The sequence below is a fragment of the Bacillus salacetis genome (assembly GCF_003581585.1).
GTDB lineage: Bacteria > Bacillota > Bacilli > Bacillales > Bacillaceae_B > Rossellomorea > Rossellomorea salacetis.
Genome location: NZ_QXIR01000041.1, coordinates 1 through 43,500, shown reverse-complemented (window position 1 = coordinate 43,500; position 43,500 = coordinate 1). Strand labels below are relative to the sequence as shown.

Genomic DNA, 43,500 nt, shown 5'->3' with positions numbered 1-43,500 from the left:
GGAGACAGCTCCCGCACGCTAAAGAAATATGATTAACAAAGAAACGTCTCCTTAGGAAGAGGAAACCTTATATGAAGAGGCACGATTAGATAAGAAACGTACCTCTAGAGAAAGGGGCCGCTGACTTCTGGGACACGAATTCAGGTGAATCGTGCCATCGCAGCCCGAAGAGAATAAATAAGCAGAAAAACGTACCTCTGAAGAGCTTTCACTGCCTTTAGAGGTACGCTTATAAGAAAAGAAGTCAATTCATACATTACCCTTATTCACTATTCTCCTTTTAACTTGGAATGCTTCTGGTAAGCTTTAAAGTAACTTCTCCAGAACAATATGGCCATAAGTGCGGGAAGCAGCTTCATCAGGACAAATGGAGTTTCAAACAAGAAGGCTTTCCAAAATAATGAACCGTCCATGCTCCATAGTCCATCATGATACAGTTCTGAATCACTGTAAAACAGAAATGAATAAAACAAAAACAAGCTGCCCAGCCAAAACGAATAATTCATCAGCCTTTTGTAGTAATTTCCCTTAGATTCACGGTCAGAGAAGATTTCCGTCTGATCCTCGTCCTCTTTCTGCCAATACCGGATGCCGCTCCCCCAAGGACCTTTGATATAATTCCAGCCAAAATCCTCATACAACCCTTTGTATTCAGCAAACTTTTCTTTCGATAGATTGTTCTGATAATCAAGCCTCATGACGTATCTCTTGTCGGTTGGTTCGAAGGTGTAAATTCCCAATCCACTAATATGGATACAGCGGAAGCCTTTCTGTAATTGCTCATTTAGAAACTGCTCTTCTTTTTCAATATTGAAAAACAATCTAAATTTTTTCATTTGCTTCACTTCCTTCGTACAAGGATAAAATATGCAAAAGCCTTTCCTGTTCCATTTTCAAAACGGAGGTTCCTTCAGGTGTTATCTTATAAATTTTCTTTCGGCCAGAGCTCCCAACTGGCTCAATCCAGCCATGTTTTTTCAGGTTTTCAATCGCTCCGTACAGCGTACCTGCGGCTAATATAACGCTGCCTTTACTCAGTTCTTCTATCTTCTGCATTGCAGCGTATCCATGGAGCGGTTCACGCAGCGCCAATAAAATATAATGCATGGTTTCCGACAATGGAAGCAGTTGATGTTTCATTAACTCACCCTCTATTCAGTTTGACTATATAGTTCGACTTTATATTAATGTATTACAGTTCAACTGAATAGTCAACAGCCAATTATACAATCCACCTAATCGAAAACGAAAAAGGGGCAACTGCTTATTTAGCAATCGCCCCTCAAAGTTACTTGTATGCATTTACTCAATATCATCTTCAGTAGTTCCCCAATCTTTCCCTGATTTACCCCAGTAAAACAGAAAAGCAGCTTGTGCTAAGATCGGTAATCCAAATAGGAGTATAGTGATAAGTCTGTCCATGTACAGCCATCTCCTTATAATGTATTAATTCCATGACTAGCCGCCTGTTGCCATTACGAGATTACAATATGCTGTTTATAGTATGACGAATCCGGCATTTATATTGTTTCAAAATTCCACTAAGTAAACCTCAAACTTGGATTGATTTTGAAATGACCAGCAAACCATAGCGCTGAACGAGGACTTTTTAAAAAAATATCGAACTATAAAAATAGGGAACTGATTAAACGCAAGAAAAGTTGTTTTCTAAAATTAGGCTCTGTTAGGTAATATGGTTGCTATAAAAAGTTTTTGGTTCATGGACTATTAAGAGCCTGAAAATGTTGGTTTAATCAAATTGGCGGCCCATTAATCCAAGTGTATATCTTTTCCGAGATTATCAAGAAAAGTGGATACATCTGGTTTACAATGGAAAATCATTTCCTGCGGATATGTTGACTGAAACGGAAGGTGCTCGACCTCCTGCGGGACTAGCGGGACAGGTGAGACCCCGGAAGCGCTGCTGAGGAGGCTCACCGTCCGCCCCGCGGAGTCGGACACCTGGAGTGGAAGTCAACTTACCTTTTCAAAAAGCAACAATACTCTTTAACAGAGCCAAAAATTAAATAGTGAGGAGATGGATTGTATGCAAGTTTTGTCCAATGTGTTTGTGGATCAGCTCGATATGCACTGTCATGAAAATGACTGGTTTGCATCCATGGATCAAGCGCTGAAGGGAGTAAGCGCAGCTGAGGCGGCATCGACAAGTTCGGGAACCAGCAATTCGATCTGGCAGATTGTTAATCATCTGATATTTTGGAACGAGGATGTTATCCATCGACTTCAAGGAACAGAAAATCATCATGGAGCCGAAAGCAATGAGGAAACCTTTGGACATCCAGGGAATCCTGAAGACGAACAGGGGTGGCGCCGGACAGTTCATCGCTTCACTGAGGTCATGGATACATTGCGAACCGTCATTGCTGGCATTGATGATGAAACAATGAAAAAACCGTATGCAGCAGACAGGTATTCCAGGGAACGTTTACTCAGCAGTATAATGATGCATGATTCGTATCATCTCGGACAAATTGTACTGCTGCAAAAGCTGCAATCCTCCTGGGGAAATGTTGATTGGTAGATATACTTTTACCTTGTAACACAATGAAGTAATTTGATCCGCTGGCTAACAAACGATAGGAATGCGGAAACATCGACACATTATCACCGGTCAGAAGCGAAAGGCTCTGGCCGGTTTTTTGTTTTCCTTTTTTTAAAAAAAATATATTGACCAACACGACTATCTGTTATATTATATGTATAACAGATAGCACAAAGAAATGAGTGTGACAAAATGCTAATAAAGCTTGATTTAGAGTCAGAAGAACCCATTTATACACAATTAAAGCACCAGATCATTGCCGGCATTGCCAAAGGAGAGATGAAGCCGGGTGATGGATTGCCTTCCGTCCGTTCAATGGCAGCAGATATCGGGATCAATCTTCATACGGTGAATAAAGCCTATCAGCAGTTGAAGCAAGAAGGTTTCATCTTAATCCATCGTCAAAAAGGGGTTGTGGTGAACCCCGATGGAGTCCAGCAGGCAGATGATGCGTACCGGGATAAATTAACAAGGACATTACACCCGTTAATTGCTGAATCGGTATGCCGGGGAATGGATGAAGAGGAATTTTTGCAAATGTGCAGCAGGATCTTCAAAGATTATTCTAAGGGGGAGAGTTAGATGAATACGGTTTACATTTTATTATTGGTGATCATGATTCCTGTGTTTCTATCCATGATGTTCATTCCTTACTGGACCAGGAAAACAGAGAGCTTTGGGGTTTCCATTCCTGAAGAGGTATACAATTCCAAGGAGCTTAAGGGGATGCGAAAGCAATATGCGGTATTGACAGGGTTTTTAAGTGTTGCTGTCACTATCATTTTCTTCTTGATGGGTTCGTCTTTTTCAGCAGATGAAGAATTGATGAGCTTACTATTCAGTGGAATCGTTTTTGCATTCATCGTTTTCAGTTTTGTCATCTACCTTGTATTTCACAGAAAGATGAAAACACTGAAACAGCATAATAAATGGGCAGCCGAGAAATCCCAGCTTGTAGTGGTCGATACCGCCTTTCGTAAACAAAGATTGACTCATTCCAATTTGTGGTTCATCATTTCGTTTTTGGTTGTACTGGTTACTGTGTTCCTTACCTTCCAGCATTATCAGGCCATGCCCGACCAGATTCCGACCAAATACAACTTTGATGGAGAGGTGACTAACTCTGTAGAGAAATCTTATCGCAGCGTATTAGTCATGCCGATCATTCAAGTTTATTTGACACTTCTGTTTATTTTCATCAATACCATCATAGCTAAGGCAAAGCAGCAAGTGAGTGCGCAAAATCCTGAGGACTCAATGAAGAAAAATGTTGTATTCAGGAGACGCTGGTCTGCCTACGTCATTATGACCGGTATAGCAGTCGTTTTATTATTAGCTTTCATACAGTTATCAAGCATTTATTCCATCAACAATGAACTCATGACCATCATTCCGCTAATCTTTACAGTCGGTGTGGTTGCCGGGTCCATAATCCTTTCAATTACAACAGGCCAAGGAGGCAGCAGGGTGCAGACAGCCACAACAGGGGAGAATGGTACAGTTATCGACCGGGATGACGACCGTTACTGGAAATTAGGTGTTATTTACTTCAATCCGAATGATCCTTCATTATTTCTGGAAAAACGGTTTGGAGTAGGATGGACAGTAAATTTAGCTCGTCCTTTGGCTTGGGTATTTTTCTTAGTCATCATAGGGCTGGCTGTTGGAATCCCTCTGTTAATGGGGTTGTAACTCTTTCGATGGATGAAAAATGAATTTTTCAGGAGGAAAACACTTCGGGGTTTTCCTCCTTTTTTGTGTCAGCATTCAACCAGAAAAATATTCGTTGCAGCGTTTATACAAAGGTTCTTTTCGTAAACTTTGTTGCTATTCAATATAAATTTTAACTAATATCCTGATATATCGTCGTAATAACCCCCGGTGAGAAGGAAAGGAAAGAGCTACTCGTTCTTTTTCGAGAGTAAACCCTTTGTATACCGGGGAAAAATCCGGCACCTGGGATTTTTCCGAAAGCAACAATATAGGCGAAAACAGCCTATACTAAAGAGGTGGGCACACAGGCTTATATCATTGAAATGAAAAATTGATTTTTAAAGCAATAAATAAAGTTTTTTAAAAAAATAAATCTTTTTAAAATCTATTCTCGTCTTACATATTGAGGTGATGCAACGTGTCTGAAGATCGACAGCTGATTCAGGAGATCCTCCGTGGAAGCCAGGCGGCGATGGAAGTCCTGACGCGTAAATATTATAAAGATGTCTTTGCTTTTGTTTACCGGAAGACAGGAAACAGGGATCTGGCTTATGACCTGACTCAGGAGATTTTTATCAAGGTGATCCAAAAAATCCATTCCTATTCAAACAGCGGCAGTTTCAAAAGCTGGGTGTTCACGATTGCTGTGAACCACTGCCGTGATCACTGGAAAAGTGCTGATTATAATCGAAGCCTTAAGCAGTCTGAACTTCCGGAAACCCTTACTAATGAGAAAACGAACGTTTCCTACATATTTGCACAGAAAGAAACGAGGGAGCGAGTGAAGTCCGCGATCGGTGAGCTGCCGGAGTATCAACGTGATGCTATCATCCTGAAGTATTATCACCAGATGAAGATTCATGAAATTGCCTCGGTGACAGAAGCGAATGAATCAACCGTCAAATCGAGATTGAAACAGGGACTGGGAAAGTTAGCTAAACTTTTAGAGAGAGGTGAGGAATATGGACAGCAGCAGAAGAAATGATAAGCAATTTGACGTTGAACTCGATAATTTGGAGAAAGAGATCGGCTTCAAGCTGGACGAATATGATGTTGAGTATCCAAGTGAGGCGGAAATGATGAGGACGATCGAAGCAGTCCGTCCTTTTGTTCCGGTAAAAGAAAACCGCTGGAAAGGCTTTTCAAAGAACGTTCAATCATTGATGAAGAAATCCTATCAAGAAGTATTTTATTTCAGCCCATTATTTTGGATACTGAATCTCCTGTTCCTTTCGATATGCTTGTCTGCTGTGACCATTGCTGATCAGAATCCATATGCGGCGTTGATGCTCTTTGCTCCGCTGCCCACCATTACAGGTTTGTTCGAAATCCTGAAAAGCAGGCAGAGTGGGATGGCAGAACTCGAACTATCCTTCAAATACAGCTTGCAGGAAATCATCCTGTCCAAGATGTTCATCATTGGCGGCTTCAATATCGGAATTAATTTAATTGCAACGGCTGCACTATCAGTTTTTGCTGAAGATGCAGGAATGGGGAAACTGCTTCTCTATTGGATGACACCTTTCACAGTCATAACCGGGATCTCCTTCCTTATAGCCAGTAGATTGCGTCATCTGCATGCGGTAACGGCTGCACTTGTGATTTGGATCGGTTCCGGAGTGATGCTTAGTAACACTGCAGTCATTGAAAAACTCGAAGCGGTACCAGCAGCTGTCTATGTACTTGTCATCCTGGCAGCCGTCGTATGCACCGCTCTTCAAGCAAACCGGTTGTATAAAAGGGGTGTGAACTATGAATTTAACCATTGAGGGCATTTCAAAAACATTTAAAGAAAGACATGGAGAAATTAAGGCGCTGGATAACCTTTATCTCGAATTCACCAATGGAGTCTATGGCATCCTTGGTGCCAATGGTTCCGGGAAGACGACACTCATGAGAATCCTGGCGACAGTGATGAAGCCGACAGCAGGGGCGGTCTATCTGAATGGCAGGGACATAGCGCAGATGGATGCTGAATACCGCGACTTGATTGGTTACCTTCCTCAACAAGTCGGGCTGTATAAAAACTTTTCAGCTGAAAAGCTGCTTCATTATATCGCCGCCTTGAAAGGTCTCACGAAGCAGGAGGCGAAGGACAAGGTGGAAGAAACGCTGGAATTAGTCGGCCTTCATAAGGATAGGAAAAAGAAAGTCGGGAAATTTTCTGGCGGCATGAAAAGGAGGATCGGGATCGCACAGGCTTTATTGAATGATCCCAAAATCCTGATCGTTGATGAACCGACAGCAGGGCTCGATCCGAAAGAGCGGATCCGATTCCGGAATCTTTTATCGAAAATATCAGCCAACCGGATCGTCCTTCTGTCCACACATATCGTATCGGACATCGAATTCATTGCAAAAGAAGTCCTGATTCTTAAAGACGGGAAGCTTGTCAAAAAAGAATCACCGAGCCACTTGCTGAAAGGTCTTGAACAAAAAGTCTGGTCGCTGACAGTCAAAGGAGAGGAACTGGAAACGTATCAGTCCGGATATAAGGTAGGGAACATTTCCCGTTTACAAGAGGGTTATCACCTGCGGATGATAAGCGAAGAAAAACCCCATCTTAAGGCAGAAAGCGTGGAACCTAATCTGGAAGATTTATATTTGTACTACTTCGATGAAGAGGAGGGGATGGAATGAAGCTTTTAAAGTTTGAACTTTATAAAATCTTCAGCCAAAAAATGGTGTATGTCACCTTTCTTGTCCTCATCCTTTTGTCATCTATGTATATAGGAAAATTTGAGAAAACAGATGAGCAGACCAAGCAATTTTATAAGGACTGGGAAGGGACAATAACCTCTGAAAAAATTATGGAGGCGGAAGCTTCGAATGAAGAATTAAATGCCAAAGCAGAAGAACGGATAGAGGAAATGATAGCGGATGGAACCGAAGGATCTTTCTTATCGGAGAACGAGGAAATCATGGCCGGAATCTATGAAGATATTGCTTTCAGCCAAAGAATCCAGGAGGCCATCAATCTACGGCTGCAGGAACTGGATAGTTCAAACCAATACAATGCTGAGCTGGAAAAGCAGGTGCTAGAAAACGTGGACCTTTCCTATTTTTCTTATTACAAAGGTCCTGCCGAAATTATTGATTATACCGGTACATTCGGATTTATCGTTACAGGGGCCATGCTTTTGATCGGACTTTCTTCAATATATACACGAGAGTACAGTTCTGGAGTCGACAATTATATACTAAGTTCTAAGAAAGGGAGGGCGGAGCTGACATGGTCAAAGCTTGGTGCCGCTATGATTTATACCTTGATAGTTGTGGGCGTATGGGAAGCCGTGAATGTGGCCAGCAAGCTCTATTTACTGGGAAACCTGGGGTGGAAGGCACCGCTTCAATTCGTTTTCAGGTACTTTGGTTCTCCATACGGCCTGAATCTGCTTGAATTTCACCTGATTCAACTCGGAATTCATCTTATTGCGGCTTTTGGTTTTGCCATTCTGATCCTTTTCATCTCATCACTGAGTAAAAACTCGCTTCTCTCATTTTTTATATCAGGGGCTGTGTTCTCCCTTCCGTTCATGCTGGTCGAAATGGTGCCATTAAAACCGTGGCTCTTAAATTTGGTCCATTTTTCATACCTGTATATCATGAGAGTGGATTTTTTCTTCAACAGTTTCAAAACGGTCAATCTCTTCGGTAATCCAATCTTATACCCCGTTGCAGCAGTGGTTTGGATGGTGATCTTGTCAGCCGTGATTGCAACTGTCACATTCAAGGTAATGAAGAATAAAGAGGTCAGTATTTAGATTAATAGATGAAGCATAAAGAGGGGACAGTCCCCACCTGAATTACCGCGTTACCGCATTAACGTATCCGGGGACAGTCATCGGGTGATATATAAAGAGACAGTCTGACTGTCTCTTTTTTGGTGGGATCAGAACCTGCTTTACAATAAACAAAATACGTTTTTTCGTTCTCAATATCTGCGTCTTGTAGAGGTATGCATTCAGAAATAGCATAACAATTTCTTCACCATGATCAACTTTACGTAGTGAAGATAATTAAATGAAGCCAAATGCTTAACACGTCCGTCTAATATGTAGAATGGAAAGATGAATAGGGCATTTTTCGCAGTACTGGTTGCTTTCCTTAATATCTATAAAACAAAGTACCCGGAAGATGTCCATGAAAAAGAAGGTGAGTTGCAATTATTGAACTAGTTCATAAAGCCCAGGAAGGCGACGAAGAGGCTTTTCTAAGTATATTTCAAGAATACGAAATAGATCTTTATCGCATCGCTTTTGTATATGTAAAAAATAAGGATGATGCACTTGATGTCGTACAGGAAACGGCCTATCGGTCATTTAAGAAGATAGGAACACTGAGGAACCCTGTTCATATTAAAACATGGCTGATCAAAATTGCCATTTCATGTGCCACGGATCTGCTGAGGAAACAAAAGAAGGTTGTTCATTTACATCCTGAATACTTACATCTTATTGATTCAGCAGAACAGGATATTCCTCTTTCATTATCGTTAAAAGACTTGATTGAAACATTAAATGAAAGTGAAAAAAGCATCATACTCTGGAAGTTTTATTATGGTTATACCCTGCAAGAAATATCAGAAATCGAGGAATCACCATTGGGTACAGTTAAGTCTGTTTTATATCGTGCGCTGGCAAAGCTTCGTAAACAGATCAGGAGGGCCGATATGTATGAATAATAAGATAAGAAGTGAGTTAGAGAAAATCGAAATTCCGGATGAATTGCATATTAGGGCCACCTTGGGCGTTAAACAAGCTAAAGCGGAATTAGTGGAGGAGGGTGTAACGACTGCCGAGAATAATCTATCGGAGAATAAACTTAGTTTAGGAGTATCTGAAATACGGAAAAAATCCCTCTATAAAAGATTATCAATTATTGCTGCATCCCTCATAATCGTTGCTTCCTCTCTTACTTTAACCCCTGTAAGAGCAGCAATTCAAGAGGTCTATGACAAACTATTCTCTAGTCAGCATATTGATGATTCAGGCGTAAGAACAGCAGTTATAGCAGGTGAAGGCCAGGTGTTGGACCAAACGTTCTTTGATAAAAATCAAAGCATAAATGTGAACTTTGAACGAGTATTGATGGATGACAAAGAGACAAAGCTCTTATTGACGTTTCAAAGTAAAAAAACTGATTTAAAGAACGTCTATATTGATCTTTTTGAAGGTGAAAGTTCGATAAACTTATTGAATGGAAATGAAAAAAAGAAATTAGACAACGTAGGATGGGGCAGCAGATACTACGATAGTAAAGAAAACAAAGTAGTAACAGCCTTATCTTTTGAATCATTGAAGGACTATGAAGGTAAAGATATTCGTTTGGAAATTGATACACTTACGGTTTGGAAAGATGAAGGTTATGAAGGTATACAAACAATATGGCCACTTGAATTCACGGTTAAACCAACTGCCATATCTGAACGGAAAACGTTAGAGTTGAACAAACAATTCACTTACAAAGGAGAAACCTATACTGTTACAAGGGTTGAATTTTCAAAGCTGGAAACAAGAGTAGTCGTTACCGGCTCGGACACAGAAATCCTGACTGATGATAGCGGAATGGAATATAGAGTGATGAGTAAGCTGGAACACCAATTCCTTAATGCAAGAAAAATTAGTAAAGAATATGGATATAGTGTTGATGAAAAAAAATCCGGTGTATTTATTGCGTCAAAAGGCGACCGAATTGACCCCGTTTTTAGTAAGGGTGAGGTTGAGGGGGAAAAGGACGAATATATAATGATTTTTGGACCTGTTCAAGGTCAAAATAATGCAGTCCTGGAAATTGGTGACGACGTGACCATACCACTTAATGAAAGCGAAAAGGTTGAACAAATAACAACATATAATGAAAAAGCAGAAATAGAAAAAATGTTATCAGAATATGGATATACTTTAGTACTGTTAACAGAAGAAGAAAAACAGCAGATAGACCTGTATCACGAAAAATTCCCAAAGGAGCTTTCAATTGAAAGAACAGTAATTGGTAAAGTAAAAGACCATGAAAACTCAAAACTTTTAGAGGTCAGCCTCTCAGAAAGATCAGGTGTTCTAAGTGAATCACTGGCTGAAGATGCAGAAGCAGCTAAAGAAATCAGGAAAGAAAATGGATTGTCGTTTATCCCAATATATTTAAATGAGTTCTAACAACTCAACAAGAGCCCCCTTCTTTAGAGAGAGGGGCTTATTTGTTTAAATATTCGAAATGTTACACTGTACTTAAGGGATCTTCTAATATTTTTTAGATAATTTAGAAATTGCGTCGCTTTTCTAGCATTATAGGTACTCTGTTCCTCGGATGATGTACCAATTCATCCGCTATTGGGACATCACCGGCCATTTTCTGCTAAATGATGTAGGAATTCCACTGCTTTTCCAACATCATCAGGTCTCTGGTCCTCGAATGATGTACCAATTCATCAGCTATTGGGACATCACTGGCCATTCTCACCTAAATGATGTAGGAATTCCACGGTTATTCCAGCATCATCGGTATTCTGTTCCTCAAATGATGTCCCAAATCATCTGCTATTGGGACATCACTGGCCATTTTCTGCTAAATGATGTAGGAATTGCATAGCTTTTCCGGCATCATTGGTACTCTGGTCCTTGAATGATGTACCAATTCATCTGCTATTAGGACATCACCAAGCATTCTCTGCTAAATGATGTAGGAATTCCACTGCTTTTCCAGCATCATAGGTTCTCTGGTTCTCAAATGATGTACCAATTCATCCGCTTTTCAGACATCATCGGCGATTCTCAGAAAAAATGATGTAGGAATTCCACCACTATTTCGGCATCATCGGTACTCTGTTCTTCAAATGATGTACCAAATCATCCGCTATTGGGACATCACCGGCCATTTTCTGCTAAATGATGTAGGAATTGCACGGCTTTTCCGGCATCATCGGGTCTCTGGTTCTCAAATGATGTACCAAATCATCCGCTTTTCAAACATCATCGGCGATTCTCAGAAAAAATGATGTAGGAATTCCACTGCTTTTAAAGCATCATTGGTACTCTGGTCCTCAAATGATGTACCAATTCATCCGCGATTCGGACATCACCGGGCAATCTTAGCTAAATGATGTAGGAATTCCACTGCTTTTCCAACATCATAGGTTTTCTGGTTCTCAAATGATGTTGGAATTCCACAGCTGCTTTCCAACATCACCGGTTCAATAAAATAGCACCATAATTATCAAGCAGACCATAATAACTGTCCAAATGAGGAAATGACGTTGAATAAAAAGATGCTTATTCGCATTTGCCAAATTGTCATCATTATCAGTCTGTTAATCATTTCTTATTATTTTGTATGGGATGAAGATTTAGGGAAAGTAACAGCATTTTTTGTGATGGTTGTAATCATAACGCTTCTGGTTTACTTCTTCTTCAACAAATTATCCAATCGGGGTAGAAAAAATGAATAAGGGTTTGTTTGCTGGATGCGGGTGCTGGCAATGAAGCCTTTTTTTGTTCAGGAAGTGGTATTTTATATGAAACTTGTGAATCCGGTATTTCGTCTAATTAATAATGTAATAGGAGTGCTGGTGTGATAGGGGATTTTGAAAACTTTAAGGGGGATATTAGGCTTGCAGCACTGTCGGTATTGTAAAAGTGAATTCAAATGGAAAGAATTATACCAGTATTTATGGGGCGCTCTATACAAACCTTTCCGATGTACAGCTTGTGCAAAAGAACATTTTGTCACTATACCCGGAAGGTTAACAAATACTGCTCTGACCATATTTCCCATGTTAATATTTGCTCAATTTCTTTCTCCTTTTAAACATTTCCTTTTATCTATTGGGGTTGGAATTATTCTGGGACTTATCGGCTCACTCATCAGCCCGTACCTGGTGAGCTTGGAAGTGGATGACGAGTAAATTACTGAGCGATTTTACCACAATTTCAAAGGGATAATGCGGAGCAAGGTAGCCTTTGAATGATAAGGGGGATAAATATGTTTTGGTTGAAGGTATTCTCAATTGTCATAGTTATTTCGATGGTAATATGGATTGCAAAGCTTATTCTAAGAAAGGTTTTTCATATCGAGAAGGTAAAAAAAAAATTCTTTTCAAATAATTACATAAATGATCGACATAGGAAGATTGACAAATGGATTAGAACTATTTCAACCATCATGTTCGTTTTTCTTATCTTACTGCAAATAAACTATTTTGAGGAGGCAACCTACCTATTTGCCTCTGGAGTTCTCTCTATTTTAATTTTGGAGTATTCAGTAAGGCTATTCTTTGAGTGGAAATACAGCAGTCAACCAAAGCAAGCAATATTAACCTTCACTGAGATGTTCCTCGGAGCAACCGCACTGTTACTTTTGTTTCAAATCTAATTTAAATTACCATGATTTTAGCTGAGATTATGTGGAATATGGGGGAGATTTATTTGCAAGAATTTACGGGACACGAGCTGAATCCTGAACAACACGATATGAAAAAGTTGGACATCGTGGTCATTCAGGCGGTATTAGATGAATTACAGAAAGAGGAGAACCATAAGCGGAAGATTAAAATCGCTACTGCAAATGCCTTTATCGTCGCTGAGAGAATCAGCATAGATGAACCGGATATCGATACAATTCCGTTATTGAGTAAAGCGATTCTGAAGTCTGAGGATACTACATTCAAGTTAATGCAAGAAGGGAAGGTCGCTAATTTGCACGCTATGATTGTATTGAATAATGTGGAAATCATCCCTTTTTCTAATCCTGGTATTACATTGGAAAGTGATTGTTTTGCCATTTATACCGACCATATTATGGGATTATCCTTGACGGATTGAAGTTATATTAAAAAGGCTGCAACTGATGATCAGAATAGGATCCGGTTGCAGCCTTTTTTTATCAAAACACATCCATAAGCCACTCTTGAAGGATGAAAAGTGTCCTCCCCCGAATAGTATTAAGTCAGAATGGAGGGACCTGTATGAATGGGAAGATAGCGGGTGAGACCTTGACCAAGACGTTTAAAAAAAGGGAATGTATCCTTTGAAGTCGGTGAAAGGGAATTCTTCGCCTTTCTGGGGCCGAACGGTGCAGGGAAGCCGACGACTGTACAGGTACTGACCACCTTGATCAGTGCTTCATCCGGAAGAGTGGAGGTTGCCGGGTATGATGTTACGGAACAGCCGGTAGTTGTCCGCAGGCATAATGGTGTTGCCCTTCAATAAACTGCCAAGGGAGCAGTATCGAGAGGATGATGAATCCTCTTCCTCAAGAAGGGACGATTGAGAGAATCAGTTATATTCAAGCTGTCGATTACTCATTTTTACAGCTTATAAAAGCAGCAAAGACTCGTCATTTGGCGAGTCTTTTGCATGAAATTTATTATGGTGCAAAGGGTTTAAAAAGGGATAGCACACATTAGAGGCAGCTTATTATCGGCTTAAAGATTCTTCTAGTCTTTTAATATTTTGAAAATAAATCTCAGGAGAATCCCAATCCATATATAAATCAGGAACTTCAGATGCATTCTTTTCGTCATTCCTGTAAACCACAGACATTAATGATTCAATATAGTTGATGTTGTTTTTAATCTCTTCTTTTGTCCCGATAGAGCCGTGTCCCGGTATAACTGTATCTATTTCAAAACGATCAACTTTTTGCAGAATCTCGATCCATTTTTCTGGATTGCTCTCTTCAAAAAAGGTGAGGTGACAATCAACAAATAGTAAATCTCCCATAAATATTACCTTACTCTCAGGAATATAAAGCATGGCATCACAGTAGGAATGCCCTCCGCCAAGGGTGAAAAGCTTTGCATTTCGTTTTGTTCCTTTCAGGCTCCATTCGTCAATAAATGTTTGGCTGGGTAACACCAATTCCAGGCTTGATAAGGAAAACTTCAATTCAAGCAAAAAATTAATTTTGTTTTGTAATTGGGCATCAGTGTCCGAATCTAACTGTTTTTTTAGGGATTCAATATAATTTGCCAGCCCTTGTATGTCTTCTTTCTGTTTTCTAATTCTAGATGGGTGAAGTTCTTTCATCTTTGAGAAAGTGGTTTCGCTGGAGATGATGGTACTATCCGTAAAAACTTGGTTTCCGCGAATATGGTCCCCGTGCCAATGACTATTCATTACAGTTGTGACTGGCTTATTTGTAATAAATTCAGCGGCGTCCTTCAGGTCCTGGGAGGCTTGCTGGGTATTGAAAGTATCGAAAATGATAATCTGATCTCCTAAATCTGCAAATCCTGCATTAGCTAGAGCTCCTCCGCCTTCTTTTGCAATAGCTGCATATATTCCATCACTAACTTTTTCAAGGCTGAAGTGTTTACTATTAAAATTCTCGTCCATCCGTTTCACCTCTGATTGTAAAATTTAAAGCTGTATAATTCCGTCACCAATCTTCTATGAGGTCTGTATCAGGCGGGGTATACCCAAGCTGTCTGCCAAACTTCACTATTTGTCCTTTATGATGAAATTCATGGGTAATCGTGTGGGTGAAAAGCCATAATGAGGTAAAGTCTGTAATATGTCCATTAGAGAAAGATACTTGAACAGTATGATCCCACTTTCCTTCGAATGCATTTAGAAATTCCTGAACCAATTGGTCCGTTCTTGTAAAAACCTCTCTCATTTCATGAGTATTTTTAATAGACTCAGGAGTTATCTGTGGAATTGATTTTCCAAGTGCACGTGTCCCCAACCAAACACGGTAACAGTCCGCTGCATGCGCATGGAGGTTCCGAATGGAATCCCCTCCAAAGCTTTCAAGTTCTTTTACATAATCTGATTCTGACATGCTTTCACAATATTGAAATAAGGTTTCTCTTGTACGTTGAATCCAGTCATATTGGGTTACAAAAACATCCATTTTCACTCACTCCCTTAAATTGTAAGGTTTTATATAACTTGCTTTCGATAACTTCTCTAAAAAGGGGTGAAAATCCTCTGTTGGTTTTCCATTTCAGAGAAATATTCAACTTTTTAAATTTTCATTCGTAATCCTCGAGGCGGTGAAACTGTACTTCTGCCGTCTTCTGGAACATTCCCCCAACTGGGTGAATATCCTGATTATGGGAGGTGTTCATGTGAGGGATGAGATTAAGCATGTTACACAACAGTTTATCGAGGCCAACTTTTCTGAATCAGAGGTCGTATGGATTGGCGGCAGTGCGGCAAAGGGTAATCTTACAAAGGAATCGGATATCGACCTGGTCATCATTGATGAAGCAGAAACGCCAAGACTGCAGTGTTATGAGTTTCAAGGCTGGAAAATAGAAGCGTTTATTTATACCGCACTTTCTCTCGAGCTTCAGTTTCAGGCAGCACGATACAGGGGAATACCGACCATTATTAGAATGTGTGCGGACGGCCTCTTGATCAAAGATGAACGAGGAACAGGCAAAGAAGTAACCGAGAGGGCAGTTTCCCTTTTTGAGCAGGGGCCGGAGCGATGGAGTGAGGGAAGAATAGGCGAAGCCAAGTATCAAATCACCGACCATTTGTCTGACTTCAGAAGCTCAGAAGACTTTGAAGAAAGCGTGTTTATTCTGAATAAATTGGTAAGTACACTGGCTGAAATGGTGTTAAAGGCTGAAGGGAAGTGGACCGGCGAAGGAAAGTGGTTTGCCAGGGAGTTACGGTCATATGACCATGAGTTGTCGGGGAAACTGGTCAGTTCTTCGAGACACTTCATGCAAACAGAGGACAAAAATGAACTCATTTCCTTGATTCATTCAGTACTTGATCAATACGGGGGAGAGCTGTTTGAAGGGCATAGGGAATTCCTGCAGTAAAATTAATGAGCGCTTCTGTCAAATAAGTTGTTCATTTTTTGTATATGGCTGTTTTCGCAAAAATTGTTGCTTTTGGAAAAATCCCAAGTGCCGGATTTTCCCTCTGTATTCAAAGGTTTAACTCCTGAAAAAGAACGAGCAGCCTTTTCTTTCCTGCTCACCGGGGTTTTTACGACGATTTACCAGAATGAATTTTATCGAAACAACCCAATTGAAGAATGGGTGAAAGGCATGAATACCTAATTGAGAGGGTTACAGGATTTTTTCGTAACTGATTCAATTGGTTTACATATAGGACTATAGTGTTATTAAAGAAATAGAGAGAATAATGATTATCAGGAGAGCTGCGGCTGGCCATCAGTCCTTGATGGACATGTCATTTTTTTAGATAATGAAGCTGCTCGCGGTGTGTAATGCAAGGAGGTGGGAATATCAGGTCAGCCATTCACATAACGAATATTCTATTGCTTGCAGGATTGTTGGTATTGGGTTTTTTTATATACTTTGGATTGCATTTCGCTCCTCAGCCTGACCCCTACACTGCCGAACACATTCATCTCGTATTGATTTATGTTATATGGTCGATAGGTTACTACCTGCAGCTCAAGCAATCAATCGTAAGGAACTTTATCATCATCTTTGTGATATTCTTTATCCTTCAGGTGGTGCACTTCTTCTTTGGGTACTATGTAATTACGTTTTTGGAGTCCTTTGTGGAGTAGAAATTCCCGTCTGGGTAAGTTTGCAGTATATTGGTAGTGAGAATGGAGGGGTTGCAGGTGCCGGGCCGTGCCAATGAAGAAAAGCTGACAGGAGGAAATGTCACAAGTGTTTACCGTATAGGAGATACTGTCAGGCGTGAATTAAATCCAAACAGTTCAAAAATCCATAAGTTATTAAAGCATTTGGAGAATAAAGGGTTCAGTTATGCACCCAGATTTTTAGGAATTGATGATAATGGGAGAGAGATTTTAACTTATATCGACGGGGAAGCGGGTAATGACCCGTTAAAAGACTACATGTGGTCCAATGAAGCTTTGAAGGAAATAGCCAGGATGCTGCGTCAATACCATGACGCCGTCAGTGATTTCCCAATGGATGACTGGGAACCCCTTGATAATACCCCTGAAAATCCTGAAGTATTATGCCATAATGATTTTGCCAGATACAATATCATTTTTAAAGATAAAGTTCCAGCCGGCATTATTGATTTCGATGCAGCGGGACCAGGACCAAGAATCTGGGATATTGCATATACCATCTACACTTGCGTTCCAATAAGCAGGTTCCATCTTTCCGAAGCTGGCGAGAAAGTCTATTATGAGCCATTGCTGGATGCCACCCGCATAAAGCAAAGGGTGAAGCTGTTTTTTGAAATATATGGTGAGAGTATAGAAGAGGATTTTCTGGAAGTGCTAATGCAGAGATTGGAAGGGTTATGTAAAACAATTAAAAGAAAAGCAGCTCAAGGTGATGCGGCGTTTCTAAAGATGATCGATGATGGACACCTCGAACTTTATCAAAATGATATTATGTTCATAGATAATCATGGAAAAGATTGGATTTAGACGATATAATTATACATAGTATCGGACGATAGCCGAAAATCCGGCTATCGTCCGTTTTTCATTTTTGTAGCGGGATATCTTTTTATATACAGCAGTCAGGAGAAAGGTCCAATGAAAAAAATAGTAAAATCATTCTTAATAGTTTTTTTAATATTATTTGTCATAGCAGCTTATGGGATCTATTGGGCGTTTTATGACATGAATAGATTGCCGAAAGGGGACTATCTTACAGAACAAATATCCCCTGATGGTAAGTATACACTGAAAGCTTATGTCACCAATGGAGGAGCCACGACTTCTTATTCTGTTCGTGGTGAATTGGTTTTTAATGCAAAAAATCTTAAAACGGAGAATATATATTGGAATTATAGAGAGGAAACTGCAACTATTGTGTGGACTGACAATGATACAGTAGTGATTAACGGGCATACGTTGGATGTGCCAAATCAAAAATTTGATTTTAGACATCCATAAAGGCTTTTTCAGGTTCAGCACCTCATGGAATATTGTTTAATCCGAAACTTATTTTCTGGGAATTTCCAATTAGGGGGAAGTAAATGAAAGTAATAAAATGTATCGGATTTTTTGTAATGAGACTAATTTTATTCTCAGGTTGCCAAACAAATGGCAGTGATAAGATAGAAGTGAAAATGAAGAGTGATGAAGATTTGAAGGAGATTGCAGATACATACACTTATGAGGATTATGAAAAGGTCTTTGAAAAGGCCGTATCTGATGCCGATGAACTTGAGGCAGATGGAAGTTTAAATAAGTGGTTAATAAGAATCTTAGCAGAAGAACAATTGTCTTATGAATCAGATTTAACAGATGATCAAGTAATAAAGTTAGCGGAAAGAGCACTGAAAGAAGATGAAGTCTGGAAGTCCATAGCGAAAGAAAAATACGGTGTGACAGTTACCGAGGAAGAAGTAGACCAATATATTAAGGAAGGTCCTGATACCTTTGAATTGCCACAAATGCAGGCGTATGCTGCTGCTTTGGGTTTATCGTTGGAAGAGCTAAACCACGAATTCGACAGAGACATCTATGAAAAGAATGCGATTTGGTTGAAACTGAAACCTGAACTGGAAAAGGAATACGGCCTTATTGATAACAATAAACAAGTTGAAAAGTACCAAGAGGAAGTTGATAAAGGAGTTTATTAATACCTGTATTACTAATATACGGTGTACGTAAACTGGTTTAAATTCGGAAGTCATAAGTACAAATCTAATACTAATGGTATTACTAGTACTCTTCTTTAAAAAAACAGAACATTTAAATATTTCGATCATTGGAGAGAATAATTATGAAAAATTTCATAAAGAAACTTTTGAAATATACTGTTACTATTGTATTAATAGTATTATATCTTAACCTATTACCTTACCTTGTGACTTGGTTTGATTTGGAATATACTGTAATTGAGTTCGTCCTAATAATTATCGTCATAATTTTAGCCGTACTCACAAGTGAATTGATCTTTAGGTAAAATATTGTCTAATACTTTCATAATTAACTGTAATGGTACAATACTCGTTACCCAACACAGATAAAGCCACAATTATAACTTATATGTTAGAACACATATTGATTTACTATTTAAGTAGTTCCATGTTTAATCTGCACTAGGCGAATCTCAAGTTAATAAAGGTTATAATGCAATGAAAGAGAGCACCAAAAGCTAAGGCAAATGATGCTCATTTTTTTTGGATCCGAACTCCTGTACTTTGCCCAAATCATATTACCCTGAATTACCCGCTGCTCTCCCCGGATTTCTTGCTTCCCGGTGCAAACCAGCCGAGTAAGGCGATCCCGACGAGGACTCCGTAGAAGATCAATGTCCATAAGGTGCTGTGCGGGAAATGGTGGTCCAATACACCGATATCCTCATGGGCAAGTGTGATCACAGCCAGTTTGACCCCAACCCAGGCGACGATGGCGTATGCGGTCGTTTCCAGGGCCGGCCGTTTTTCAAGCAGCGACACAAACCAGGTTGCCGCGTATTTAATGAGGATAAGGCCGGCGATTCCTCCAAGGACGACAACGATGAACTGTCCGCCATCCATTCCGCCGAAATCTCCAAGAGGGGAGTCCGGGAGACCGAGTGCAAGTGCAACGGCAGCCAGGATCGAATCGACTGCAAATGCAAGGTCGGCAAGCGCGATTTTTCCCACCGTCGGCCAGAAGCCTTTTCCTTTCGCCTCTTCCTCATCATCTTTATGGACATTCTCATTCTCTTTCCCAAACTTAGCCTTGATGACGTGCTTCAATCCTAAGTACAGTAAATAGGCAGCACCCACTGCCTGTATCTGCCAGACGTTAGCGATGAACGAAATGGCGAACAGTGCGATGAATCTGAAGGCAAATGCCATAAAGATCCCGTATTTAATGGCTTTATTTTTCTCGTCGTCAGGCAGGTGTTTGGCGATGACAGCAAGAACAAGTGCATTATCAGCGGATAATAAGCCTTCAAGCCCGATTAAGATCAATAAAGTCCATCCGTATTCCAGCCAAATGGATTCCACGAATCATTCTCCTTTCTTCATGTGCTGCCTCTTGTTGGAACTGTTTTAAGAAACAACTCAACCCATTTTATAAATATGATTCCTTACCTCCATCGGGAAGTATTTTTTGTGTACCTTATGAACTTATGTTTCCTCCTTTTGGAAAAATCATTCTTGAATAAAATTTTATAAATATTAAATCATCGGTTGACGGCTGGGGGTATTGAATATAAGATGAGTGAAAATTTGATAAAAAATGTGTATCAGGAGGGGAAATGATGAAAACGATTGGCCTTATAGGCGGAATGAGCTGGGAGTCTTCCGTAGAGTATTACCGAATAATCAACGAAATGGTTAAAGAAAAATTAGGTGGATTACATTCAGCGAAATGTCTGCTGTATAGTGTAGATTTTGATGAGATTGAACGCTTTCAAGCTGAAGGTGATTGGGAAGGTGCCGGTAAAGCATTGGGAGAAGCTGCATCCTCTTTAGAAAAAGCAGGTGCGGAATTCATAGTGATTTGTACAAATACAATGCATAAAGTGATTGATCATATAGAGGCGGGGATCAACATTCCTGTATTACATATTGCTGATGCTACAGCGCACCAAATCCAACGGTCCAATATCAAAACTGTCGGTTTACTTGGGACAAAATACACAATGGAGCAGGATTTTTATAAATCCCGTATCAAATCGAAGGGAATCAACGTGTTGGTTCCAGATGAAGAAGAACGAACCAATGTCAATAAAGTTATTTACGAAGAGTTATGTTTAGGGCAGATCAAGCAGTCATCGAAGGAGTATTATAAGTCTGTCATTAAACACTTAGTGGCAGAAGGAGCTGAAGGAATCATTTTGGGATGTACGGAAATAGGATTATTGGTCAAACCAGAGGATTCAGAAGTGCCATTATTTAATACAACTGTTATCCATGCAGTTGAAGCAGTGAATACGGCCCTAAAAGAATAAAGCAATACGGCTGATTAATGTAAAAGGCTGCGCCTGTTCAGTCTCCCTTTGCAGAAAAAAAGCACTTTTCCGAAACAATTGAAAGTGCTTTTTTCTGTGTGAAAAAGTATTAATGGGAATTGAGAAATGAATAATCATTTTTAAAAACGGTGGCGATTCAAAAACGGAGGCAGGCATCCTTTTCACATGAAAGCCTGCCTGTCCTTCCCAATAAAGAATCAATCTACAATGACAAGCTCCAATAACGCAGCGAATTGAATGGCTTGATTAGTCGATACTTTGCAGCCCTTCAAATCAGGGATCGACACAGAAATGGATTCAAACATGGAGGTGCTGATGTCGACTCCTTTAAGCGGGGCACTTTCAAAGCTTGCGCCATCCAGATTGCATCGGGTGAATTCAGCCTTTTTGAATTTGCATTGGTAAAAGTCCGATCGTTCCAGCGATGTATCCTGCATGATCACTTTTTCCAGCTTGGAATCGCCGAAAGAAGCCAAGTTGAGAAGTGAATCATGGAACTGCACGTTTCCAAAGCGCGAATCCGTAAAATCCACACCCAGCAGTTTGCAGTTCTTGAAGGAAGTCCTATGTATCGACGAAGCACTCAGATTGGCATTGGAAAAATCGCAATTCTCGAATGCAACATCCGTAATATCAATCCCGGAGAAATCCGTGTTGGTGAACTTGCTGTTGCGAATGGTCATCCGATATAACCGGACTCTTGGCAGGACCTCATTTTCAAAAACAGAGTCATGAATCTCACACAACTCCAATTCGGGATCTTCCTCATAAAAAATATCATTGAAATTCTTCAAGGGCAGCTCATTTGGTATATTAGGGGAATCAATCTTCATATAAAAAACCTCTCTGTCTTTAGCTTTTAAGGAAAGCGTTGATAAAAATGCTCTCTACTAACTATAAGAAAAAAAGATTTTCAATTAAAGTCTTTCATTTTGGGAGAGAGTGTGTGCAAGAGGTATTTAGGAATGAAGTTTAATAATGTAAGGTTAATCGACGATCTTTCAGAGTATGAAAGTAAGGAGATAAAGAGGGATATATTTATAAAGCCTATCTAATTTTTAATAGATAGGCCAGTCCCCTTTTCAAGGCTTTTTAATACTCCAATGGACAAATCCTTAGCACCATGATTTGGAAGCGTAGCTACAAAATCAATTCCCACTTTTTTAAATTGAAAATGAGAACCTGATGTCCGTATGTGGACCCATCCATTTTTCTTAAGTATCTTTTCCACCTTTTTAAAATTCATATGGTTTCCCCTCCAGAAATTAAATTCATCTTTTTAGTTTGAATTATTATCTGCTTGAGGGTTTCAGTAGGTAAGCGACCGCTTTTTAAGAACCATACCCATAGCTTATCTCATTTTTGTGGATAATGATTTATCTGACTTTCCTAATTAAATTGTATATTGCTATTAAAGTAAAAGATGTTTCTGCTAATATATTTTTTTCCATAATTGTAACTGTATTTTCTGGATTCCAGTTCGACACATATGAATAAAAGGGTATGTGAATATTTTACCACATGTGTGAAATCCTAACAATTAAGCATGTTGTTGACACGTATTTAACACGTGTTATAATGAAATTAATTAACTTGTTGAAAGAGGTGTATTATTTGGATCAAAATTATACCTATCCAGTTATATTGGACTTTTCCGAGGAGGAGTATGTAGATCTGATTTTTCCTGATTTTAATAATATGATGACCAGTGTTGAAAAGGGAGAAGATTATGTAGCAGCATCACAGGAGTTTTTAGCCTTAACCATATTAGATATAGAAAGTGATAAAAAAGATTTGCCTGAAAGGTCAGATTCAGACAAGATCCCCCTTACCCAACATCAACAAATTTTTTATATTAATATATGGATGCCTTACCATCGTTCTAAAGTCAAAGAGGTCTATGTGAAGAAAACCCTAACAGTGCCTGCCTGGCTGGATGCTTTAGCAAAGAACAATAACCTTAATTTCTCCGCTGTATTAGTAAAGGCCTTGAAAAAAGAATTGAATATCAAGTAAGTAATTTAACCCAGTAAATAACACTTGTTTAAGTGTTATAAAATACCTATTAAAATGGTAAGTTTTGATATAATAAGTAAGGCTTATAATAACTGTATTCAGCATGCTGCAAAACTTTATACATAGAAAATTTCAGAAAAAGAGGAATTGCATATGAAAGAAGCAACCATTCTTAACTTTCCGGAAATCAAAATCGATCAGAATGATTTCGAGGTAGAGCTAGGTATCGAGATACTAGAAAACCCGACTGGTTTCAAAGACGAAAGAGAACAAGCCATCAAGGAAGGCTACCAAGGCGTCGAAGGGGATTTATCAGATAACGAAACTAGATTGGCAGAATTAAATAAAGAAATAAACCGGCTTACCAACCATTCTAATGGATTGGATTATATAGTTGCAGTTGGAAGCGGTATTCTTGCTGGACTGGTGGATTCATTGTGGGTTGGTGAATTCAGTATGGAGCGGGGAAAAGCTTGGAGTAACGAGAAGATAAACAATTTTGTTATGAAGGTCGCTAAATCGAAGGGATATGAAGGAGAAAGACTGGATGGGGCTATCCGTTTTTTAGAGAACAAGTTTCACATCCCCAGTGATAACATTTGGAAAGGGGAAGGTGCAGGCATTTCTGCAAAGAGCCACCACTTGGATGATTTAGCACATCACCCAACACCATTAGGTTTATTCTTCTCCATTCTCACTCAATTCACAAAGAGAGGTTATTTTCAAAACAGTGAGGGAGACTTCCTGCCAATCACCATTGATGACAATGGAGAGGGGTTAATCGGAAGTGATATCCCAAGTAAAATATTTGCAGGTACAATCAATTGGTTTTTCCATTTAGTCAGCGATATGTCGGGGAGCAACAAAACAGCAGGGGTTGGAATGGGTATTCCTGGTCCGATTGTTTCGCTTCTGAAAGAAACATCCCTGATACCTGGCTTAAATAAATCAGGCTTAGCCAAGAAAATAAAAGAACTTTTTGTCCAAGAAAAATTTGATCTTCGAAGCGAAATGGCTGTCGGATATGAAATCGGAAGACAAGCTATGCCGGTAATAATGAACGAAATAATTGTACGGGCATTTTATTTTATCAGGCGGCTGGTTTCAGAAGTAAAGGAAAAACAAAGCTTTAAAGAAATAGAATGGAAGAAAACAGTACCCTGGAAGAATCGTACGATCGTCCGCATGCTTACTATAGCTACAGGAACCTTTACACTGGTGGATTTGGGGGACGCAGCTATACGGGCTGGTGTGAAATCAGCTGGAAATTCTGCCATGTTTGCAAAAGAGTTCATCCTTCGAGTGAACTTCGTTGGAGTAGGAAGATTTGCTATTTCGGTTGCAACAGACACATCCATGGGAATGAAACGCAGCCATTTGGAATCGGAAAGGATGGCTGTTCTCAGCGAACGGCTGCACTTGATGAATGCAAAAGTTTTCTACATTCAGGCTGATACATGGATGGCAGCAGAAACGACTGAAAAAACCATTAACGAAGCGATTGATAGTATGGAGCAAACGGCTAGATTTTCCGCAGAAGCCTGGAAAGCAAACAGAAGTCGATGAACCATATTGGCGGATATAAGGATGGCATTGAGGAACATAACGCTGGATTAATTGAAGAAATAACCGATCTTTTGAAATGGGGGTAAGAAAGCTTGGAGAATCAAGTTGTAATAATCGATCAAGATGAGGTCATTGATTCAGGTATTTCAAGTTTCAATGATGAAGACTTACCTGTCTTGATTCAGGGGCAGATCAGTAAACTTAACAAGCTGGATAAGAGTGTAAAAAAAGCAATCGAAGCAGCTGTCGATGCAAAATCTTCTGCTCAAAGCGCCAGAAATAAATCGGCTGGATTCGGTAAGAAAAGAGTTGCCATTGAAGAATTACAATCTGCAGGAATCGAATTAGCGGAAGCAGTACAATCAGGAGCCGAAGCACAAAAGGTTTCTTTTGAATTTCAAACAAAACTAGCTAAAATTACTAAATATTTATTTGGGCTGGGAGTTAGCAACATCGCGAGTAACCGGTTTGTTGTTAGAGAACTTGAATTGAAATTGAAAGGTGCATCTAAAGAAGAATTATCTACATTAGCCAGACAAGAGTTAATGACAGTAGTAAAACAATTGAAAGAACAAGAAGATATTTTAAGAAAACAAGACAACCTTACTAAAACCATTAAAGTTCAGCATGAGAAATTGAAGGTTCAACACAAAAAAAGCGAACAGATCGAAAAACAGCTGGAAGTTCATGAAGCAGTGGATAATCGTCATAGTGACCAGTTGAAAATACATGAAACAGCCGGGAAGAAACTGCAAGAACAATTGAAAAATCAAGCCGGGAAAATCAGTACCCTTAGCGAACACTTGAACGTCCAAACTGAACGCAGCAACGAGAATGCTGAACAACTAAAAGTCCAAGCAGAAGCGGATAAAGAACTTGAAGAAAAAATACATAATCAAGAAAAAATTTCAAAAGGACTCGCCAAAGAACTAAAAGCTCAAGCAGAAACTGACAAATTACTTGAAGAGAAGTTACATAAGCAATCGGAGGTTATCAATCAGCATGCTGAACAACTAAAAGTTCAAGCTGAAGCGGATAAAGAACTTGGAGAAAAGATTAATACCCAAGCAAAAATTTCTAATGGATTCGCCGAAGATTTAAAAGCTCAAGCAGAAACAAATAAATTACTTCAGAAGAAATCACATAAACAATCAGAGGTTACAAGCCAGCATGCTGAACAATTAAAAATCCACTCAGAGGCAATCTCGTCATTTGATGAGACGGTACAAAGTCAAGCAGAGGTTGTAAATCAGCATAATGAAGAAATATCACAGCTACACACATTTAATAGCAATTTGAATGAACAATTGGAATATCATCAGTTTCTCATTATAGAGCAGGAAAAAAAGATTGCATTGCTCAATGAAGAAATGAATGGTTTGAAACTTTCCTTGAAATCCAAAGTGAGTAATCGAAAATCATATATTATCTTAGGTATGTCAGTTATAGCAATGGTTTTATCCATCGTTCAATTCATCTAATGAAACGATTATAAGCAAATTTTATTTCTGGAATTAAAGAAAAATAAAGTTTATAGGAAAAATTCGGGGCAGAAGACTGTCCCGAATTTTTTTAAAAAAGCTGAAAATTCACATGTAACCTGATCGACATAAAACGTTTAACTGTATCTCTAATAATCTGAGCAAATGGCTCCTGAATTACTTAATCCCTTTATCCAGTTCTTTCATAATTTTTTCCTCCGAATGTCCTCGCTTATACCGAAAAATTCTCCTCCTTGCTTTCAAATAAAGCGCGGGAGCTGTCAAATCCATTCATTGGTACATCACTCTTCAGTCGATCGGCGATTCTTTTTGCACATTCTGAATAAGAATGCGTGAATGTATTGACTTCCAAGTCGTATTTTTCCTCCTTATGAACAAACGCCAATTGAGAGAGGGCTTGGCCGGCTGCACGATCACCTCTTTGTTGTTCCCTTGAGGTTAGTTCTTCCTCAGGGCAGTGGACGCCAATGAATAGGACTGGGTGATCCTTCAATATTTTATAGAAAAGTTTTGCGGTTGTGGAGTCATGAATGATTTGATCCAGTATCAAATTCACGCCTCGATCAGAAAACATGGCTGCATTCTTGTAGTAAAAATACTCGGTTTCTACAGGAATAAGCCTTTCATTATCCCTGTCTTCCATTTTTTCAATAATGTAATCATAATCATCGATGCTAAAAGCAAAGTAGTCAGGCAATAATGATATCAATTCTTTCGCTAGAGAAGATTTTCCTGAACTTGAAACCCCATTCAATACAATAATCATTTTTACTATTCTCCTTGAAATTTCACTTATTTCCTTTATTTTCCTAAGAATATCACAATTCAAGATTGGTAGATAGATAGGGAAATATTTTGCTCACTTGCAAAGCATTCCCCGCCATTTTAAAGGGTATCGTCCACAATTAGAGAATACTATGATAGAGCGGCTATAAATAAATATACGTTCGCGTTGAAATTTCACAGGTGAAATGAACGTCGTTTTGAAAGGATCTTTTCGTAAACTTTGTTGCTTTTCACTACAATATTCAAATAATATCCGGGTAAACCGCCGTAAAGATCCTGGTGAGCAGGAAAGAAAAGAGCTGCTCTTTCTTTTTCGCGAGTAAAACCTCGGAATACAGGAAGAAAATCCGGCACTTGGGATTTCTCCAAAAGTAACAATATATGCGTAAAAACCAATTGAATGAAATCGATCCGTCTATCCAAACAACAAGGCGGTGTAAATAGAAAGCAGGAATAGTGATCATGAACATTAATAATAAGTCGTATCTAAGTATTGAAGAACTTATCTCGATGCCAACCATATCAGGCATCACCATCAGTGAAGATGGCACGAAGGCGGCCTTCGTCAAAAACACAGCCGACTGGGAAGATAACCGATTCAGGAATCAAATATTGATCTATGAAATAGACAAGAAGCAGTGTTATCCGTTAGCCAATGGCAGAGAGGCTGGATCGCCAATGTGGTCACCGGATTCCAGGCAAATCGCATATCTCGAATCAGTCACTGGGAAAAATCAAATTTTTATAAAGGCATTGGATGGCTCCTACAGGGTGCAAGTGACGGATGAAAAAGAAGGCGTTAGTGCATTCAAGTGGGACCCGTCTGGCAAGGGGTTTTATTATACGGCGCCGGCAGCCGTATCAGAAGAAGTCTTGAAACGAAACGCAGCCTATGGAGAATTTCAACATGCCGGCAAGGAACACCAGAATGATTGCTTCTACTATATCAATTTTAGTGAAGACAGCGTGGCCGTCCCACTGACGGACGGCAGGGATTTTCATGTTCTGGAATTCGCTGTATCAGCTGACGGGGAAAAGGCTGCATTCATCGCTGCCCCAACTCCGGCTGCGGATGATGCTCAAAAGCGGGATGTATACATAGTGGATCTCCAATCTGGAAGGGTTCAGATGCTCAAAAGTAAGAAGGTAGTTGGCGGGCACATCTGCTTTTCCCCGGATGGCAGCCAGTTAGCCTATACAGCGAGTTTAAGAGAAAAGGATCATTATAAGAACAACATACTGGACAATACGCTTGAACTTTATGATCTTGCCAGTGGAGCAACCACCCAGCCTTTAACTGATTTTGACAGTACAGTTACACCGGTACGTTGGACGTCACAAGGGATTTTAATCAGTTGGCAGCAGCAAACGAATCACCTTATTGGAATTTTATCTGAGGATGGTTCTGTAAAAATGATAGGCGATAATGAGGAAGGATATGTATTGGAGGCAGCCATAACGGAGGATGGGAATCACATCGCTTACAGCAAGGCAGGAATCAATGAAACATTTGAAGTCTATGTTGACGGTGAAAAGATAACAAACGAAAATTTCGTCTTCCACGGAAGGAACAGAAGCAACAGGGAAACCATCACCTGGAGAAGCAGCGATGATCTCGAAATAGAAGGGGTGCTGACAACCCCGGTGGATTTTGATCCTGGAAAAACCTACCCTCTATTGGTCCTTATGCATGGCGGTCCGGCCTGGGCTTCCTGTCCGATTCTTTCTGGCTGTTTCAATGACAAATACCCTGTTGAGCCGTTCATCGAAAAGGGCTTTATTGTATTGGAGCCTAACTACAGAGGAAGCACAGGATACGGAAATGATTTTCTAAAAGCGAACCATCGAAATCTCGGAATCGGTGACTATGAGGATGTAATCTCAGGGGTGGACGCACTTGTGGAGAGAGGGGCAGCCGATAAAGACCGAATTGGAATTATGGGGTGGAGCCAGGGCGGCTTCATATCAGCATTCTGCTCCCTGTTTAGTTACCGGTTCAAGGCTGCCTCGGTCGGGGGCGGAATCACAAACTGGAGTCACCATTACGTCAATACAGACATCCCGCACTTTATCAGGATGTTTTTCGGCGATACCCCATGGAATGATCCAGAGATCTATCGGAGATCTTCCCCCATGAACTATATTCAATCCGCGGGTACACCAACGTTGATTCAGCACGGGGAAGCGGACAGAAGGGTGCCAGTCACCAATGCAGTTGAACTCTTCCAAGGACTGAAGGATATGGGAGTAGAGGCAGAATTCGTGCTTTTCAAAGGGATGGCCTACAGCTCCGACAAACCAGGTATCCACAGTGCCATCATGAAGCAGAATTTGATGTGGTTTTCACACCATCTTCTCGGTGAAAGCCTTGAAGAATTGAGGAGTTTAGGATGACTTCATCTAAGAGAAACTGTATTCTTTAAGGCCAGGTTCTGTTTAAGGAGAGAAGACCTTAAAATCCCCCTAATTAGCAGCAGAAATAACGCTGTATAAAACAAGTATATATCAAATTAAACGTACTGGATTTCACAATGAAATTCACAGTGCGTTTTTATTATACTGTTGGCTTAATTTAATGTGAAACCGTACCCCAATCCATAAGGCAGGAAGTAATTATTTGAGGGTATTAGATTTTGAGGAGACTGTGAGATTTATCAGGGCAATTCTAAAGGTCAATAGAAAATTAGCGGGGCAGGTTAATTGAAGGACAAAAGAGTTATCTAAATAGTTATTAGAAAAGTTTAATAATTCTGTGGTATCCTTGATATAAAAAAGAGATTTGCAGAAGTAGGAGGGATAAAGGTGGGCTTTTTAAAGAAGGTAAACTATATACTTGCTATCATTGGAATAGGTTTGGCAGTCACTCATTTTTTCATCAAAGGCATTGAATTATCCATATCTATAGCATTTGCTTTTTTATTAGTGTTTTTCTTGCTGATTGGAATCGAAAAGGTAAAAAATAGAGAAATTAAAAGTGGCTACTTTTATATAAGTGCTGCTGCTATAATGTCACTATCAGTTTTAAAAGATTTATATGTAATCATATTATAATGAACACTTCGAATTTCTATAAAAGTGAGCATTAATAGAAGACAAAGCAAAAAGCTTAGTGGATTATCCCCCTAAGCCTCAATTGATTATTTTACTTTTTTAGAATTATAGAAGAACCAAAGGCTTAATAACAAGAATACTATGAAAAACAAATTGCCAAAGAGTGATGTTGAAGGTGGTTGTGATGAGAATGATTCCTCACTAACATTTACACCCACAAACACAATGGCATTCCTTAATCGTTCTAAAGTATAAATGACTCCGCTGGTAAGAATACTCAGCCATCCTAACAACATATAAGTTTGAGAGTTCATTACAAGGCCCCTTTTCATAAAAACTCTTTATCATTTGACGATGTCATCACTATTTCAGGTTCAATATTTCCGTAATTTCATGTTTGCTGAGGATACTAACTTTCCGGGGGCATTATATTTAATTGAACAACTGTCTTCCCCAGAGGTTTAAAAGATTAAGTGAGTAACTCACTAGCTCGGAAGATGGAAAAATATTAAAGCAGAGTTCCCTCAGCTTTAATATTTTTCTGTGTTTTCTTATAACATTCGATTGTTAAATCAACCGATGAAGCAACTACTTTAGGAAGGTTAGTACAATATCCTTGAATTTTACTGGTTCTTCAAAGTGAGGAAAGTGTCCACTGTCTTGTAGTGTGAAACTTTCACCATACTTAACATCGTTCAAAAAGGTTCTTTTCTGTTTATCACATGTTACGGGGTTATATATTCCATCAATTAAAAGAGCGGGCTGTGTAACTTCTTTAAGTCTTGGAAGCAAGGATCTGAATATTTCATTCTCCTCAATCAATCGGTCATTATGAACCTTATTCTTTACGGAAAATTGCATCCATTCATCTTCTGTATATAATGAATAATCAGTTGTATGTTCAAAATTATGAATGTGTAACTTTAAACCCTGCTCACCTAATTCAGGAATTATCTCCGTGAACTCCAACATTAAACTTTTTGCTGATTTATCTGACTGGGCTAAATCAAGGCATTTCTCTGCCAAGTTTTCCTTTCCACCTTCTTTGAATAGTTTTGAAGCTTTTATTAATGAATTTCTCGCCGAAAGTCCAGGATCAAAAGTGGGACATTCAAAAATGATATGACTAACTGAGTTTGGAAAAGTTGTAGCATATAAAAGGCTATAGTAGCCTCCGAAAGAATGTCCTAGCAATGCCCATTTTTCAATTCCTAATTCTATTCTAAGTTCTTCATAATCGAGAATAATATCATGTATAGAAAAGCTATCGTCTTCTTTTATCCCCTCTGATCGGGAAACACCTCTCTGGTCTACAGAAATGAGTCTAACATTTTCTTGTAATCTTTCTGCCTGGTGATAAGAGAAATCGTAACCCCCTTGACCAGGACCTCCATGTATATACAGTAAAGGAGTTTTATTTTCCGAACCATAAATTTCTACATATAAATCTTTTCCTCGGATATTAATCAAACTCCCGTTAAATGTCTTCTCCAATATCTTTCCCCCTTGTTCTAATCGCTTACCTTTTTAATACTATGTAAACGTTTTTCATTTTCTTAAATGGATGTTTATATTGCTCCTAATTTCCCTAGCTAAATTACATACGAACTAGTATTACAAAAAGTTCCAATCTTCAGCTAAAATAGTATCCATTAATGCTGCTAATTGAAGGGGTACCCATAATGCTTTATTAACATTTTTAGTATTCAATTCCTAACCAGAGCCATAACTAAAAGAATACTGTGGGAATTGACAAGTCATATAACATCTTAATTAACTTCTCATTTTTTAGATGTACTATAATTATTGTACGCTTACTAATTTCTGTGCTTGGCAAGCAAGCGATTGAAATGTTACTTCAAAAAAAAGCAGGACTGATCCACTTGCGGAATAGACTGCTATTTGTAAAATTCTTTGCCAAAACGAAACCTTACTTCGAGGCGGCTGATTTTGTTTGTATTTAGAATAGAAAGTCATATGCTGTAGCGGGTACCAATAGCGATACGCCTGCGCAAGCATCATCAATAAACAGATGCATCATGCACATCAAAAAATGGAGACCTTCCGATAATAGAAATTCCCCCAAACAAGAATCCCGATTAAGTCAACTCCTCAAACAATCCAATCCGATTTCCATCAGGATCCTCGAAGGAACACCACGCTGCCGGTACTCCTTCGCAGGTATTGATGTCTTCAATCTCGATGTTCAGTGCGTTCATCAAACGGGTTCGCTCTGAATGGATGTCAACCACACCTATTCGTAAAGGACCATTCCCATTCGTCGGCAAGCCTTTCGCTACTTGCAGCCATGCGCCCGATACGATTTCCCACTCGGCAAAATCTTCATGGGGGATGAAGTCTGGCACCCGATTGAATAATGTCTCATACCATTTGATTCCTTGCTTATAATCTTTCACTCGCACCTGAAATGTCACGCCGGTATGTTTTGTCATTGTGATTCCTCCTCATATTGTTCTGATTACAGTTTACCGGGGAGGCGGTCGCTTGTATTGTAAAAATCGGACACCTTCAGGGACCTAGGACTCTTTCCTGTCCGTTTCTTGAAATCGTGGATCATATGCGATTGATCATAATACTCTTCTGCAAGGAAATCAGCAGGAGTTTTCGTTAACCAATCTGTCAGAACGGATTGAAAGCGGATGACCTGGCTGAATTTTTTTGGACTAAGTCCGATTCGCTCCTCAAAAAGGCGATTCATCCTTCTTTGTCCGATCACCTCTTTGTGGCTCAACTCTTCAATAGAATATTGACCGCGCCTTACAACAATTTGATAGAGTATACTGGTAAGGAGAGAATCGTGGCGGAGCAGCTTCCCGCATTTTATCGCCTGGGAAAACACTTCATCACAAGCAGCGATCATCTCATTCACACCTGAAGCATGGTCAAGGTAGTGGTGAAGACGTTGGATATCTGGCGAAGTGATTTGATTCAAATCCATGGCGTTTGCAGCCGTGTCTTTTGCCCGCTCATGTATAAAATAAGAAGAGCTGCCGGGGAAAAAGCGGATGCCGAATGTGTATTGATCAGGATTGTACTGCTCCGTTATCCGGAAAGGACATTCAAAGATCCCATAATATTTGATGGAACTGGTCCCGGTGGCTTTGTCGTATTCATACAAAAGATCGGTGCAGCCATCAGGAATAATGTCATATGTATATTCGTTCACTTGATTTTCATAGGGAGCTGCACTCCAATAACAGCAAATATACGGCTGAAGGAATGGAGAAGGCGGATATTCTTGATATCTTGTATAGGGACTCGGCATAATGGTGGGCCGATAAAAATCAAAACGTTGAATGTAAATCACCTCTACTGGTCGTTGTACTCTACTGACTATATTCAAGTAAACAGGATCACTTTCCTTCTTGGAATTCAAAAAGCTCCAACCAGGGGATATCCTTTTTAAAATGGAAGGGTTCAGGAATTATTAAAAATGGGAAAGAGGAGGCAGAAACATGGATTATGTAAAGGACTTAAGAAAACTGGTCGGCCATAGACCGTTAATACTGATAGGGTCTGTAGTCGTCATTGTGAATGACGAAGGGGAAGTGCTGCTGCAGCAAAGAACCGATGGAGGATGGGGCTTGCCCGGTGGCCTCATGGAGCTTGGAGAAAGCCTGGAGGATACCGCAAGAAGGGAAGTGAAGGAAGAAACAGGGCTGGAAATAGGTGCATTGACGTTACTGGATATGTTTTCAGGACCGGACTATTATTTCAAAGTGTCAAACGGAGACGAGCTATATTCCGTTACGGCGGTGTATCTCACAAACGAAGTAAGTGGAATTGTAGAAATGGATGAAAACGAATCACTCGACCTCCGCTATTTCAACCCTGATGAGCTGCCAGTGGATTTGACGCGTGAATACCGTACATATCTTAACGCATACCTGAAACAGCTTGGTTAAAACAGCCGATGTGACCATTCGCTCTGACGATACCTCAATAAAAAAAGCAGCATCTATCCAAATGTGGCTGCAGACCACGGTGATAGATGCTGTTTAGCGTGTATTAAGGAAGCTCATCCTGTTAAAGATTGTCCGTGTTGATCCTCGGGTATTCCTGTGCAAGATTGGCTGCAGCCCGTGCATTCTCATTGTGACGGTCGTCTTCGGGATTCTGGTTTATAGTCCTGTTTCTTTCTCTTTCCTCTGTGGGTTTCTTCTTGTCCGCCATCTTATCACCTCCTGATTTTAGTATGCTCAATTTTCATCCGTGCAAGCAGCTCCTTTTCATAAGGGAAAAATAAGCTGCTTATTGGAAACTTATTGAATGTGGTTATCGTCTAAATCTTAAAAGGTGTAAAAACTGAATAAACAGCGATCCCTTGCCATGTATAAACCAGGTTAGTGAAAGAAAGGTTTTGTTTATTAAGTCGAAAGAATTTAAGAACAATTGAAATGAGGTGTAGAGAAATTAAAAGCCTATTCCTTGCATTAACAATCCTTGCGTTTATATTGTGTGGGTGTTCGAATAGTGAACAGGTGAAAGAAATAGAGAATAAAGAAAAAGCAGGTACATTATTAATTCAAAAGGTAGAAAACGGTACAACTGCTGAAGAGCTGACTAAGGAAGTGAACGATAAGCAGCAAATAGAACAGGCTTTGGCTATGATTAAAGGTCTTGAAGTCAAAAGAATCAGCTCGGAAGAAACAATGGAGAAGATGCAAGCTTCCAACACATATATGTTTGTCTTTTCAGAAGGCAAGGATATCGAATCAGGTAAACAAGCATCATTCGCTTTTTATGCTTTGGAAAATGGAACCTTCATTTTTCCTTACAGTGATTTTAATTCCCCGCAAACTCCCCTTATTACAATTGAAACTCATAAGGAATTATTAGCTAATATGAAGCAATTGTTTGAGCTTACATTTTAGAACCCTTTTTATAAGTTTTTTTATGAAGATTAAAGCAGCCAAAGAGGATGAACTTGATTTCTTAAAGTGAAAGGATGAATAAAATGGTTGAAAAGAAAAATGAGACGCTGGAATGGATTAAAGCCCTGGTTATAGCTTTTGTTACTGTGTTTATTGTTCGAACATTTATATTTACACCTATTGTAGTTGATGGTGCTTCGATGAATACTACACTGCAAGACCACGAAAGAATGATTGTATCAAAATTAGGAGAACCAGAAAGATTTGATATTGTTGTCTTTCATGCAAATGATACACAAGACTATATTAAGCGTGTTATTGGTTTACCCGGGGATGAAGTCGAGTATAAAAATGATACTTTATATGTAAATGGAAAAGCTTATGAGGAACCTTTCTTGGATAAACAAAAGGTAAATATTGATGGTGACCTAACAAAACCCTTTAAATTAGAGGATACTGTGGTAGGACAAGCTACTGTACCAGAAGGTCATTTATTCGTTATGGGAGATAACAGAAGAAATAGTACAGATAGCAGACAAATAGGAGCAGTTCCCATAGATAAAGTTGTTGGAACGACAAATTTTGTTTTTTATCCAATTAAAGATATTAGGATAATTGAAAATTAGTGTTATTCCGCTATAGGATACTTTAATAAAATATCCTTATACCGCTGCCAATATATATAACCAGATATAAGAAGACTCGTCACTAGACGAGTCTTCTTATTGCGTATTGATTAAATTGCATAGTATTTACAGCGGATATTTAAAACGCTCCAGAACCACCGCCACCGCCGCCGACACCTGAACCACCGCCGGGAATGGAACTTCCTCCGGTTCCGGCAGAGACCGTTTGATCGGCGCTGTTGAAACGGTTTGTAATCGTGCCCGAAATGATCATGAGCATGACCAGGTCACTGGATGAAGTGGTAAACGAATCATGGCCAGGTGATTTTTTTCCAGCAAGTTTTTCATTTTTGTCCAGCATGTTTTTATCATTCATGCCGATAGCGTAGATGAATGCTTGCATTTGGTCATCGCTCATCCATTCGCTCCATCGTTCAGAATCGATTGAATGGTAGTTGCTGCTGAAGTTATTCCATTGGTACTTCAATCGTGCGCCTTCCACTGTTCTGGGCTGATAAATCAGTGCAAAGAGCAGAAGGGAAATGGCAAGAAGGAGTGAGAAGAACATCCACATCAGTAAATCATGGACACCGAACAGGATAGTGAACGGAATCAGCAGCAGACCGCTGATGGCAACGGTCCATCGTAATCCGGCTTTCTTATCGACCAAGGAATGCTGCTTTATCTCTGTTTTCACAGCTTCAACCCACTGTGTAAATTTCTCGTGATAGCTCTGTTGATTTTCCTTATCCTCTACATACTCATCGAGAGCATCAACTGTGAATACCCCATCTTTTCCTACTTTATAAAACAGCCATTGAATCAATACCTTTTCGTGGGGATGATCGGTTGTGTGTTCACTCACAACGAACTCATTTTCATTCTTTCTCGCAACAAAGCCTTTTCTGACCAGATCCAATAACGCTGCGGAAAGCAGATTTCCATCCGCCGCCATATGCTTCATATGGAGTATTGTCGCAGGAAGGCTCATCTGTTTCTCTGGTAAATGAGAGTGATGGCCAGCCTGTCGCTGCACCTCCCAAAGGGTCGCCCGTTTCCTTCTCCAGGCCGAGACCAATAGTGCCGTTAAATACACTGCGAAAATCACAATAACAAAGGGTGCAAGCTTGCTTAACGTGTCTTTTCTATCATTGAAAGCCTCCAGCCTTTCCTCATAGGCGGCGACTTCATCCTGAATTTCCCCTCGGATCGTTTCTCCTTCAATGGTAACGGCACCAGGAAACAGGGAAGAATCATAAGCTGCCCGTATGTCTCCTTTTTCACCACTGTCCACCTCACCCAAGGCAAAGTGGACAATGCCGTCAGCCGAAATAGAATCGGATCCTTCAGCTTCATCGTAGCCGATGGCATAAACTCCATCGGTCGGCTGAGGGGGATGCACATATATGTCCATATTCTCATAAGTGGATTCGTTGCCGCTGTCAAAAAACGGCCAGTAGAACTGTCCTAAATCAGAATATACGTCCATTCCATTTTGAATCGTATAGGAAAGATCGATGGTGATCCTTTCATCGGAGCCGCCCCTGTAAATCTTATAAAGATTTCCCTCTTGATCGACCTTTAAAGGCTTGTTATCTTCAAAAGCCTTCACGTTTTGTATATCGGTATCCTCTTTAGGGATCAACGTCCGCGTGATGCCGTTGAAATCCCCGTCGAATTCGTACGTATGCTGCTCCTTGACCTGCACATCCCCATTTTCTTGTAAAAATGCATCAATTCTGGTTTCCTCAATGGTAAAATCCACAGCTAACGCTTGAACAGGGATTAATAGTAAAGAAAAAACAAATGCCAGCATGATCAGTAAGTTCTTCATGATTTCAACTCCTCTTACATCTAATACGAAATAAATACAGTAAAAGTTTCGTTTTCAGCTTTAGCGGAATTTCGTCTACATAAAATTATAGGCGAGTGGATGGGTAATGGGCGAGCGCAGGACAGAGGCAAGAATTCACTCTCCCGGTTGGAGTCCAAGCAAAAAGCAGGAAGGAAGAATGTTCGTTCATTGATTCAACTACACAAGAATGACTAATTTGTCACGGGCACCTCAAACATATAAGGAACAACAACCAAAAACAGACGATTTATATCAAAGTGTGCGTTTTATAATAGTTTACTATAGATTTAACCTGTTTTTTTTGTGATAATTCTTTGTAATGTAATGATAAAAAATAGTGAATATACGAGGTAAGATATGGATACACAATGGACACATGAGAAAGCGAAGAAGGCATTTGATGAAGTTGGCCTTACTTTAAAATCAGCGGAATATAAAAATACAAAAGAACCTATGGAATATGAGTGCAAAGCGTGTGGCCACAATGGAACAAAACCACTGACAAAAGTGCATCATAGGAAGCAGGGGTGCAGTAGTTGTGGCAAAGCAAAAGGGGCAAAATCCAGAAGAATGAGTATCGATGATTTAAAGAGAATATTCATGGACAAAGAAGCAGAGCTGCTTTCTGATGAATACTATAAACGGAATAGTCCACTTGAATTCAAATGTTTATTATGTGAGGAAGTTGGAGAAAGATCCTATGCTTCTGTGAAAAATAGTAAGCTGGCATGCCTGTCTTGTGGCCATCAACTAAGAATACAAAACAAAACCAAGCATTCAATTGAAGAGGCAAGGAAGGTTTTTCTTGAATTGGGATTAGAGTTAATGGAAGAAAAATATTCTTCTTTTGACACAGACATGAAATATAAATGTTTGGATTGTGGTTAGACATGCGAGAAAAGCCTTAGTGTTGCAAAGTCCCAAAAAGGTTGCCCTAAATGTGCAGGGAATATTCCATTAACTTATAACGAAGTTGAAGAGTTGTTTCATGAATTTGAATTGAAATTAGAAGAAACCGTTTATATAAATGCACGTACTGGAATGAAGTATACTTGCCTAAAGTGCGGGAAACAGGGTACTAAGACGGCAGATAGTTTAAGAGCAGGAAAAGGCTGCAAGGGGTGCTCAACTATTGAAATCAGTACAAGACAACGACTTCCGTACGATCATGTAAGATTATTAGTTGAAAACATAGGGTGGACTTTACTATCAACATCCTATGAAGGAAACAGCAAAAAACTCCATATGAAATGTGAAAAAGATCATGATGTATTTATCAATCTAAACAACTTCCGTAATGGTAAAAGGTGCAAAAAGTGTTCCGGAATGGAGCCGCCAACATTACAAGCGAGAGTTGCCGCCTTCTCCAAGCTGAACCTGCAATTACTCGACGAGGAATATAAAAATGGGAGCACTCCCCTGAAATACAAGTGCTTGGAATGCGGATACATAGGCGATAAAACATGGAAAAGTGCCAGGAACGGTTTCGGTTGTTTAGCCTGTTCTCCTTCATCAATGGGGGAAGAAAGAATTGCTGCCTGGTTAATAGTGAACAATATCCCTCACCACAGACAATACAGGTTTAAAGATTGTAGAAATAATAAACCCCTGCCATTTGATTTTGCGATCTTTGATAATAAAGAGGAGCTTATAAAACTAATAGAATTTGATGGGGAACAGCACTTTGCTGCCAGGGACTATTTCGGAGGAGAAAAGGCCTTTTTCATTAGACAAAAAAATGATCAAATCAAAAACAACTATTGCAAGAACAATAATATAGATTTGGTGAGAATTCCATACTCAGAAATGGATGAAATTGAAAATATCTTATCTAAAGTACTTAGCCTCGTTTAAACAGTTAACTCCAGTCACTAATATGCAAGTTTAATAGGAAAAGACAAAAGGGACAGGTCCGCAGTCCCTTTTTGTTATGAGGCATGTTACTCTTTACATTGAATTCAATTGTGGGTGGAAGAAGCGTTTGTAAATTAGCTGAATTCTTACCTGGTAATATAACAAACATTTATCGAAAGCGATCCGTCATAAGGGATTCAGATATGGTTCTCTAATAACATCAATTATAAAGCTACAGGATGATGTAACTGCTCATTCTAAACGGACGCCTGCAGGGTGGTTACTGAAAAACCAACTTTGGCCAGTTTTAGATTTGATAAAAAAGTAATATACTCCAGCCTGAACGAAGCCATAAGTCAGGATGAAGAATCTTCTGACCCCTTAATAACAACAGACCGATCATTCTTGACGATCTCCAGCAGCTGCTCTGCCATGAAAGTGGGACTGTATTTAAAGCCGCCATTAATCCATTCATTGATTAGGCCGAATATCGCATATGCCTGATAACTTGCCTGCAGCTCCCGGTTGATTTTTGGGTTCGAAATCTGATCATGTAAATCATTTATGGCCAGGTCTTTGATGATGGCACAAAACTTGTGCTGGAAATCTGATAACGTCTCTGTTTGAAAGATAAGAGTATAGAACGTGGCATATTTACTGACATGGTCAAAAATTTTAATAGCGGACGATGTCAGTTCATTCAGCTCAAGGATGTTTTTCCCTTTATAAGGTGTACGATACGACTCAAACAAGTCCTCTGTTATCTCCTCAATGATTTCTTTCAGGATATCCTCTTTATATTGATAATGCTTATAAAACGTTCCTCTGTTCAAATCGGCTGAACGAACGATATCGGAAACTGAAATGGTTTTGAAATCTTTCGTCTCCATCAACGAAATGAGCGCATCTTTCATCGCTCTTTTCGATTTCACTACTCTTCTGTCAATGTAATCATTATTAATAGACATTTTAAGCCTCCATTGTTCAATTAACGAAATTAATACACACTATGACGGCAATCTGTTGATTAATGGACAATCTTCAGCTAGATTGCTGATTGTAGGGCGCCTATACCAGTCATTATACTATAGATAAGTGTTGGATAATGAACACTTGTTGAAAAAGACAAATAACTTTACATTCTTTATCTTAGGAGGAATGAAAATGAGATTGGAAAATAAGGTAGCAGTGGTAACTGGAGCAGCTTCAGGAATGGGCAAATCGATAGCCGTCCTTTACGCAAAAGAAGGGGCGAAAGTGGTTGTTTCGGATATCAACCAGGAAGCAGCCAGCGCGGCAGTGGAGGAAATCAGATCAAATGGCGGTGAAGCTGTTGCCATTGTAGCGAATGTCGCAAAGGAAGAGGATATACAGAACCTGATCGATAAAACGGTCGACACTTATGGTACATTGGACATCCTGGTGAACAATGCAGGAATCATGGACAACTTCGAACCTGCCGGTGATATCGTCGACGAAAACTGGGAGAGAATCTTTGCCGTTAATACGACAAGCGTCATGCGGGCAACCCGCAAAGCGTTGCCGGTCTTTCTGGAGAAAGAGGCAGGCGTCATCATCAACATCGCATCAGCCGGAGGCCTTTATGGTGCAAGAGCAGGGGCGGCTTATACAGCTTCCAAGCATGCTGTGGTCGGGTTCACGAAAAACACAGGCTTCATGTATGCCACCAAAGGGATCCGCTGCAACGCAATCGCCCCTGGTGGAGTGGAAACCAACATCCAATCTTCCATGACAGGCTTCAACCAATCCGGAATGGAACGCATCCAACCGGGATTGGCCATCAACCCCCGAGTCGGCAAGCCTGAAGAAATCGCCAATATCGCGCTGTTCCTCGCTTCCGAATTTCAAGCTTTGTCAACGGAACCGTCATTACCGGGGATGCGGGCTGGACAGCCTATTAATACCGATTGTTAAAAATGAATCCGCTGAGACGAGGTCTTGGCGGTTTTTCATTGAAATTGGCTGATTCGAATAATAAATGCAGTGCTTGAAAAAAGATAAAACGCTTATTATCTATTATATTCCGCAATAAAACTGTGCTTCCTAACCACGCCGTTTCTTGAAAACAGAAGTTCCATTGGTGGTGATGGTGTGCAACAATGCCAGCCAGACACTATGGCCTGGTTTGGGAGGTTTTCCATTTCCCATTCGGGCCAGCTGCTGCTCATACCAGACGATTTCCAACATTCCGGCAGAATTATCGACCCATTTCAACCCTGTTTTCATCGGTTTCAACTGGATGGTTTCGTAGGTCCCTTTAAAAATTTGATTTGGAAGGTCAGGTATCAGAGCAAGAGGCTTGGCGATACCCACCATATCAATTTCTCCTTGGACAACTGCGTCCGTCATAGCCTGTTCTGAACGAAAGCCTCCGGTGACGACCAATGGTGTAGACACAATTTCTCTTACCTTTGCAGCGAATTCCAGGAAATAGGCTTCCCGCTTCTTCGTGCTTTCTTTGACATTCGCCCCCTGCATCGCAGGATTCTCATAATTTCCGCCTGAGATTTCGATAAGATCGATGCCTGCGTCAGCCAGGGTGCGAATGACCTCCAAAGATTCCTCTTCAGTGAAACCGCCTCGCTGGAAATCTGCAGAATTCAACTTGATTCCTACTGGGAATTCATTGCCGGTCTGTCTGCGAATCTCATGGTAGACCTCCAGTACAAACCTCATTCGATTCTCCAGCGAACCGCCCCATTCATCCGTGCGCCGGTTATGATAGGAAGATAGAAACTGGCTGATGAGATAACCGTGGGCACCATGGATCTGCACACCGGTAAATCCCGCTTTTTGAGCGATTCTGGCAGAATTGCCAAACCTGATGATCAATTCTTGAATTTCTTCTCCGGTAAGAGCCCTCGGCTCATTGAAGAATTTTTTCAGATTGCCGGAAAGCGGTATGGCACTTGGTGCAACAGGTTTTTTGGAGAGTGTTCTCGGCGACTGCTTACCTGGGTGATTTAATTGCATCCACAGATGAGCACCATTCTTCGTCCCGGCCTTTGCCCATCTGGTGAGCATCTCTATATCTCGTACATCCTCAATCACGACGTTCCCTGACTCACCAAGAGCATTTCGATCAATCATGACATTTCCTGTCACAACAAGTCCTGTACCTCCGTCAGCCCAGGTGTTGTATAAGTTGACAAGAGCAGGGGAGACATCGTTCTCCTTTGTCCCAAGAGCTTCACTCATCGCAGATTTAAAAAAACGGTTTTTTATGATAGTTCCATTCGGAAGAGTTAACGGTTTTGAAAGGGGGTGCGAGTTGTTTTCCATTTGTGATTCACCTCTGTATTTTTTGTCCTTTCTTTATTATTAAGGGTGAAGAAGGTGTAAATCAATTTTGTGCACTCGGAGGTGGGAGTGTAATTTTAACGGTGGTTTTACCAGAACCATTAGCAGGGGCGGGGGATCTGTCCCTGTCTTTTGAAAGTGCCAGTGTCAATGTACACCATAAATTTTACAATCCTGCTTTAGCAGAACAGGCTGCAGGTGTTATAATAAGTATAGAATAGGTGGGAAGGAGGAAGCAGTGGTGGAAGATATTCTAAAACAAATTTTAAGCGAATTGAAAGTCATTAAAACAGATGTAGGCGGCTTAAAAGCAGACGTTAATAGCATGAAAACAGATGTAGGCGGCTTAAAAACAGACGTTAATAGCATGAAAACAGATGTAGGCGGCTTAAAAACAGATGTTAATAGCTTGAAATCAGATGTAGGAGAATTAAAGGTTGGACAAGCAAGACTCGAAGGTGGACAACAAAGATTAGAGGTTGGACAGAAAAAGCTAGAACAAAATCTCATTGAAAGTCTTGGTACGTACACAGAAAAGATTACAGAACACCATGATGACAAAACTGAAGCATTAAATAAAAGAGTTTACAGAGTTGAATCAGAAATTGAGCGATTAAGCAGACAGTAAGGAGTACATCCAAAAAGACTCCAAACATTTTCTCGCTAAACTTTATGTGTATTTTCCCCTGTAATACCCCACTCGATAACATACTTACTCAAATCCTTTTAATAAACATTCTTCAGTTAGAGCCTTTATTGATCAGAAGTATCTTCTCTCCTTTATTTCAACAAGCTGGCACCGATATACAAGGGTGAGCAATCTCCATTGAAAAAGTACTGTTTTGTTTGCCATTCCCGCTATCAGGAAATTTCTGATTAAGCTCGAAAAAAACCTTCCATACCGGAAGG

General features: G+C 39.9%; 50 protein-coding genes and 1 pseudogene. 36 read left to right on the top strand and 15 right to left on the bottom strand.

What is annotated here, in order from left to right:
- Positions 1-269: 269 nt before the first annotated feature.
- Positions 270-836, bottom strand: a complete 567-nt coding sequence (locus tag D3H55_RS21265) for a DUF2812 domain-containing protein (protein WP_119549320.1) — start codon at positions 834-836, stop codon at positions 270-272.
- Complete coding sequence (locus D3H55_RS21260; protein WP_119549319.1) at positions 823-1,140, bottom strand: PadR family transcriptional regulator; 318 nt, start codon at positions 1,138-1,140, stop codon at positions 823-825. The genes D3H55_RS21265 and D3H55_RS21260 overlap by 14 nt, the downstream gene beginning before the upstream one ends.
- Before the next feature lie 907 nt (positions 1,141-2,047).
- Between D3H55_RS21260 and D3H55_RS21255 the strand changes: the two genes are divergently transcribed.
- The 16 genes from D3H55_RS21255 (at position 2,048) to D3H55_RS25395 (ending at position 13,479) form a co-directional block, all read left to right on the top strand.
- On the top strand, positions 2,048-2,542 hold the full coding sequence (locus D3H55_RS21255) for a DinB family protein (RefSeq protein WP_119549318.1): 495 nt from the start codon (positions 2,048-2,050) through the stop codon (positions 2,540-2,542).
- A gap of 213 nt (positions 2,543-2,755) precedes the next feature.
- Positions 2,756-3,145, top strand: coding sequence for a GntR family transcriptional regulator (locus tag D3H55_RS21250; protein WP_119549317.1), 390 nt, complete (start codon positions 2,756-2,758; stop codon positions 3,143-3,145).
- Entirely contained in the window at positions 3,146-4,255 is a 1,110-nt protein-coding gene (locus tag D3H55_RS21245; protein WP_119549316.1) for a DUF1648 domain-containing protein, read from the top strand.
- Between the two features lie 439 nt (positions 4,256-4,694).
- Positions 4,695-5,261, top strand: coding sequence for an RNA polymerase sigma factor (locus tag D3H55_RS21240; protein ID WP_119549315.1), 567 nt, complete (start codon positions 4,695-4,697; stop codon positions 5,259-5,261).
- Positions 5,239-6,045, top strand: coding sequence for a hypothetical protein (locus D3H55_RS21235; protein ID WP_119549314.1), 807 nt, complete (start codon positions 5,239-5,241; stop codon positions 6,043-6,045). Before D3H55_RS21240 ends, D3H55_RS21235 begins: the two co-directional genes overlap by 23 nt.
- Positions 6,029-6,916 carry an ABC transporter ATP-binding protein gene (locus D3H55_RS21230; protein WP_119549313.1) on the top strand — a complete coding sequence of 296 codons (888 nt, stop codon included), beginning with the start codon at positions 6,029-6,031 and terminating at the stop codon, positions 6,914-6,916. The genes D3H55_RS21235 and D3H55_RS21230 overlap by 17 nt, the downstream gene beginning before the upstream one ends.
- Complete coding sequence (locus tag D3H55_RS21225) at positions 6,913-8,040, top strand: V-type ATP synthase subunit E family protein (RefSeq protein WP_119549312.1); 1,128 nt, start codon at positions 6,913-6,915, stop codon at positions 8,038-8,040. The genes D3H55_RS21230 and D3H55_RS21225 overlap by 4 nt, the downstream gene beginning before the upstream one ends.
- Positions 8,041-8,441: 401 nt before the next feature.
- Positions 8,442-8,960 (top strand): sigma-70 family RNA polymerase sigma factor, encoded by a 519-nt coding sequence (locus D3H55_RS21220; protein ID WP_119549311.1) that lies wholly within the window; start codon positions 8,442-8,444, stop codon positions 8,958-8,960.
- Positions 8,953-10,431, top strand: a complete 1,479-nt coding sequence (locus D3H55_RS21215; protein ID WP_119549310.1) for a DUF4179 domain-containing protein — start codon at positions 8,953-8,955, stop codon at positions 10,429-10,431. The genes D3H55_RS21220 and D3H55_RS21215 overlap by 8 nt, the downstream gene beginning before the upstream one ends.
- Before the next feature lie 151 nt (positions 10,432-10,582).
- Positions 10,583-10,864 carry a hypothetical protein gene (locus tag D3H55_RS24615; protein ID WP_168413207.1) on the top strand — a complete coding sequence of 94 codons (282 nt, stop codon included), beginning with the start codon at positions 10,583-10,585 and terminating at the stop codon, positions 10,862-10,864.
- 244 nt (positions 10,865-11,108) lie between these two features.
- Positions 11,109-11,270 (top strand): hypothetical protein, encoded by a 162-nt coding sequence (locus D3H55_RS24610; protein WP_168413206.1) that lies wholly within the window; start codon positions 11,109-11,111, stop codon positions 11,268-11,270.
- Positions 11,271-11,540: 270 nt separating this feature from the next.
- Positions 11,541-11,720 carry a hypothetical protein gene (locus D3H55_RS24605; protein ID WP_168413205.1) on the top strand — a complete coding sequence of 60 codons (180 nt, stop codon included), beginning with the start codon at positions 11,541-11,543 and terminating at the stop codon, positions 11,718-11,720.
- Positions 11,721-11,855: 135 nt separating this feature from the next.
- Positions 11,856-12,176, top strand: a complete 321-nt coding sequence (locus D3H55_RS25515; RefSeq protein ID WP_168413204.1) for a TIGR04104 family putative zinc finger protein — start codon at positions 11,856-11,858, stop codon at positions 12,174-12,176.
- A 77-nt stretch (positions 12,177-12,253) separates the two neighbouring features.
- Positions 12,254-12,643 (top strand): DUF4181 domain-containing protein, encoded by a 390-nt coding sequence (locus D3H55_RS21200; RefSeq protein ID WP_240628732.1) that lies wholly within the window; start codon positions 12,254-12,256, stop codon positions 12,641-12,643.
- Between the two features lie 53 nt (positions 12,644-12,696).
- A complete protein-coding gene (locus D3H55_RS21195) occupies positions 12,697-13,092 on the top strand; it encodes a hypothetical protein (protein ID WP_119549307.1) in 396 nt (131 codons plus the stop codon).
- A 237-nt stretch (positions 13,093-13,329) separates the two neighbouring features.
- The gene (locus D3H55_RS25395; protein WP_168413208.1) at positions 13,330-13,479 is read left to right on the top strand and encodes an ATP-binding cassette domain-containing protein; all 150 of its coding nucleotides are present in this window, start codon (positions 13,330-13,332) and stop codon (positions 13,477-13,479) included.
- Positions 13,480-13,686: 207 nt separating this feature from the next.
- Here the strand turns inward: D3H55_RS25395 and D3H55_RS21185 are convergent, their stop codons facing one another.
- Both D3H55_RS21185 and D3H55_RS21180 read right to left on the bottom strand, forming a co-directional pair.
- On the bottom strand, positions 13,687-14,607 hold the full coding sequence (locus tag D3H55_RS21185) for an MBL fold metallo-hydrolase (protein ID WP_119549306.1): 921 nt from the start codon (positions 14,605-14,607) through the stop codon (positions 13,687-13,689).
- 43 nt (positions 14,608-14,650) lie between these two features.
- On the bottom strand, positions 14,651-15,127 hold the full coding sequence (locus tag D3H55_RS21180; RefSeq protein WP_119549305.1) for a DinB family protein: 477 nt from the start codon (positions 15,125-15,127) through the stop codon (positions 14,651-14,653).
- 217 nt (positions 15,128-15,344) lie between these two features.
- Here D3H55_RS21180 and D3H55_RS21175 point away from each other — a divergent pair, with 217 nt between their 5' ends.
- The 6 genes from D3H55_RS21175 to D3H55_RS21155 all read left to right on the top strand — a co-directional run bounded on the left by D3H55_RS21175 (position 15,345) and on the right by D3H55_RS21155 (position 18,786).
- Positions 15,345-16,052, top strand: coding sequence for a nucleotidyltransferase domain-containing protein (locus D3H55_RS21175; protein WP_119549304.1), 708 nt, complete (start codon positions 15,345-15,347; stop codon positions 16,050-16,052).
- A 72-nt stretch (positions 16,053-16,124) separates the two neighbouring features.
- Positions 16,125-16,295, top strand: coding sequence for a hypothetical protein (locus D3H55_RS24595; protein ID WP_168413203.1), 171 nt, complete (start codon positions 16,125-16,127; stop codon positions 16,293-16,295).
- A 242-nt stretch (positions 16,296-16,537) separates the two neighbouring features.
- Entirely contained in the window at positions 16,538-16,774 is a 237-nt protein-coding gene (locus tag D3H55_RS21170; RefSeq protein ID WP_136035771.1) for a hypothetical protein, read from the top strand.
- Positions 16,775-16,816: 42 nt separating this feature from the next.
- Positions 16,817-17,620: an aminoglycoside phosphotransferase family protein gene (locus tag D3H55_RS21165; protein ID WP_119549302.1), complete on the top strand. Its 804-nt coding sequence runs from the start codon at positions 16,817-16,819 to the stop codon at positions 17,618-17,620.
- 111 nt (positions 17,621-17,731) lie between these two features.
- Positions 17,732-18,094 carry a DUF5412 domain-containing protein gene (locus D3H55_RS21160; RefSeq protein ID WP_119549301.1) on the top strand — a complete coding sequence of 121 codons (363 nt, stop codon included), beginning with the start codon at positions 17,732-17,734 and terminating at the stop codon, positions 18,092-18,094.
- Between the two features lie 83 nt (positions 18,095-18,177).
- Positions 18,178-18,786, top strand: coding sequence for a hypothetical protein (locus D3H55_RS21155; RefSeq protein ID WP_119549300.1), 609 nt, complete (start codon positions 18,178-18,180; stop codon positions 18,784-18,786).
- 588 nt (positions 18,787-19,374) lie between these two features.
- Here D3H55_RS21155 and D3H55_RS21145 read toward each other — a convergent pair.
- Positions 19,375-20,148 (bottom strand): TerC family protein, encoded by a 774-nt coding sequence (locus D3H55_RS21145; protein WP_119549298.1) that lies wholly within the window; start codon positions 20,146-20,148, stop codon positions 19,375-19,377.
- Positions 20,149-20,405: 257 nt separating this feature from the next.
- Between D3H55_RS21145 and D3H55_RS21140 the strand changes: the two genes are divergently transcribed.
- The gene (locus D3H55_RS21140; protein WP_119549297.1) at positions 20,406-21,098 is read left to right on the top strand and encodes an aspartate/glutamate racemase family protein; all 693 of its coding nucleotides are present in this window, start codon (positions 20,406-20,408) and stop codon (positions 21,096-21,098) included.
- Between the two features lie 218 nt (positions 21,099-21,316).
- Here D3H55_RS21140 and D3H55_RS21130 read toward each other — a convergent pair whose 3' ends face one another.
- Both D3H55_RS21130 and D3H55_RS21125 read right to left on the bottom strand, forming a co-directional pair.
- On the bottom strand, positions 21,317-21,952 hold the full coding sequence (locus D3H55_RS21130) for a pentapeptide repeat-containing protein (RefSeq protein WP_119549295.1): 636 nt from the start codon (positions 21,950-21,952) through the stop codon (positions 21,317-21,319).
- A 218-nt stretch (positions 21,953-22,170) separates the two neighbouring features.
- The gene (locus D3H55_RS21125; RefSeq protein ID WP_119549294.1) at positions 22,171-22,365 is read right to left on the bottom strand and encodes a type II toxin-antitoxin system HicA family toxin; all 195 of its coding nucleotides are present in this window, start codon (positions 22,363-22,365) and stop codon (positions 22,171-22,173) included.
- A 368-nt stretch (positions 22,366-22,733) separates the two neighbouring features.
- Here D3H55_RS21125 and D3H55_RS21120 point away from each other — a divergent pair, with 368 nt between their 5' ends.
- The 3 genes from D3H55_RS21120 (at position 22,734) to D3H55_RS21110 (ending at position 26,182) form a co-directional block, all read left to right on the top strand.
- Positions 22,734-23,135: a type II toxin-antitoxin system HicB family antitoxin gene (locus tag D3H55_RS21120; protein ID WP_119549293.1), complete on the top strand. Its 402-nt coding sequence runs from the start codon at positions 22,734-22,736 to the stop codon at positions 23,133-23,135.
- A gap of 153 nt (positions 23,136-23,288) precedes the next feature.
- Positions 23,289-24,701, top strand: coding sequence for a hypothetical protein (locus D3H55_RS21115; protein WP_119549292.1), 1,413 nt, complete (start codon positions 23,289-23,291; stop codon positions 24,699-24,701).
- A gap of 92 nt (positions 24,702-24,793) precedes the next feature.
- Complete coding sequence (locus D3H55_RS21110) at positions 24,794-26,182, top strand: coiled-coil domain-containing protein (RefSeq protein ID WP_119549291.1); 1,389 nt, start codon at positions 24,794-24,796, stop codon at positions 26,180-26,182.
- Between the two features lie 232 nt (positions 26,183-26,414).
- Here D3H55_RS21110 and D3H55_RS21105 read toward each other — a convergent pair whose 3' ends face one another.
- Complete coding sequence (locus tag D3H55_RS21105; protein WP_119549290.1) at positions 26,415-26,969, bottom strand: chloramphenicol phosphotransferase CPT family protein; 555 nt, start codon at positions 26,967-26,969, stop codon at positions 26,415-26,417.
- Between the two features lie 482 nt (positions 26,970-27,451).
- Here D3H55_RS21105 and D3H55_RS21095 point away from each other — a divergent pair, with 482 nt between their 5' ends.
- Together D3H55_RS21095 and D3H55_RS21090 are read left to right on the top strand one after the other, a co-directional pair.
- Complete coding sequence (locus D3H55_RS21095) at positions 27,452-29,383, top strand: S9 family peptidase (RefSeq protein ID WP_119549288.1); 1,932 nt, start codon at positions 27,452-27,454, stop codon at positions 29,381-29,383.
- Between the two features lie 408 nt (positions 29,384-29,791).
- On the top strand, positions 29,792-30,040 hold the full coding sequence (locus tag D3H55_RS21090; RefSeq protein WP_119549287.1) for a hypothetical protein: 249 nt from the start codon (positions 29,792-29,794) through the stop codon (positions 30,038-30,040).
- Between the two features lie 588 nt (positions 30,041-30,628).
- Here the strand turns inward: D3H55_RS21090 and D3H55_RS21085 are convergent.
- The 3 genes from D3H55_RS21085 to D3H55_RS21075 form a co-directional block, all read right to left on the bottom strand.
- A complete protein-coding gene (locus D3H55_RS21085; RefSeq protein WP_168413202.1) occupies positions 30,629-31,534 on the bottom strand; it encodes an alpha/beta fold hydrolase in 906 nt (301 codons plus the stop codon).
- A gap of 605 nt (positions 31,535-32,139) precedes the next feature.
- A complete protein-coding gene (locus D3H55_RS21080; protein ID WP_119549285.1) occupies positions 32,140-32,493 on the bottom strand; it encodes a VOC family protein in 354 nt (117 codons plus the stop codon).
- A gap of 26 nt (positions 32,494-32,519) precedes the next feature.
- Positions 32,520-33,404: a helix-turn-helix domain-containing protein gene (locus D3H55_RS21075; RefSeq protein WP_168413201.1), complete on the bottom strand. Its 885-nt coding sequence runs from the start codon at positions 33,402-33,404 to the stop codon at positions 32,520-32,522.
- Positions 33,405-33,516: 112 nt separating this feature from the next.
- On the opposite strand from D3H55_RS21075, the gene D3H55_RS21070 reads away from it, so the two are divergent.
- Complete coding sequence (locus D3H55_RS21070) at positions 33,517-33,966, top strand: NUDIX hydrolase (RefSeq protein WP_119549283.1); 450 nt, start codon at positions 33,517-33,519, stop codon at positions 33,964-33,966.
- 121 nt (positions 33,967-34,087) lie between these two features.
- On the opposite strand, the gene D3H55_RS24590 is transcribed toward D3H55_RS21070, so the two are convergent.
- A complete protein-coding gene (locus tag D3H55_RS24590; RefSeq protein ID WP_168413200.1) occupies positions 34,088-34,234 on the bottom strand; it encodes a hypothetical protein in 147 nt (48 codons plus the stop codon).
- A 173-nt stretch (positions 34,235-34,407) separates the two neighbouring features.
- Between D3H55_RS24590 and D3H55_RS21065 the strand changes: the two genes are divergently transcribed.
- Entirely contained in the window at positions 34,408-34,935 is a 528-nt protein-coding gene (locus D3H55_RS21065; RefSeq protein WP_136035769.1) for a hypothetical protein, read from the top strand.
- A gap of 83 nt (positions 34,936-35,018) precedes the next feature.
- Positions 35,019-35,561 (top strand): signal peptidase I, encoded by a 543-nt coding sequence (gene lepB, locus D3H55_RS21060; protein WP_119549281.1) that lies wholly within the window; start codon positions 35,019-35,021, stop codon positions 35,559-35,561.
- A 139-nt stretch (positions 35,562-35,700) separates the two neighbouring features.
- On the opposite strand, the gene D3H55_RS21055 is transcribed toward lepB, so the two are convergent.
- Positions 35,701-37,395 (bottom strand): DUF2207 domain-containing protein, encoded by a 1,695-nt coding sequence (locus D3H55_RS21055; protein WP_119549280.1) that lies wholly within the window; start codon positions 37,393-37,395, stop codon positions 35,701-35,703.
- Between the two features lie 378 nt (positions 37,396-37,773).
- On the opposite strand from D3H55_RS21055, the gene D3H55_RS21050 reads away from it, so the two are divergent.
- Complete coding sequence (locus tag D3H55_RS21050; RefSeq protein WP_119549279.1) at positions 37,774-38,304, top strand: DUF723 domain-containing protein; 531 nt, start codon at positions 37,774-37,776, stop codon at positions 38,302-38,304.
- A 111-nt stretch (positions 38,305-38,415) separates the two neighbouring features.
- Positions 38,416-39,270, top strand: coding sequence for a PDDEXK family nuclease (locus D3H55_RS21045; protein ID WP_168413199.1), 855 nt, complete (start codon positions 38,416-38,418; stop codon positions 39,268-39,270).
- Positions 39,271-39,626: 356 nt separating this feature from the next.
- Here D3H55_RS21045 and D3H55_RS21040 read toward each other — a convergent pair whose 3' ends face one another.
- Positions 39,627-40,238, bottom strand: a complete 612-nt coding sequence (locus tag D3H55_RS21040) for a TetR/AcrR family transcriptional regulator (RefSeq protein WP_119549277.1) — start codon at positions 40,236-40,238, stop codon at positions 39,627-39,629.
- A 196-nt stretch (positions 40,239-40,434) separates the two neighbouring features.
- Here D3H55_RS21040 and D3H55_RS21035 point away from each other — a divergent pair.
- Positions 40,435-41,192, top strand: a pseudogene (locus D3H55_RS21035) (SDR family oxidoreductase).
- Positions 41,193-41,334: 142 nt separating this feature from the next.
- Here the strand turns inward: D3H55_RS21035 and D3H55_RS21030 are convergent.
- Positions 41,335-42,573, bottom strand: coding sequence for an NADH:flavin oxidoreductase/NADH oxidase family protein (locus D3H55_RS21030; protein ID WP_119549276.1), 1,239 nt, complete (start codon positions 42,571-42,573; stop codon positions 41,335-41,337).
- On the opposite strand from D3H55_RS21030, the gene D3H55_RS24585 reads away from it, so the two are divergent.
- Together D3H55_RS24585 and D3H55_RS21020 are read left to right on the top strand one after the other, a co-directional pair.
- Positions 42,546-42,812, top strand: a complete 267-nt coding sequence (locus D3H55_RS24585) for a hypothetical protein (protein WP_168413198.1) — start codon at positions 42,546-42,548, stop codon at positions 42,810-42,812. The genes D3H55_RS21030 and D3H55_RS24585 overlap by 28 nt on opposite strands.
- Before the next feature lie 20 nt (positions 42,813-42,832).
- Positions 42,833-43,219 carry a hypothetical protein gene (locus D3H55_RS21020; protein WP_119549274.1) on the top strand — a complete coding sequence of 129 codons (387 nt, stop codon included), beginning with the start codon at positions 42,833-42,835 and terminating at the stop codon, positions 43,217-43,219.
- The last annotated feature ends 281 nt before the right edge of the window (positions 43,220-43,500 follow it).

What these genes read in the sequence shown, in the direction of transcription:
- D3H55_RS21215 (WP_119549310.1), top strand. Translation starts at nt 8,953, where the DNA reads ATGAATAATAAGATAAGAAGTGAGTTAGAGAAAATCGAAATTCCGGAT.
- D3H55_RS21105 (WP_119549290.1), bottom strand. Translation starts at nt 26,969, where the DNA reads ATGATTATTGTATTGAATGGGGTTTCAAGTTCAGGAAAATCTTCTCTA.
- D3H55_RS21235 (WP_119549314.1), top strand. Translation starts at nt 5,239, where the DNA reads ATGGACAGCAGCAGAAGAAATGATAAGCAATTTGACGTTGAACTCGAT.
- D3H55_RS21095 (WP_119549288.1), top strand. Translation starts at nt 27,452, where the DNA reads ATGAACATTAATAATAAGTCGTATCTAAGTATTGAAGAACTTATCTCG.
- D3H55_RS21185 (WP_119549306.1), bottom strand. Translation starts at nt 14,607, where the DNA reads ATGGACGAGAATTTTAATAGTAAACACTTCAGCCTTGAAAAAGTTAGT.
- D3H55_RS21200 (WP_240628732.1), top strand. Translation starts at nt 12,254, where the DNA reads ATGTTTTGGTTGAAGGTATTCTCAATTGTCATAGTTATTTCGATGGTA.
- D3H55_RS21070 (WP_119549283.1), top strand. Translation starts at nt 33,517, where the DNA reads ATGGATTATGTAAAGGACTTAAGAAAACTGGTCGGCCATAGACCGTTA.
- D3H55_RS21050 (WP_119549279.1), top strand. Translation starts at nt 37,774, where the DNA reads ATGGATACACAATGGACACATGAGAAAGCGAAGAAGGCATTTGATGAA.
- D3H55_RS21130 (WP_119549295.1), bottom strand. Translation starts at nt 21,952, where the DNA reads ATGAAGATTGATTCCCCTAATATACCAAATGAGCTGCCCTTGAAGAAT.
- D3H55_RS21080 (WP_119549285.1), bottom strand. Translation starts at nt 32,493, where the DNA reads ATGACAAAACATACCGGCGTGACATTTCAGGTGCGAGTGAAAGATTAT.
- D3H55_RS24615 (WP_168413207.1), top strand. Translation starts at nt 10,583, where the DNA reads ATGATGTACCAATTCATCCGCTATTGGGACATCACCGGCCATTTTCTG.
- D3H55_RS21255 (WP_119549318.1), top strand. Translation starts at nt 2,048, where the DNA reads ATGCAAGTTTTGTCCAATGTGTTTGTGGATCAGCTCGATATGCACTGT.
- D3H55_RS24605 (WP_168413205.1), top strand. Translation starts at nt 11,541, where the DNA reads ATGCTTATTCGCATTTGCCAAATTGTCATCATTATCAGTCTGTTAATC.
- D3H55_RS21055 (WP_119549280.1), bottom strand. Translation starts at nt 37,395, where the DNA reads ATGAAGAACTTACTGATCATGCTGGCATTTGTTTTTTCTTTACTATTA.
- D3H55_RS21040 (WP_119549277.1), bottom strand. Translation starts at nt 40,238, where the DNA reads ATGTCTATTAATAATGATTACATTGACAGAAGAGTAGTGAAATCGAAA.
- D3H55_RS21230 (WP_119549313.1), top strand. Translation starts at nt 6,029, where the DNA reads ATGAATTTAACCATTGAGGGCATTTCAAAAACATTTAAAGAAAGACAT.
- D3H55_RS21140 (WP_119549297.1), top strand. Translation starts at nt 20,406, where the DNA reads ATGAAAACGATTGGCCTTATAGGCGGAATGAGCTGGGAGTCTTCCGTA.
- D3H55_RS21265 (WP_119549320.1), bottom strand. Translation starts at nt 836, where the DNA reads ATGAAAAAATTTAGATTGTTTTTCAATATTGAAAAAGAAGAGCAGTTT.
- D3H55_RS21115 (WP_119549292.1), top strand. Translation starts at nt 23,289, where the DNA reads ATGAAAGAAGCAACCATTCTTAACTTTCCGGAAATCAAAATCGATCAG.
- D3H55_RS21245 (WP_119549316.1), top strand. Translation starts at nt 3,146, where the DNA reads ATGAATACGGTTTACATTTTATTATTGGTGATCATGATTCCTGTGTTT.
- D3H55_RS21030 (WP_119549276.1), bottom strand. Translation starts at nt 42,573, where the DNA reads ATGGAAAACAACTCGCACCCCCTTTCAAAACCGTTAACTCTTCCGAAT.
- D3H55_RS24610 (WP_168413206.1), top strand. Translation starts at nt 11,109, where the DNA reads ATGATGTACCAAATCATCCGCTATTGGGACATCACCGGCCATTTTCTG.
- lepB (WP_119549281.1), top strand. Translation starts at nt 35,019, where the DNA reads ATGGTTGAAAAGAAAAATGAGACGCTGGAATGGATTAAAGCCCTGGTT.
- D3H55_RS21225 (WP_119549312.1), top strand. Translation starts at nt 6,913, where the DNA reads ATGAAGCTTTTAAAGTTTGAACTTTATAAAATCTTCAGCCAAAAAATG.
- D3H55_RS21160 (WP_119549301.1), top strand. Translation starts at nt 17,732, where the DNA reads ATGAAAAAAATAGTAAAATCATTCTTAATAGTTTTTTTAATATTATTT.
- D3H55_RS21155 (WP_119549300.1), top strand. Translation starts at nt 18,178, where the DNA reads ATGAAAGTAATAAAATGTATCGGATTTTTTGTAATGAGACTAATTTTA.
- D3H55_RS24590 (WP_168413200.1), bottom strand. Translation starts at nt 34,234, where the DNA reads ATGGCGGACAAGAAGAAACCCACAGAGGAAAGAGAAAGAAACAGGACT.
- D3H55_RS21125 (WP_119549294.1), bottom strand. Translation starts at nt 22,365, where the DNA reads ATGAATTTTAAAAAGGTGGAAAAGATACTTAAGAAAAATGGATGGGTC.
- D3H55_RS21165 (WP_119549302.1), top strand. Translation starts at nt 16,817, where the DNA reads ATGGAGGGGTTGCAGGTGCCGGGCCGTGCCAATGAAGAAAAGCTGACA.
- D3H55_RS21260 (WP_119549319.1), bottom strand. Translation starts at nt 1,140, where the DNA reads ATGAAACATCAACTGCTTCCATTGTCGGAAACCATGCATTATATTTTA.
- D3H55_RS21180 (WP_119549305.1), bottom strand. Translation starts at nt 15,127, where the DNA reads ATGGATGTTTTTGTAACCCAATATGACTGGATTCAACGTACAAGAGAA.
- D3H55_RS21250 (WP_119549317.1), top strand. Translation starts at nt 2,756, where the DNA reads ATGCTAATAAAGCTTGATTTAGAGTCAGAAGAACCCATTTATACACAA.